Source organism: Streptomyces sp. NPDC006463 (genome assembly GCF_042870715.1).
Lineage (GTDB): Bacteria > Actinomycetota > Actinomycetes > Streptomycetales > Streptomycetaceae > Streptomyces.
In genome coordinates this window covers 1-55887 of record NZ_JBIAHP010000014.1, presented here as the reverse complement: position 1 = coordinate 55887, position 55887 = coordinate 1, and the positions used below count along the sequence as shown (strand labels likewise).

51 protein-coding genes (1 of these 51 only partly in view) are annotated in these 55887 nt (G+C 72.6%); 31 read left to right on the top strand and 20 right to left on the bottom strand.

Annotated features, from left to right (window positions below):
• The 3 genes from ACFYOB_RS25055 to ACFYOB_RS25045 all read left to right on the top strand — a co-directional run.
• Nucleotides 1–298: the end of a DUF3027 domain-containing protein gene (locus tag ACFYOB_RS25055; protein ID WP_388562974.1), read on the top strand. 620 nt of this gene lie to the left of the window's left edge; only the last 298 of its 918 coding nucleotides appear in the window; the start codon falls outside the window, past its left edge; the stop codon is at nt 296–298.
• 64 nt (nt 299–362) lie between these two features.
• A complete protein-coding gene (locus ACFYOB_RS25050) occupies nt 363–587 on the top strand; it encodes a hypothetical protein (RefSeq protein WP_388562972.1) in 225 nt (74 codons plus the stop codon).
• Nucleotides 588–714: 127 nt separating this feature from the next.
• Nucleotides 715–2196 (top strand): SPFH domain-containing protein, encoded by a 1482-nt coding sequence (locus ACFYOB_RS25045; RefSeq protein WP_388562970.1) that lies wholly within the window; start codon nt 715–717, stop codon nt 2194–2196.
• Between the two features lie 151 nt (nt 2197–2347).
• On the opposite strand, the gene ACFYOB_RS25040 is transcribed toward ACFYOB_RS25045, so the two are convergent.
• A complete protein-coding gene (locus ACFYOB_RS25040) occupies nt 2348–3340 on the bottom strand; it encodes a WD40 repeat domain-containing protein (RefSeq protein WP_388562968.1) in 993 nt (330 codons plus the stop codon).
• A 76-nt stretch (nt 3341–3416) separates the two neighbouring features.
• Here ACFYOB_RS25040 and ACFYOB_RS25035 point away from each other — a divergent pair, with 76 nt between their 5' ends.
• Complete coding sequence (locus ACFYOB_RS25035) at nt 3417–4100, top strand: GDSL-type esterase/lipase family protein (RefSeq protein WP_388562966.1); 684 nt, start codon at nt 3417–3419, stop codon at nt 4098–4100.
• An 83-nt stretch (nt 4101–4183) separates the two neighbouring features.
• Here the strand turns inward: ACFYOB_RS25035 and ACFYOB_RS25030 are convergent, their stop codons facing one another.
• On the bottom strand, nt 4184–5173 hold the full coding sequence (locus ACFYOB_RS25030; RefSeq protein WP_388562964.1) for an aldo/keto reductase: 990 nt from the start codon (nt 5171–5173) through the stop codon (nt 4184–4186).
• Between the two features lie 274 nt (nt 5174–5447).
• Nucleotides 5448–5876, bottom strand: a complete 429-nt coding sequence (locus tag ACFYOB_RS25025; protein WP_388562962.1) for a MarR family winged helix-turn-helix transcriptional regulator — start codon at nt 5874–5876, stop codon at nt 5448–5450.
• A gap of 91 nt (nt 5877–5967) precedes the next feature.
• Between ACFYOB_RS25025 and ACFYOB_RS25020 the strand changes: the two genes are divergently transcribed.
• Nucleotides 5968–6363, top strand: a complete 396-nt coding sequence (locus ACFYOB_RS25020; RefSeq protein WP_388562960.1) for a VOC family protein — start codon at nt 5968–5970, stop codon at nt 6361–6363.
• Nucleotides 6364–6365: 2 nt separating this feature from the next.
• Nucleotides 6366–7262, top strand: a complete 897-nt coding sequence (locus ACFYOB_RS25015) for a DNA-3-methyladenine glycosylase family protein (RefSeq protein WP_388562958.1) — start codon at nt 6366–6368, stop codon at nt 7260–7262.
• Between the two features lie 59 nt (nt 7263–7321).
• On the opposite strand, the gene ACFYOB_RS25010 is transcribed toward ACFYOB_RS25015, so the two are convergent.
• Both ACFYOB_RS25010 and ACFYOB_RS25005 read right to left on the bottom strand, forming a co-directional pair.
• Nucleotides 7322–7456 (bottom strand): hypothetical protein, encoded by a 135-nt coding sequence (locus ACFYOB_RS25010; protein ID WP_388562956.1) that lies wholly within the window; start codon nt 7454–7456, stop codon nt 7322–7324.
• A gap of 183 nt (nt 7457–7639) precedes the next feature.
• Nucleotides 7640–7927: a hypothetical protein gene (locus tag ACFYOB_RS25005; RefSeq protein WP_388562955.1), complete on the bottom strand. Its 288-nt coding sequence runs from the start codon at nt 7925–7927 to the stop codon at nt 7640–7642.
• A gap of 140 nt (nt 7928–8067) precedes the next feature.
• On the opposite strand from ACFYOB_RS25005, the gene ACFYOB_RS25000 reads away from it, so the two are divergent.
• On the top strand, nt 8068–9060 hold the full coding sequence (locus tag ACFYOB_RS25000; protein ID WP_388562953.1) for a helix-turn-helix domain-containing protein: 993 nt from the start codon (nt 8068–8070) through the stop codon (nt 9058–9060).
• 3 nt (nt 9061–9063) lie between these two features.
• Here ACFYOB_RS25000 and thpR read toward each other — a convergent pair whose 3' ends face one another.
• The 3 genes from thpR to ACFYOB_RS24985 all read right to left on the bottom strand — a co-directional run bounded on the left by thpR (nt 9064) and on the right by ACFYOB_RS24985 (nt 11551).
• Nucleotides 9064–9633, bottom strand: a complete 570-nt coding sequence (gene thpR / locus ACFYOB_RS24995) for an RNA 2',3'-cyclic phosphodiesterase (RefSeq protein ID WP_388562951.1) — start codon at nt 9631–9633, stop codon at nt 9064–9066.
• Between the two features lie 87 nt (nt 9634–9720).
• Nucleotides 9721–11088 carry an MFS transporter gene (locus tag ACFYOB_RS24990; RefSeq protein WP_388562950.1) on the bottom strand — a complete coding sequence of 456 codons (1368 nt, stop codon included), beginning with the start codon at nt 11086–11088 and terminating at the stop codon, nt 9721–9723.
• A 25-nt stretch (nt 11089–11113) separates the two neighbouring features.
• Entirely contained in the window at nt 11114–11551 is a 438-nt protein-coding gene (locus ACFYOB_RS24985; RefSeq protein ID WP_267726860.1) for a MarR family winged helix-turn-helix transcriptional regulator, read from the bottom strand.
• A 118-nt stretch (nt 11552–11669) separates the two neighbouring features.
• On the opposite strand from ACFYOB_RS24985, the gene ACFYOB_RS24980 reads away from it, so the two are divergent.
• Nucleotides 11670–11852, top strand: coding sequence for a ribbon-helix-helix protein, CopG family (locus ACFYOB_RS24980; protein ID WP_327283971.1), 183 nt, complete (start codon nt 11670–11672; stop codon nt 11850–11852).
• Between the two features lie 57 nt (nt 11853–11909).
• Here ACFYOB_RS24980 and ACFYOB_RS24975 read toward each other — a convergent pair whose 3' ends face one another.
• Nucleotides 11910–13376 (bottom strand): NCS2 family permease, encoded by a 1467-nt coding sequence (locus tag ACFYOB_RS24975; RefSeq protein WP_388562947.1) that lies wholly within the window; start codon nt 13374–13376, stop codon nt 11910–11912.
• 128 nt (nt 13377–13504) lie between these two features.
• Between ACFYOB_RS24975 and ACFYOB_RS24970 the strand changes: the two genes are divergently transcribed.
• The 3 genes from ACFYOB_RS24970 (at nt 13505) to ACFYOB_RS24960 (ending at nt 16923) form a co-directional block, all read left to right on the top strand.
• Nucleotides 13505–13801 (top strand): DUF2530 domain-containing protein, encoded by a 297-nt coding sequence (locus ACFYOB_RS24970; RefSeq protein WP_388562945.1) that lies wholly within the window; start codon nt 13505–13507, stop codon nt 13799–13801.
• A gap of 102 nt (nt 13802–13903) precedes the next feature.
• Nucleotides 13904–16357: an HAD-IC family P-type ATPase gene (locus ACFYOB_RS24965; protein ID WP_388562943.1), complete on the top strand. Its 2454-nt coding sequence runs from the start codon at nt 13904–13906 to the stop codon at nt 16355–16357.
• A 299-nt stretch (nt 16358–16656) separates the two neighbouring features.
• Nucleotides 16657–16923 carry a hypothetical protein gene (locus tag ACFYOB_RS24960; protein ID WP_388562941.1) on the top strand — a complete coding sequence of 89 codons (267 nt, stop codon included), beginning with the start codon at nt 16657–16659 and terminating at the stop codon, nt 16921–16923.
• Between the two features lie 49 nt (nt 16924–16972).
• Here ACFYOB_RS24960 and ACFYOB_RS24955 read toward each other — a convergent pair whose 3' ends face one another.
• Together ACFYOB_RS24955 and serC are read right to left on the bottom strand one after the other, a co-directional pair.
• Nucleotides 16973–20110, bottom strand: coding sequence for a sacsin N-terminal ATP-binding-like domain-containing protein (locus ACFYOB_RS24955; protein ID WP_388562939.1), 3138 nt, complete (start codon nt 20108–20110; stop codon nt 16973–16975).
• Nucleotides 20111–20258: 148 nt separating this feature from the next.
• Entirely contained in the window at nt 20259–21377 is a 1119-nt protein-coding gene (gene serC, locus ACFYOB_RS24950; RefSeq protein ID WP_388562937.1) for a phosphoserine transaminase, read from the bottom strand.
• Nucleotides 21378–21427: 50 nt separating this feature from the next.
• On the opposite strand from serC, the gene ACFYOB_RS24945 reads away from it, so the two are divergent.
• The 3 genes from ACFYOB_RS24945 (at nt 21428) to ACFYOB_RS24935 (ending at nt 25789) form a co-directional block, all read left to right on the top strand.
• Nucleotides 21428–24277, top strand: coding sequence for an FAD-binding and (Fe-S)-binding domain-containing protein (locus ACFYOB_RS24945; protein WP_388562935.1), 2850 nt, complete (start codon nt 21428–21430; stop codon nt 24275–24277).
• A 46-nt stretch (nt 24278–24323) separates the two neighbouring features.
• Entirely contained in the window at nt 24324–25274 is a 951-nt protein-coding gene (locus ACFYOB_RS24940; RefSeq protein ID WP_388562933.1) for a DMT family transporter, read from the top strand.
• A gap of 197 nt (nt 25275–25471) precedes the next feature.
• Nucleotides 25472–25789 carry a hypothetical protein gene (locus ACFYOB_RS24935; RefSeq protein ID WP_388562931.1) on the top strand — a complete coding sequence of 106 codons (318 nt, stop codon included), beginning with the start codon at nt 25472–25474 and terminating at the stop codon, nt 25787–25789.
• A gap of 63 nt (nt 25790–25852) precedes the next feature.
• Here the strand turns inward: ACFYOB_RS24935 and ACFYOB_RS24930 are convergent, their stop codons facing one another.
• Complete coding sequence (locus ACFYOB_RS24930) at nt 25853–27475, bottom strand: CocE/NonD family hydrolase (RefSeq protein WP_388562929.1); 1623 nt, start codon at nt 27473–27475, stop codon at nt 25853–25855.
• Between the two features lie 346 nt (nt 27476–27821).
• On the opposite strand from ACFYOB_RS24930, the gene ACFYOB_RS24925 reads away from it, so the two are divergent.
• The 7 genes from ACFYOB_RS24925 to ACFYOB_RS24895 all read left to right on the top strand — a co-directional run bounded on the left by ACFYOB_RS24925 (nt 27822) and on the right by ACFYOB_RS24895 (nt 36767).
• On the top strand, nt 27822–28658 hold the full coding sequence (locus ACFYOB_RS24925) for a TIGR03084 family metal-binding protein (protein WP_388562927.1): 837 nt from the start codon (nt 27822–27824) through the stop codon (nt 28656–28658).
• Nucleotides 28659–28726: 68 nt separating this feature from the next.
• Complete coding sequence (locus ACFYOB_RS24920; protein WP_388563228.1) at nt 28727–30391, top strand: acyclic terpene utilization AtuA family protein; 1665 nt, start codon at nt 28727–28729, stop codon at nt 30389–30391.
• Nucleotides 30388–31986, top strand: coding sequence for an acyl-CoA carboxylase subunit beta (locus ACFYOB_RS24915; protein WP_388562925.1), 1599 nt, complete (start codon nt 30388–30390; stop codon nt 31984–31986). The genes ACFYOB_RS24920 and ACFYOB_RS24915 overlap by 4 nt, the downstream gene beginning before the upstream one ends.
• Nucleotides 31987–31994: 8 nt before the next feature.
• A complete protein-coding gene (locus ACFYOB_RS24910) occupies nt 31995–33938 on the top strand; it encodes an acetyl/propionyl/methylcrotonyl-CoA carboxylase subunit alpha (protein ID WP_388562923.1) in 1944 nt (647 codons plus the stop codon).
• Nucleotides 33935–35095: an acyl-CoA dehydrogenase family protein gene (locus ACFYOB_RS24905; RefSeq protein ID WP_388562921.1), complete on the top strand. Its 1161-nt coding sequence runs from the start codon at nt 33935–33937 to the stop codon at nt 35093–35095. Before ACFYOB_RS24910 ends, ACFYOB_RS24905 begins: the two co-directional genes overlap by 4 nt.
• A 335-nt stretch (nt 35096–35430) precedes the next feature.
• Nucleotides 35431–36168 carry an enoyl-CoA hydratase family protein gene (locus ACFYOB_RS24900; RefSeq protein ID WP_388562919.1) on the top strand — a complete coding sequence of 246 codons (738 nt, stop codon included), beginning with the start codon at nt 35431–35433 and terminating at the stop codon, nt 36166–36168.
• Entirely contained in the window at nt 36156–36767 is a 612-nt protein-coding gene (locus ACFYOB_RS24895; RefSeq protein WP_388562917.1) for a TetR/AcrR family transcriptional regulator, read from the top strand. Before ACFYOB_RS24900 ends, ACFYOB_RS24895 begins: the two co-directional genes overlap by 13 nt.
• A gap of 109 nt (nt 36768–36876) precedes the next feature.
• Here the strand turns inward: ACFYOB_RS24895 and ACFYOB_RS24890 are convergent, their stop codons facing one another.
• Nucleotides 36877–37983 carry a citrate synthase 2 gene (locus tag ACFYOB_RS24890; protein WP_328926274.1) on the bottom strand — a complete coding sequence of 369 codons (1107 nt, stop codon included), beginning with the start codon at nt 37981–37983 and terminating at the stop codon, nt 36877–36879.
• 200 nt (nt 37984–38183) lie between these two features.
• Between ACFYOB_RS24890 and pdxH the strand changes: the two genes are divergently transcribed.
• The 3 genes from pdxH (at nt 38184) to ACFYOB_RS24875 (ending at nt 41226) form a co-directional block, all read left to right on the top strand.
• On the top strand, nt 38184–38855 hold the full coding sequence (gene pdxH, locus ACFYOB_RS24885; RefSeq protein ID WP_388562915.1) for a pyridoxamine 5'-phosphate oxidase: 672 nt from the start codon (nt 38184–38186) through the stop codon (nt 38853–38855).
• A gap of 431 nt (nt 38856–39286) precedes the next feature.
• The gene (locus ACFYOB_RS24880) at nt 39287–40597 is read left to right on the top strand and encodes a PAS domain-containing protein (RefSeq protein WP_388562913.1); all 1311 of its coding nucleotides are present in this window, start codon (nt 39287–39289) and stop codon (nt 40595–40597) included.
• A gap of 62 nt (nt 40598–40659) precedes the next feature.
• Nucleotides 40660–41226 carry a hypothetical protein gene (locus ACFYOB_RS24875; RefSeq protein WP_388563225.1) on the top strand — a complete coding sequence of 189 codons (567 nt, stop codon included), beginning with the start codon at nt 40660–40662 and terminating at the stop codon, nt 41224–41226.
• Nucleotides 41227–41240: 14 nt separating this feature from the next.
• Here the strand turns inward: ACFYOB_RS24875 and ACFYOB_RS24870 are convergent, their stop codons facing one another.
• Nucleotides 41241–41996 carry an SIS domain-containing protein gene (locus ACFYOB_RS24870; protein WP_388562911.1) on the bottom strand — a complete coding sequence of 252 codons (756 nt, stop codon included), beginning with the start codon at nt 41994–41996 and terminating at the stop codon, nt 41241–41243.
• 211 nt (nt 41997–42207) lie between these two features.
• Between ACFYOB_RS24870 and ACFYOB_RS24865 the strand changes: the two genes are divergently transcribed.
• Nucleotides 42208–42900 carry a metal-dependent transcriptional regulator gene (locus ACFYOB_RS24865; RefSeq protein WP_388562909.1) on the top strand — a complete coding sequence of 231 codons (693 nt, stop codon included), beginning with the start codon at nt 42208–42210 and terminating at the stop codon, nt 42898–42900.
• A 287-nt stretch (nt 42901–43187) separates the two neighbouring features.
• On the top strand, nt 43188–44078 hold the full coding sequence (locus ACFYOB_RS24860; RefSeq protein WP_388562907.1) for an alpha/beta fold hydrolase: 891 nt from the start codon (nt 43188–43190) through the stop codon (nt 44076–44078).
• A 16-nt stretch (nt 44079–44094) separates the two neighbouring features.
• Here ACFYOB_RS24860 and ACFYOB_RS24855 read toward each other — a convergent pair whose 3' ends face one another.
• Entirely contained in the window at nt 44095–45012 is a 918-nt protein-coding gene (locus ACFYOB_RS24855) for a hypothetical protein (protein ID WP_388562905.1), read from the bottom strand.
• A 252-nt stretch (nt 45013–45264) separates the two neighbouring features.
• On the opposite strand from ACFYOB_RS24855, the gene ACFYOB_RS24850 reads away from it, so the two are divergent.
• The gene (locus ACFYOB_RS24850) at nt 45265–45645 is read left to right on the top strand and encodes a hypothetical protein (protein ID WP_388562903.1); all 381 of its coding nucleotides are present in this window, start codon (nt 45265–45267) and stop codon (nt 45643–45645) included.
• Between the two features lie 10 nt (nt 45646–45655).
• Here the strand turns inward: ACFYOB_RS24850 and ACFYOB_RS24845 are convergent, their stop codons facing one another.
• The 3 genes from ACFYOB_RS24845 to ACFYOB_RS24835 all read right to left on the bottom strand — a co-directional run bounded on the left by ACFYOB_RS24845 (nt 45656) and on the right by ACFYOB_RS24835 (nt 48964).
• Entirely contained in the window at nt 45656–47305 is a 1650-nt protein-coding gene (locus ACFYOB_RS24845) for a transporter (protein WP_388562901.1), read from the bottom strand.
• Nucleotides 47302–48147: an ABC transporter ATP-binding protein gene (locus ACFYOB_RS24840; protein WP_388562899.1), complete on the bottom strand. Its 846-nt coding sequence runs from the start codon at nt 48145–48147 to the stop codon at nt 47302–47304. The genes ACFYOB_RS24845 and ACFYOB_RS24840 overlap by 4 nt, the downstream gene beginning before the upstream one ends.
• A gap of 130 nt (nt 48148–48277) precedes the next feature.
• Complete coding sequence (locus tag ACFYOB_RS24835; protein WP_388562897.1) at nt 48278–48964, bottom strand: bifunctional DNA primase/polymerase; 687 nt, start codon at nt 48962–48964, stop codon at nt 48278–48280.
• Between the two features lie 214 nt (nt 48965–49178).
• Between ACFYOB_RS24835 and ACFYOB_RS24830 the strand changes: the two genes are divergently transcribed.
• Both ACFYOB_RS24830 and ACFYOB_RS24825 read left to right on the top strand, forming a co-directional pair.
• Nucleotides 49179–50561: a transcriptional regulator gene (locus ACFYOB_RS24830; RefSeq protein ID WP_388562895.1), complete on the top strand. Its 1383-nt coding sequence runs from the start codon at nt 49179–49181 to the stop codon at nt 50559–50561.
• Nucleotides 50562–50679: 118 nt separating this feature from the next.
• Entirely contained in the window at nt 50680–51951 is a 1272-nt protein-coding gene (locus ACFYOB_RS24825) for a hypothetical protein (protein ID WP_388562893.1), read from the top strand.
• Between the two features lie 48 nt (nt 51952–51999).
• Here ACFYOB_RS24825 and ACFYOB_RS24820 read toward each other — a convergent pair whose 3' ends face one another.
• Nucleotides 52000–53334 carry an ABC transporter substrate-binding protein gene (locus ACFYOB_RS24820; protein WP_388562891.1) on the bottom strand — a complete coding sequence of 445 codons (1335 nt, stop codon included), beginning with the start codon at nt 53332–53334 and terminating at the stop codon, nt 52000–52002.
• Nucleotides 53335–53542: 208 nt separating this feature from the next.
• On the opposite strand from ACFYOB_RS24820, the gene ACFYOB_RS24815 reads away from it, so the two are divergent.
• Together ACFYOB_RS24815 and purU are read left to right on the top strand one after the other, a co-directional pair.
• A complete protein-coding gene (locus ACFYOB_RS24815; protein ID WP_328930318.1) occupies nt 53543–53989 on the top strand; it encodes a hypothetical protein in 447 nt (148 codons plus the stop codon).
• Nucleotides 53990–54003: 14 nt separating this feature from the next.
• Nucleotides 54004–54882, top strand: a complete 879-nt coding sequence (gene purU / locus ACFYOB_RS24810) for a formyltetrahydrofolate deformylase (RefSeq protein WP_388562889.1) — start codon at nt 54004–54006, stop codon at nt 54880–54882.
• An 86-nt stretch (nt 54883–54968) separates the two neighbouring features.
• Here purU and ACFYOB_RS24805 read toward each other — a convergent pair whose 3' ends face one another.
• Nucleotides 54969–55487, bottom strand: coding sequence for an EF-hand domain-containing protein (locus tag ACFYOB_RS24805; protein WP_388562887.1), 519 nt, complete (start codon nt 55485–55487; stop codon nt 54969–54971).
• Between the last annotated feature and the right edge of the window lie 400 nt (nt 55488–55887).

Here is a 55887-nt window from a genome sequence, read left to right as displayed (position 1 = left end):
GGCGCAGGCGGCGCCCGCGTCGTGCGTCTCCTGCGGCTTCCTGGTCGCGATCGGCGGCTCGCTGGGCCAGGCCTTCGGCGTCTGCGCGAACGAGTTCAGCCCGGCGGACGGCCGGCTGGTCTCCCTGTCGTACGGCTGCGGCGGGCACTCCGAGGCCGCGGTCATGCCGGCTCCGCTGCGGCCGGCGCCGCCGGTGCTCGACTCGATGGCCTCGGACGAGTTCCTCCTGCGCCCGGCCCCCGACACCGGCTCGGTCCCCGTCTCGGACCTCCCCGCCGCGGACCTGGGCCACTCGTAGCCTCTGCGGGCCGGCCTCCCCGGCGGAGCCCCGGCGGGCCGACGCGGCGGCGTACCCTCGGGCCATGGGGGACGAGGGCGTGGACATGGTGGGGATGGCCGGACGGGTGACCGGGACGGTCGGGCCGGGTCTGGTCGGCGAGGTGATCGTACGGATCCGGGGCGGCGCCGAGCACTTCCTCGCGTACCCCGTCCAGGGCACCGGCCGGCTGGCCGTCGGGACGGTGGTGACGGTCGTCGAGTACCTGCCGCCGCGCACGGTGTACGTGATGGCGGCGTACGACAACTGACCCCTCGTCCGACCTGTGCGTATCAAGATGGCGACAAGACTTCGCGCACCTCTTCCCGCCGGTGCCCGTCAGGCGCAGACTCGCCCTCGTCGGTGTCGAACGGCACCGCGATAAGGGGGCGTTGCCGATGGCTATCGGCGTCGTGGCGGGAGTCGTTCTCGCCGCAATTGCGACTTTGATCGGCCTGTTCAAGCTCATGTGGCGGGTGGCCGAACCCAACGAGGCGCTCGTCATCTCCGGTTCCGCGCACAAGACCGAGGGCATCGGCGAGGGCATGGGGTTCCGGATCGTCACCGGGCGCGGGACGCTGGTCCTGCCCGGGGTGCAGGCGGTGCGGAAGCTGTCACTGGACCTCAACGAGACGCAGCTGAACGTGGACTGCGTGACCCACCAGGGCATCCCGCTGCGGGTCAAGGGCGTGGTGATCTTCAAGATCGGCGACGACTTCGTGTCCATCGCCAACGCCGCGCGCCGTTTCCTGGACCAGCAGAAGATGATGCCCGAGCGGGTGCACATCGTCTTCGCCGGTCATCTTCGCTCCATCGTGGGCGGGTTGACGGTCGAGGACATGATCCGGGACCGGGAGAAGCTGACCGGGCAGACCCGGGCCGCCTGCGGTACCGAGATGGAGAAGCTGGGCCTGATCGTCGACTCGCTCCAGATCCACGAGATCGAGGACCCGACGGGCTACATCAAGAACCTGGCGATGCCGCACGCGGCCGCCGTGCAGCGGGACGCGCGGATCGCGCAGGCCGAGGCGAACCGGCTGGCGACCGAGGCCGAACAGGCCGCGTTCGCCCGGATGTCGGAGGCCACCCGCGACAGCGAGATCCTCCAGGCCGGCTACCAGGCCGAGCGGGACAAGGCCGCGGCGACGGCACGGCAGGCGGGTCCGCTGTCGGAGGCGGCCGCGCGTCAGGAAGTCGTCGTGCAGGAGACCCGGGTCGCGGAGCTGGAGGCGCACCGGCGCGAGCAGCAGCTGCAGGCGGACGTACGCAAGCCCGCGGACGCGGCGGCGTACGAGACGCGGACCCGGGCGGAGGCCGAGCGCGACGCCCGGATCTCGGCGGCGCAGGCCAAGGCGAAGGAGACGGAGCTGGCGGCTGCCGCGGAGGCCACGCGGGTGACGACGGCGGCCGCGGCCGACGCCAAGGCCACGGAGGCCCGGGGTATCGCGGCGGCGACCGCGACCCGGGCCACGGGTGAGGCGGAGGCGGCGGCCACGCAGGCCCGGGGTCTCGCGGAAGCCGCGTCGGCGAAGGCGAAGGGTCTCGCCGAGGCGGAAGCGATCAAGGCACGGGCGGCGGCCCTCGCGGAGAACCAGGAGGCGGTGGTCGCGCAGCAGCTGGCCGAGAACTGGCCGGCGATCGTGGAGGCGGGCGCGGGGGCCTTCGGGAACGTGGAGCACATGGTCCTGCTGAACGGGGCGGAGGGCATGTCGGAGATGTTCGCGAAGGCGCTCACGATGGGCGGTACGGGCCTGGGCGTGGCCCGCCAGCTCCTGGCGTCGATGTCCCAGCAGACCGACGGCTCCGCCGGTCGTGCAGGCTCGGATGGCTCGGCACCCAGCACCCCGCTGAACGGCCGCATCCCGATCCGCGAGGAGTAACCGGCCGCGCCGCGCCGCTGTCGGGGGCTCCGCCCCCGAACCCCCGCGCCTCAAACGCCGGCGGGGCTGGATTGCCAGCAGGGCAATTTCAGCCCCGCCGGCGTTTGACGCGCGGGGTCTGGGGCGGAGCCCCCGCAGGCGGCCCGCAGGGCTATTCGGCGGAGCCGCGGCGGCGGAAGAGGCGTTTCGCGGCGAGGGTCAGGGCCAGGGCGGCCGCCAGGACCAGGGCCCCCTTGGTGAAGCTGCCGGGCGGCCCCGGGGGCGGGGCCGCCTCCGCGGGGGCGCCGGGCTGCGGCGAGGCGGAGTCGGCGGGAGCCGCCGCGGACAGCGGGACCGCGATGACACGGCTGTCGGCGCCCTCGGAGCCGAACATCAGCGCCGACCCGTCCGCCGCGTACGTCACCGACTCCGCCTGCCCCTGCCACGGCGCGCTCACCCGCTCGCCCTCTCCCTCCGGCCGGCCGTCCTTCCACGGGTACGTACGGGCCGTGAAGTAACCCCGCAGGGCCAGCCGGCTCCCGTCGGGGGAGAACGCCCCGTCCGTCACCCACGGCACGTCCGCGACCCGCCGGAACACGTTCGTCCCGCTCGCCGACAGCTGCTCCGGACCCTCGTAGAGCCCGCCCTTGCTCTCGTTCTTGCTCGCGATGTACACCCGGCCCGTCACCGGATGCACCATCAGCGCCTCCGCGTTCCGCGGCCCGTCCGCGTACCGCACCGTGAACTGCGCGGCCTTGACCGTGGTGTCGACCAGCTCCTTCGGCTCCGGGAACCGGTAGATCCAGACGTGGTCCCAGGTGCCGTCCCGGTTGTCCCCGATGTCACCGACGTACAACTGCCCGTCCGGTCCCAGCGAGATCGCCTCGACGTCGCGCGGCTTCCCGATCCCGGTCAGCGTGACCCGGGCCACCGTCCTGCCGGACGCCGAGTCCACCGCGTAGACGTACGGGCCGTCGTCGCTGTCGTTGTGCGTCCAGTACACGCCGGGGTGGATCCGGCTGGCCGCCAGCCCGCTCGATTCCTTGATCCGCGGATCGCTGATCGTGAACGACGACGCCCCGGTGCCCCCCGCCGCGAGGGCCGCCGTCGGCAGCAGGGCGAGAACGAGGGCGGCGGAGGCGGACGAGACCGGCAGCAGGCGCATCCCCCAAGCCTGCCAGGCCGGACCGCGTGTCAGGCATCACAGATGCTCCTGTCGCGTGATCCGCGATGATGACCGGATGCGTTTCATGTTCGTCGGCGACTCCATGACCATCGGACGCGCCGGCGACTACACCTGGCGCTACCGGATGTGGCAGCACCTGGGTGCGACCTTCGGCGGCCCCTTCTCGATCGTCGGCCCGCGCAGCGAGCTGTACGACACCTCCGCCGACGCGCCCACCAGCCACGAGTACGCCGACCCGGGCTTCCCGACGGACGCCCGCCGCCACCTGGCCGGCTGGGGCGAGGGCTGGCAGCACATGGCGCCCCTGATCGGCCCCGCGGCCCGTGCGGGCCGGGCCGACGTCCTGCTGGTCTCCCTCGGCCTGATAGACCTCGGCTTCTACACCAAGGCCGACGAGACCGCCGCCAACGTCCGCCGCTTCATCGCGGCCGCGCGCGAGGCCCGTCCGGCCGTCCGGATGGTCCTCCTCCCCGTCATCCCGAACGTCCGGGCCGAGGAGGACGCGCCGTTCGCGGCCGAGGTGGCCCGCTTCAACGAGCTCCTGGCGAAGGCGGTGGCCGATCTGACGACCGACGCCTCGCCGATCCTGCTGGCCGCGCGCCCGCAGTCGTACGACATCCACCACGACACCTACGACGGCACCCACCCCAACGCCTCGGGCGAGCACCGCCTCGCGGGGGAGTTCGCGGCCGCCCTCCACCAGGCCTGGGGCATCGGCGGCCCGTACCAGGGGCTGTAACACGCTTTTCACGGCGGGGCCCTGACCGGACGCCAGGGCCGCCGCCCCCGTGGGAAGGGGGCGACGGCCGAGATGCCGCTGGATCACCAGGCGAAGGCCTCCGGGGACGGCCCCGGCCCGGGGAAGATCTCGTCCAGCCCGGCCAGCACCTCCTCGCTCAGCTCCAGTTCCAGCGCGCGCAGCGCACTTTCCAGCTGCTCGGTGGTGCGCGGGCCGACGATGGGGCCCGTCACCCCCGGCCGGGTGAGCAGCCAGGCCAGCGCGGCCTCGCCGGGCTCCAGGCCGTGCTTGTCGAGAAGGTCCTCGTACGCCTGCACCTGCGCCCGTACCTTGCTGTTGGCCAGCGCGTCCGCGGACCGTCCCGAGGCGCGGCGGCCGCCCTCGACTTCCTTCTTGATGACCCCGCCCAGGAGGCCGCCGTGCAGCGGGGACCAGGGGATGACCCCGAGGCCGTAGTCCTGGGCCGCCGGGATGACCTCCATCTCGGCCCGCCGCTCGGCGAGGTTGTACAGGCACTGCTCGCTGACCAGGCCGACCATCCCGCGCCGGGCGGCCGTCTCGTTGGCCTGGGCGATCTTGTAGCCGGGGAAGTTGGAGGAGCCCGCGTAGAGGATCTTGCCCTGCTGGATCAGGACGTCGACGGCCTGCCAGATCTCCTCGAAGGGGGTCCGGCGGTCGATGTGGTGGAACTGGTAGACGTCGATGTGGTCGGTGTGGAGCCGCTTGAGGCTGGCCTCGACGGCCCGGCGGATGTTCAGCGCCGACAGCCGGTCCTCGTTCGGCCAGGTCTCACCCTCGCGGGACATGGAGCCGTAGACCTTGGTGGCCAGGACCGTCTTCTCGCGCCGGCCGCCGCCCTGCGCGAACCACGTGCCGATGATCTCCTCGGTGCGGCCCTTGTTCTCGCCCCACCCGTACACATTGGCGGTGTCCACGAAATTCAGACCCGCGTCGAGGGCGGCGTCCAGGATTCCGTGGCTGGTCGGTTCGTCTGTCTGCGGACCGAAGTTCATCGTGCCGAGTACAAGTCGGCTGACCTTGAGTCCGGTGCGTCCGAGCTGCGTGTACTTCATGAGGCACAAGCCAACTGCTTCGAGTCCACTCCAGGCAAGAGCTGCCCGCGCAGCCGCCCGTTCGTGCGACGACGCGCACGGTCGCGTCGCCGGAGGCGTTCGCCCGGTAGCGGTGCCCGGCTGCTACTGGCCGACGGCCGCGGCCACGGCCACGACGACGAACATCAGTACGAGCACGCCGGCCATCACACGGTTTCTGGTCTTGGGATCCACCCGTCGAGACTAACGCGGCCGGCGCCGCCCCTCGCACGGAGGGGCGGCGCCGTGGCCGTTCTCACGTCTCGACCGCCGCCGCCATGCGGTCGAGGTCGGCGAGGAGCTCGGCGAGGCGGCGCTCCGGGACGGCCTCGGACATGCGCCGGTCGATGGCGTAGACGGCGGAGCGCGCCGCCGCGAGACGGCGGTGGCCCTCCTCGGTGAGGTGGGCGGGCAGGGCGCGGCCGCGGTCGGTGGTGGCCGGGCGGGTGATGAGGCCGGCGTCCTGCAGTCCCCGCAGGACGACGTTCATGGACTGCCGCGTGACGAAGGTGCCGCGGGCCAGCTCGGCGTTGGACAGCCCGGGGCGCTGGTCGAGGAGTTCGAGGCAGGCGTACTGCGGCACGGTCAGGCCGTACTCGCGCAGCGCCTTGTCCATCGCACCGCGCAGTGCGGCGGCGGCGCGCTTGAGGCGGTACCCCAGGCGTTCGGTCACGTCGTCATGCATGTCAGGAGTTTGACATGTGCGAGCGGCGACGTCTAACTTCACCCATGTCAAAGTCCTGACATAGGGCGAGGCTGTGGACCGAGGAGTACGCATGACCGACACCAGCACCAGCACCGATACCGACATCGTCAGCGGGCCGGACTTCATCGCCTTGCAGGTGCGCGACGTGGAAGCGGCCGCCGCCTTCTACGAGGACCACCTCGAACTGCGCCGGGCGCCCGTCTCGCCGCCCCACGCGGTGGTGTTCGCCACCGAGCCGATCGCCTTCGCCGTCCGCGAGCCGCTGCCGGGCGTGGATCTCGACGCCGCCCCGCGGCCCGGTCTCGGGGTCGCGCTGTGGTTCCGGACCCCTGACGCGCAGGGTCTGCACGACAGGCTCCGGGCCGCCGGGGTCCCCATCGTGAAGGCGCCCGAGGACGGCCCGTTCGGCAGGATGTTCACCTTCACCGGGCCCGAGGGTTACGCCGTCACCGCGCACGACGCCTGACCATGACCGCCACCACCCTCACCGCCATCACCCCGCGCGGGCCGTTCTCCCTCGCGGCGAGCGTGCGCTTCCTGGCGGGCTTCACCCCCGCCGGGTACCGCGGCGCCCCGGACGGCACGGTGCTGCGCCTGGCCTTCCCCGCCGACGACGGCCACTCGACGGTGGGCGCGGAGGTGAGGCAGGCGCTGGGCCCGGGGGCCGCCGTCGAGGCGGACGTCACCGGGGATCCGGGCGCGGCGCGGGCGCAACTGGCCCGCATCCTCTCGCTCGACGTCGACGGCGCCGGGTTCCCCGGGCTCGCCGAGGAGGATCCCGTCGTGGCCGGGCTCATGGCGGCGTACCCGGGACTGCGGCCGGTGTGCTTCCACTCTCCGTACGAGGCCGCGGCCTGGTCGGTCATCGGCCACCGCATCCGGATGGTCCAGGCCGCCGCGATCAAGGCCCGCGTCGCCGAGCGCCTCGGACAGCGCGTCGTCGTCGGCGGGGAGTCGCTGTACGCCTTCCCCACCCCGCTGGTCCTGCGCGGCATCAGCCGGGTTCCGGGCCTGCCCGACGTGAAGGCTGAGCGCCTGCGCGCCCTTGCCGACGCGGCTCTCGCCGGCGACCTCGACGCCGCCCGGCTGCGCGCGATGCCGGTGGACGACGCCCTCGCCCACCTGCGGACCCTGCCCGGCATCGGCCCCTTCTACGCGGAGCTCGTCCTCATCCGCGGAGCCGGGCACCCGGACGTCTTCCCCCACCACGAACGCCGGCTCCACGCCGCGATGGCCGAGGCCTACGGCCGTTCCGGCATCGGTACCGATGCGCAGGCCCGCGCCGGGATCAGCGACCGCTGGGCCCCGTACCGCAGTTGGGTCGCACTGCTGCTGCGTACCCGTGCGGCCGCGATGACCTGGTAGAAGTCACCAGCACCGTATTGATGTCGGGGGTGGCCATCGCCTTCGGTTCATACCGGCTGCTACTGCCAGCCCATGTCGTTCGTCGAGGTGACCGGCGGCTCGGCGGCCGGCGCCGGCGCGGCGACGGCGGGGGTCCCGAGGGCGAGGGTGAGGAGGGCGACCGCGGCGGCCTGGAGGATGCGGGTGGTCGTCATGACGATCGGTGTCCCTTCGCGTGCGCCGTGAGGCGGGTTCGTCGAGTGGCGGTGTCACCCGGTTCGTTCCGCGCCCCGCGGTGGCGCCGTCCGTTCCGGTGGGACACAGCTAAGTCGCCGTCCGGCAGACGGAGAAGGGGTTCCCGCTGGCCCAAACCGTCCCCGGACGGATGCGGACACGGGTCACCGGTGCACCGGCATGAGCGGTACGCCGACACCCAGCAGCCGCGCTTGTGGCAGCGCCCCCACCGCGAGCAGGCGCCGGCAGGCGGACTCGGCGCGGCGCTCGGCCTCCTCCAGGCAGTCCGCCACCAGGTAGAAGCCGAGCGTGAAGTGCCCGGCGGACTGCGGGTGCACGGCGAGGTGCTCGACCCGGTCGCCGGGATCCAGGCCGGCGCGGGCCGCCTCACGCAGGTCGTCGGGGAGATGCGCCGGAGGGGCCGTACGCAGACGGGCATGGACGAGGTACATCCCTCAACGGTCGCCCGGTGCGGCCCGTTCCGGACGCCGATCGGGCTGGCCGTTTGCGGTCGTGGACGGTTCTGGCCAGCTTCCGGGACGACGGTGAGATGATCGTGCGACGGAAGTGCCAACGGGGTTGGGGGACACGCGTGTTGACCGAACTGGGACTCGACGCCAGAGCCGAAGCCGTCTACCGGGCCATGCTCGTTCAGCCCGCGGCGGGTGTCGCGGCACTGGCGGTCGCGGTGGACGCGACCGAGGACGAGGTGCGCACCGCCCTGGACCTGCTCAGTGAGCTCGCTCTGGTCCAGCCGTCGGCCGACGACGCCGGACGGCTGCGGGCCGTGTCCCCGGACATCGGCATGGAGATCCTGATGGCGCGGGGGCAGGCCGAACTCGCCGCCCGGCAGCAGCGGCTGGAGGCGTCGCGGGCGGCGGCGGCCCGGCTGATCTCCGAGTACTCCGAGCTGCGGCCCGCCGCCAGCCACCCGGGCGTCGAGCAGCTCATCGGCCTCGACGCGGTCCGCGACCGGCTGGTGGCGCTGACCCGGGAGACGAAGGAGGAACTGCTCGCCTTCTCGCCCGACGCCACGCTGACCGAGTCGAACATCGCCGCCTCGCGCCCGCTCAACAAGGACCTGCTCGAACGCGGGATACGCATGCGCACGGTCTACCTGGACAGCGTGCGCAACAGCCGGCACTCCGTCGAGCACGCCAACTGGCTCACCGAGCTGGGCGGACAGGTCCGCACGGCGCCGTCGCTGCCGACCCGGATGCTCATCGTGGACCGGTCCACCGCGCTGATCCCGGTGAGCGACGACTCGGCGGCCGGCGCGGTGGTCCTGACCGGACACGGGATGCTGGTCGCCCTGTGCGCGCTCTTCGAGTCGACGTGGGCGTCGGCGCAGCCGCTGGCGGAGGTGGCCGTACTGGGGCCGGACGGGCTGACCGCCCAGCAGTCGGCGGCGGTCAGGCTGCTGGCGGAGGGGCACACGGACGACGCGATCGCCAAGCGGCTGGGGGTGTCCTCGCGCACGGCCCGGCGCATCGCGAACGAGCTGATGGAACGGCTCGGCGCGCGCAGCCGTTTCGAGGCGGGCGTGCGCGCCGTGCAGGAGGGCTGGCTGCCCTCGCGTCCGTAGGAGCTATGTCCTGTCCGGGCCGGTGCCCAGCGGCCAGGAGCCGACGGTCTCGTAGCGGGGCTGTTCGCCGGGGACGCCGCTGACGGGCAGGTTGCTGCGGACGAGGCTGAGGGTGTCGACCCGCCAGGGCGTGCCCTCGAAGCCCGCGAGGGCGTCCAGGTAGGGGCGCAGCCGGACCGCGTCGTCGCGGGACCGGCCCAGGGTGAGGTGCGGGGTGTAGCGGCGGTGCTGCTCCATGGGCACCCCGGCCCGCCGGGCGGCGGCGTCGGCCCGGTCCGCGAGCAGCCGCATCGCGTCGAGGTCACCGGCGGCGCCCATCCACAGCGAGCGGTTGCCGAAGTGCCCGGCGCCGTGCAGGCGGAGCGCGAACGGTTCGGTGTGCTCCGCGGCGCGGGCGAGCCGGGCGTGCAGGTCCGGGAGCACCTCGTCGCGTACCTCGCCCATGAAGGCGAGCGTGAAGTGCCAGCCGGGCTCGCCGGTCCACCTCAACCGGTCGTCGTGCAGCGGGCGTACGGCGTCCCGCAGCTCGGCCAAGGCCTCTTCGGGCAGCAGGACGGCGGCGAACAGTCTCATGCCGCCGAGCCTAGCCGGGGTGCCCGGGCGCGGCGCGGCTCTCGGGGGCTCCACCCCAAGAGGCCGCGCCGCAGGCGCCCGGCGGGGTCAGGCGGCAGTGACCAGCTCGCGGGCGCGCGGCGCCGGGACGAACGCCACCCCGTGCCGGTCCACCCGCAGCCGGAGGTTGCCTACGCGGGCCAGGACCACCGCGATCGCCGCGGAGGCGAGCAGCGAGATCGCACCGCCCGCGGCCATGCCGGTCCGCGCGCCGTAGGTGTCCGTGATCCAGCCCAGCAGCGGGGCGCCCAGCGGGGTGCCGCCGGTGAAGACCATCATGAACAGGGCCATGACCCGGCCCCGCATCTCGGGGTCGGTCGCCATCTGCACGCTGGAGTTCGCCGTCACGTTGACCGTCAGACCGAAGATCCCGATGGGTACGAGCAGCGCGGCGAACAGCCAGAATCCGGGTGCGAAGGCGGTCACGAGCAGCAGGCCCGAGAAGAGCACGGCCGCCGCCACCAGCAGCCGCAGCCGGGAGTGGCCGCGCCGGGCCGCGAGCAGGGCGCCCGCCAGGGAGCCTGCCGCGATCAGGGTGTTGAACAGCCCGTAGGTGCCCGCGTCCCCGTGGAAGACGTCGCTCACGAACGCCGACAGCCAGATCGGGAAGTTGAACCCGAAGGTGCCGATGAAGCCCACGAGCACGATCGGCCAGATCAGCTCCGGCCGGCCGGCGACGTAGTGCAGGCCTTCGCGGAGCTGCCCCTTGGCGCGGGGCTGGGGCTCGACGGGGTGCAGTTCGGCCGTGCGCATCATCAGGAGACCGGCGATGGGCGCGGCGAAGGACAGTCCGTTCAGCAGGAAGGCCCAGCCGGAGCCGACGGCGGTGATCAGCACACCGGCGATCGCCGGGCCGACCAGCCGCGCGGACTGGAAGTTGGCCGAGTTCAGGCTGACGGCGTTGGCGACCTGCGCCTTGCCGACCATCTCGGGGACGAAGGTCTGCCGCGCCGGGTTGTCCACGACGGTGATCAGGCCGAGCAGGACGGCGGCGAGGTAGACGTGCCAGACCTCGACGTGTCCCGCCAGGGTGAGCACGGCGAGGGCGATTCCGGTCAGGCCCATCGCGCTCTGGGTGACGACCAGCAGGGGCCGCTTCGGCAGCCGGTCGGCGAGTACGCCTCCGTAGAGGCCGAACATCAGCATCGGCAGGAACTGCAGGGCGATGGTGATGCCGACGGCGGATGCGGAGCCGGTCAGGGAGAGGACCAGCCAGTCCTGCGCGATGCGCTGCATCCAGGTGCCGGTGTTCGAGACGACCTGACCGGCCGCGAAGAGCCGGTAGTTCCGGATGGTCAGCGAGCTGAACATCCCCCGGCTACCGCCGGAAGGTGCCCCGGGGTGCTTGCCCGCGGGGGTCGTGTCGGGGGTGGATATGTGGCCGGGTGCGGAGTCTGCTCCGTTTCCCGTACTCAAAAGCGTTCGCCTCCTGGCGTCGTTCCTACAGGTGCGCGAGCTTCTCCAGGACGGGTGCGGCCTCGCGCAGCTTGGCCCATTCGTCCTCGGTCAGCTCGGCCGCGAGCCCGGCCAGGAAGGCGTTGCGCTTGCGGCGGCTCTCTTCGAGCATCGCCTCGGCTTCCTCCGTCTGGCGGACCACCTTCTGGCGGCGGTCGTCCGGGTGCGGTTCCAGCGTGACCAGTCCCTTGGCCTCCAGCAGCGCGACGATGCGTGTCATCGACGGCGGCTGTACGTGCTCGCGCCGGGCCAGCTCGCCAGGCGTGGCCTGGCCGCAGCGGGCGAGGGTGCCGAGGACCGACATCTCGGTCGGGCTCAGCGACTCGTCGACGCGCTGGTGCTTCAGGCGCCGGCCCAGTCGCATGACGGCGGAGCGGAGGTCGTTCACGGCGGCAGCGTCGTCGCCATGGGAGAGGTCGTGCATGTCTTTAGAATAACTCATTACCCAACCTAAGGAACACCATTTACGGCCGTCACTCGTACGGGTGAGTTGGCAGCAGAAAGTGACACGCGCCCATACCCTCTGCCCCGACTCTTTCGGCATGGGGACACATGTGCTGAGCATGCGCATAGACGGGGAGCTCCTCGACAGGCTCCGGACTCATGCCGCCAAACGCGGAATGAGCGTCCAGGACTATGTGGTCCGGACGCTCATTCGCGACGACTTCGACGAGCGCTTCAACGCGGCCGTCGACGAGACAGAGAAGTTCTACGGGCTCACCTGATCACGTGCGGCCGAGGTGGGGCGCAGGTGGGAACGCAGGTGGGAACGTAGGCGGGGCTCACGTGAGGCCGAGCGCCGGCATCGCGTAGTAGAAGACGAACACCGCCGACACGACGTACATGGCCACCGGGACCCCGCGGCCCCGGCCGGTCGCCAGGCGCAGCGCGCAGAAGCTGATGAAGCCGATGCCGATGCCGTTGGTGATCGAGTAGGTGAAGGGCATCATCACCATGGCCAGGAAGGCGGGGACGGCGATGGTGAAGTCGCTCCAGTCGATGTCCTTGACCGAGCCCGCCAGGATCAGGAAGCCGACCGCCACCAGGGCGGGGGTGGCCGCCTGGGACGGGACCATGGTGGCGAGCGGGGTCAGGAACAGCGCCACGGCGAAGAGGCCGCCCGTCACGACGTTCGCCAGGCCCGTGCGGGCGCCCTCGCCGACCCCGGCCGTGGACTCCACGAAGCAGGTGGTGGCGGAGGAAGAGGTCGCGCCGCCCGAGGCGACGGCCAGGCCGTCGATCAGCAGGACCTTGTTGATGCCGGGGAAGTCGCCGTTCTCGTCGATCAGCTTCGCCTCGTCGCCGACGCCCAGGATCGTGCCCATGGCGTCGAAGAAGCAGGACAGCAGCACGGTGAACACGAAGAGGACGCCGGTCAGCATCCCGACCTTGCCGAAGCCGCCGAACAGGCTGACCTGGCCGACGAGCCCGAAGTCGGGCGCGGCCACCGGGTTGCCCGGCCACTCGGGGACGGTGAGGCCCCACGCCTCGTTCGGCAGCTTCGTGATCAGCTGGACGGCGACCGCGACGACGGTCATCGCCACGATGGAGATCAGGATCGCGCCCGGCGTCTTACGGATCAGCAGGGCGAGGGTGAGCAGCACGCCGACGGCGAAGATCAGCACGGGCCAGCCGTGCAGGTGGCCGTTGCTGCCGAGCTGGAGCGGGACGGTGGTGTGCGCGGCGTCCGGGATGCGGGAGACGAAGCCCGAGTCGACCAGGCCGATCAGCATGATGAACAGGCCGATGCCGATGGCGATGCCCTTGCGCAGACCCGTCGGTACGGCGTTCATGACCCGCTCGCGCAGGCCGGTGGCGACGAGCAGCATCACCACGAAGCCGGCCAGTACCACCATGCCCATGGCGTCGGCCCAGCTCATGCGCGGGGCGAGCTGGAGGGCCACGACCGTGTTGACGCCGAGGCCGGCGGCCAGTGCGATCGGGACGTTGCCGATGACACCCATGAGGAGCGTGGTGAAGGCGGCCGTCAGGACGGTGGCGGTGACGAGCTGGCCGCCGTCGAGCTGGTGCCCGTACATGTCCTTCGCGCTGCCCAGGATGATCGGGTTCAGCACGATGATGTACGCCATCGCGAAGAAGGTCGCCAGACCGCCGCGGACCTCGCGGGCGACGGTCGAGCCGCGTTCGGAGATCTTGAAGTAGCGGTCCAAGGCCGATGCTCCCTGGGGGGAGGGGTCCGGGAGGGTCGCCGCGGTGGCGGGCGCGGGGGCGGGGGCCGGGGTGCTCATACGGTCCTCATTGGGTGGTTCATACGAAGAAAATGGGCCACGCCCAAACCGTTTCAGTATGAACACATGAACGAAGGAGCGTCCATCTCCGCGCGTAGACAGCGAATCCGCGCACCTAGACTTGCCGCATGGCGAAATGGACTGCGAAGCACGAGGCGCCCGAGCCCCTGGAGGGCCCGGTCGTCGCCACCGTCACCGGCGGCACGATCATCTGGTTCGCCATGTTCCTGGTCCAGCTCCCCTTCTACGGCTGGTTCGCCGACCAGGGCATGCTGTGGTGGGTCTGGACCTGCGCGGCCGGCGGCTTCCTCGGTCTGATCGGCATCTGGTACGTACGCGGCCGCGACGCCGCCCTCAAGCGCCACGCGGCGCAGCAGGCTGCCGAGGCCGCGCGGGCGGAGCCGGGACCGCAGGCCGACCAGTAACCGCCCGGGCGCGCTACCGGGGGACGATTCGGGTCATCCTGAGGTCGGATCTTCCGGCTTCTCGGCGGGTGAAGCCCCGGAACCCCGCTTACCGTCGAAAGCATGACGCAGCGGGCGAAGATCGATCAGAACGGGCCGGACCGGGCCGGCCCCGCCATCGACGCGGGGGCCGAGCTCGACCCGGTCCACCCCGTCCGGCCACCCGCGCCGAGGTTCAAGCCCGCCGGGCTGACCACCACCGAGGTCGCCGAGCGCGTCGCGCGCGGTGAGGTCAACGACGTCCCCGTCCGCAGCAGCCGCGCCACCGTCGACATCGTCCGCGGCAACGTCTTCACCCGGTTCAACGCGATCATCGGCGTGCTCTGGGTGATCATGCTCATCGTCGCCCCGATCCAGGACAGCCTCTTCGGCTTCGTGATCGTCGCGAACACCGGCATCGGCATCATCCAGGAACTGCGCGCCAAGAAGACCCTCGACGGTCTCGCCGTCATCGGCGAGGCCAAACCGAGCGTCCGCCGCGACGGCCGGACCGCCGAGATCTCCACCTCCGAGATCGTCCTCGGCGACGTCATCGAACTCGGCCCCGGCGACAAGGTCGTCGTCGACGGATCCGTCGGCGAGGCCGACAACCTGGAGATCGACGAGTCCCTGCTCACCGGCGAGGCCGACCCCGTCCTGAAGAAGCCCGGCGACCAGGTCATGTCCGGCTCCTTCGTCGTCGCCGGCGGCGGCGCCTTCACCGCCACCAAGGTCGGCCGCGAGGCCTACGCCGCCCAGCTGGCCGAAGAGGCCTCCCGCTTCACGCTCGTCCACTCCGAGCTGCGCTCCGGCATCTCCACCATCCTCAAGTACGTCACCTGGATGATGATCCCGACCTCCATCGGCCTCATCATCAGCCAGCTCGTCGTCAAGGAGAACAACCTGGGCGACGCCATCGCCCGCACCGTCGGCGGCATCGTCCCGATGATCCCCGAGGGGCTCGTCCTCCTCACCTCCGTGGCCTTCGCGGTCGGCGTCATCCGGCTCGGCCGCAAGCAGTGCCTGGTCCAGGAGCTGCCCGCCATCGAAGGCCTCGCCCGGGTCGACGTGGTCTGCCTCGACAAGACCGGCACCCTCACCGAGGGCGGCATGGACGTCACCGAGCTCCGCGCGCTCGGCGGCACGGACCCGGCGTACGTCAAGAAGGTGCTCGGCGCCCTCGGCGAGTCCGACCCCCGTCCCAACGCCAGCCTCCAGGCGATCATCGACGCCTACCCCGACAGTGCGGAGTGGCGCTGCACCGAGTCGCTGCCGTTCTCCTCCGCCCGCAAGTACAGCGGCGCCAGCTTCAGCGAGGGCGACGGCGAGAACAACACCTGGCTGCTCGGTGCCCCCGACGTGCTCCTCCCGGCCGGGGACCCGGCCCTCGACGAGATCAGCGGCCTCAACGAGCAGGGCCTGCGGGTCCTCCTGCTGGCCCGTTCCGCCCGCGAGCTGGACGACGCGGCCGTCGCCACCGCCGTCCGGCCGACCGCCCTGGTCGTCCTGGAGCAGCGGCTGCGCCCCGAGGCCGCCGACACCCTGCGCTACTTCGACGACCAGGACGTCAAGGCCAAGGTCATCTCAGGAGACAACGCCGTCTCCGTCGGCGCGGTCGCGGGAAAGCTCGGCCTGCCGGGCGCGGAGAACACCGTCGATGCCCGCAGGCTCCCCGCCGAACGGGCCGACATGGTCACGGTCCTCGACGAGAACTCCGTCTTCGGGCGCGTCACCCCGCAGCAGAAGCGGGACATGGTCGGCGCGCTCCAGTCCAAGGGCCACACGGTCGCGATGACCGGCGACGGCGTCAACGACGTGCTCGCCCTCAAGGACGCCGACATCGGCGTGTCCATGGGCTCCGGCTCCGAGGCCACCCGCGCCGTCGCCCAGATCGTCCTCCTCAACAACAGCTTCTCCACCCTCCCCGCGGTGGTCGCCGAAGGCCGCCGGGTCATCGGGAACATCACCCGCGTGGCCACCCTCTTCCTCACGAAGACGGTCTACTCGGTGCTGCTGGCCATCCTGGTGGTCTGTTCGCAGGTCGAGTACCCGTTCCTACCCCGCCACCTGACGCTGCTGTCCACGCTCACCATCGGCATCCCGGCCTTCTTCCTGGCCCTGGCCCCGAACAAGGAGCGGGCGCGGCCGCACTTCGTGAAACGCGTCATGCGGTACGCGATCCCGGGCGGGGCGATCGCGGGGACCGCCACCTTCGTGACGTACCTGATCGCCCGCCACTACTACACCGGCCCCGACTCCCTCAAGGCCGAGACAAGTGCGGCGACCCTCACGCTGTTCCTGACCTCGATGTGGGTCCTGGCGATCATCGCCCGCCCGTACACGTGGTGGCGCGTCGGACTGGTCGGCGCGATGGGCGGCGCGTTCCTGATCGTGCTGGTCGTGCCGTGGCTCCAGGACTTCTTCCAGCTCAAGCTGGAGGGCGTGACGATGCCGTGGATCGCGGTGGCCGTCGCCGCGGGCGCCGCGGCCCTGATCGAGTTCACCTTCAGGTGGGTGAACCGTAGGTTCCCCGCCTAGCGACCGCGATGCGTACGCGCCGCGCCGTAACGCCCGGCCGGTGTGCGGTTGCCGTGCGTGTGATCAAAGCCTGGCAGCGGGGGCAGCCGGGAGGGATCAGGCGATGGGCCGGCTCTGGGACACGTACACGGGTACCAGGTACCCGGCATCGGTGTCATGCCGCTGCCCGCCATGGAGGTCCGGGACGCGCTGCTCGCGTAGCTCGCGCTGAACGGGCCGGACGTGCGGTTCGTCGTGCGCGACGGCACCCCGAAGGCAGGCGCCGACCTCGTGGCGGACTGCCGGTCCGGGAGGTGGACGTGACCCTCAAGATCCGCATGCGCCTGGTCACCGCCAAGCGCGAGGTGCGCGCCCCCGACGAGCGGTGGGAGCCGTCGCACGAGTCCGGGCGGCAGTACTCCCGCGTGCCGGGGATGGCGGTGTACAAGCAGTGGGATGCCAGGAAGGGGCCGGACGGCCGCCGGGCCGAAACGTTCCGCTTCGACACACGGGATGTGAAGGATCCCCTGCGGAACACGCTCCTCGCCGCGGGATGGACCTGGCGCGGAGTCGTGTTCGCTCTCTGACCGGCCCGCCGGGGTCTCCCGGGGCGGGCCGGCCAGAGCGACGGGCGCCCTAGTCGAACCAGCGGTCGCGCGCCAGTTCCGCAGTGCGGGACGGGTCCTCCAGGAGGGCCGCCACCTCGAAGCGGCGGGGCCACTGGCCCGCCGACCAGGCCAGGCCCGCCGCGACGCCCTCCAGGGTGGAGGCGTGAAGGGTGCCGTCGGGGGTGCGGCGCCAGTCCAGTTCGGTGCCCCCCGCGATCAGTTCCTCGTGCTCGATGTAGGTGTACGGGGTCGAGGGGCCCAGCAGGATGCGGACCGGCTCCGGGACCTCGTGCTCCTCGCCCGGCGTGGTCACCTCGGCCGGAACGGTCTCCGAGAGCCGCCGGACCTGGAGGAGGTCCGCCAGGTCGGCCGCCCGGGACGGGGTGACCGGCAGGAGCGGCAGCCCCACCGTCAGCGGGAGCAGGTCCGGGGCGTCGGCGATGACCGCGTCCGCCGCGTCCACCACGCGGACCTCGCCGTCCACCACCGCACGCAGTTCGTCCGGCAGCGTGACCTGCTCGGGGTCCAGGTCCGCCAGCGCGGCGTACAGGCCGTGCAGCTGGCGGCCCGTCACCTCGCGGTCCGGGTCGGCGAGGCGGCCCAGGAGCTCGGCCGCGCCGCCCGGCTCGTCCAGCAGGGCCGCCACGGTGGTCCGTACACCCAGGGCCCGCAGCACCTGCTCGTCCTCGAAGCCGGTCGCGTCCGCCGAGGTGTAGAGGCCCTCCAGCAGCGGATCGCCGCCCGCCGCGCGCAGGCCCGCCGGGCGGCGCCCGTCGAGCACCGGGTGGTCGCGCAGCCACCACGCGGTGTACGGGCGCACGGACTGCGTGGTGCCGTCCGGGAGGAGGATGCGCACGGGCTGGGTCAGGGCGTCACGCAGCGGCGGCTGCGCCAGCATGGCCAGGGCCTGGGGCCAGCAGTCGTCGTCGACCAGGTCGAGGTCGCGCACGGCGACGAGCTCGGTCGCCACCGGCGGCACCGGGGTGTCCGGCAGCTGGTCAAGTAGGTCCTCGCACCAGACGTCCACCGCGTCGAGCAGGCCCGCGTCGTCGGGCTCGGCGAAGTCCCCGTCGCGCGGCTCCAGTTCGTCCGGGTCCAGGACCACGTCGGTGGCGCGCACCAGCTGGAAGGCGGCCAGCACCCCGCAGGCGGTGAGGGTGTCCGCGTCCCACCGGGAGGCCAGTTCGGCGTCCACGTACGGGATCTCGTCCTCGCGGATGACCGAGGCGAGCGGCGATCCGGGCAGCAGCAGTTCGCCCGCCGGGGTCAGCTCCCCCTCCTCGTCCGGGAGGGCCAGCGCCCCCAGCCAGGGCTCGTCGCCCGGGCTCAGGTCGGCGTCGCGGACCAGGCCCAGGACGACGTCGGCCAGTTCCTCCGGGTCCAGCGCGTCCTCGTCCCAGATCTCGCCCGCGTCCATCGATCCGGCGACGGCGGCCCGGACCTGCGGGGTCGTGAGCACCGCGCGCGGCGTCGCGGGGAGCGCCCCGAGCTTCTCCAGCAGCGGGTGCGCCGCGTCCGGGTGGGCCACCTTCAGCCCCAGCCGGGCCAGGTCCGCGGGGGTGTCCGCATACGGGAGCAGGACGTGGCGCGGCCCGATCGTCGTACGGTTGTCGGCCAGCGGCACGGGAAGCCCGGACAGCCGGTCGGGGTCGACCCCGGCGAGGCTGTCGTAGAGCCGGTGCCACCAGTCGGGGGTCCGCTCGATGCCCGCGATCCGCTCGATGGCATCGCCCAGCGGCAGCCGGCCCACGCCCAGGGTGCGCAGCTCGGGGCGGCGCTCCAGACCGGCCGGGAGCAGGGTCGGCAGGACCTCGGCGAGGACCCGTACGGTATCGGCGCCCGCGCCCTCCACGACCTCGGCCTCGAAGGGGCGCAGGGCGTTGCGCTCCTCCGCGTGCTCGGGCGGCGCGGCGGGGGCGAGGAAGGCCGTACGGGGCAGCCGCTGGAGGACGGCAGCGCGCAGGGCCCCGTCCAGTTCGCCCTTGCCGAGCGGGCCGGGCACCAGGTCCACGAGGGAGGTGGACACCGGGTCCCAGGCACCGAGGAGTTCGGCGTACGCGTCGGCGGCGCGCTCCACGAGGAAGTCGGTCAGCGGCCCCGGCGCGGGATGCCGGCGGGAGGTGTCCAGCGGCAGGGTCGCGATGAGCAGGGCCGGGATGCCCAGCGGCTCGTCGGTCGGGGTCGGGGCGTGGACCACGGGCGCGGTGGCCGGGTACAGCGGGGCGCCGTCGGTGTCGACGGGCACCGCCCAGGACACCGACCAGGTGGGCCGCAGCCGCTCCTCCACGGGCCGGTCGGCGAGCAGGGCCCGCTCGATGGGGCCGCCGTGGCGGACGGTGCGCCAGCGGTTCGTCCCCGACCGGGAGTCCTCGATGACGGTGTACGGGCCCTCGTCGCGCCGGTACAGGGTGCGGACGCTGCCGGCCCTGCCGTCCGACGGCGTCTCGATGACGACCTCGCACAGCCCGGGCAGGGTGAGCAGCAGGGCGTCGTCGACGGCGGCGAGGAGCCGCTCCACCAGGTCCTCGGCGGCGGCGTCGCGCAGCGGGAGGACGACCACGGTGTCGTAGCCCTCGGGCGCGCTGCCCTGGGCGGGCAGCGGGAGCCGCAGCAGGGGGACGTGGCCGTCGCGGCGGCGCAGCTCGTCGCCGAGGCCGGGGCTGCCGACGGCGGCTTCGCGGGCCAGCTCGCGGGCCTCGGCCAGGGACCAGCGGACGCCGCCGTGGCGGCCGAGCACCGCGGGTTCGTCACAGACGGCGAGGACGGCGGCGAAACCGACGCCGAAGCGGCCGACGGTGTCGCCCGAGCCGGCCCCGGATTCGCGCTTGGCGGAGGCGCGCAGGGTACTCAGGGACTCCACGCCCGTGGCGTCGAGCGGGGCGCCGGTGTTGGCGACGGCCAGCACCGCGTGCCCGCCTTCGCCGGGGTGCAGGGTGAGCCGCATCCGGCCCGGTACCCCGGCCCGGGCCGCGGCGTCGGCGGCGTTCTGCGCCAGCTCGACGACGAGCCGGTCGCGGTAGCCGCCGAGGGCCAGGTCCTCCTCGGCGTTGGCGTCCTCGCGGAACCGGGCCGGGCCCGCGCCCCAGGAGTCGAGCACCCCGCGCCGCAGCCGGGCCGTGCCGAAGGGGTCCACACCGCTCTGGGCCGCCGTCACTCGCACGCTCACGCCGCTGCCTCCAAGAATTGCCGTACCCGAACTCCAGAAGGTAGCGCGTGCGGGGCCACGTCCTCCCGGTGAGGTGGGCGGACATCACCGCGCCGGTACGACGGAACCCCCGGTGACGAGAGGTCACCGGGGGCTCCGAGCGGGACTGCTAGAGCTTCTCGATCACGTAGTCGATGCAGGCGGTCAGCGCCTGCACGTCCGCCGGGTCGATCGCCGGGAACATCGCGATGCGGAGCTGGTTGCGGCCGAGCTTGCGGTACGGCTCGGTGTCCACGATCCCGTTGGCGCGCAGCACCTTGGCCACGGCCGCCGCGTCGATGTCGTCCGAGAAGTCGATCGTGCCGATGACGGCGGAGCGCTTGTCGGCGTCCACGACGAACGGGGTCGCGTACTTCGAGGCCTCGGCCCAGCCGTACAGGTTGCGCGCGCTGGCCGCCGTACGGCCGGTCGTGAACTCCAGACCGCCCTGGCCGTTCATCCACTCCAGCTGCTCGTTCAGCAGGAAGAGGGTCGACAGTGCCGGGGTGTTGTACGTCTGGTTCTTCAGCGAGTTGTCGATCGCCGTCGGCAGCGAGAAGAACTCCGGGATGTGCCGGCCGGAGTCGTGCACGCGCTGCGCGCGCTCCAGGGCGGCCGGGGAGAACGCGGCCAGCCACAGGCCGCCGTCCGAGGCGAAGGACTTCTGCGGGGCGAAGTAGTAGACGTCGGTCTCGGTGATGTCCACCGGCAGGCCGCCGGCGCCCGAGGTCGCGTCCACCAGTACGAGGGACCCGGCATCGGCGCCCGCGACGCGCTTGACCGGCGCCGCGACACCCGTCGAGGTCTCGTTGTGGGTGTACGCGTACACGTCCACGCCCGCCTCGGCGAGCGGCTCGGGGTGCGTGCCCGGCTCCGAGGAGATCACGGACGGCGTGTCCAGCCACGGCGCGAGCTTCGCGGCCTTGGCGAACTTGGAGGAGAACTCGCCGAAGGTGAGGTGCTGGGACTTCTGCTCGATCAGCCCGTGGGTCGCGATGTCCCAGAAGGCGGTGGAGCCGCCGTTGCCCAGGATCACCTCGTAGCCCTCGGGGAGGGAGAAGAGGTCCCGGAGCCCCTGGCGCACCGAGCCGACCAGGTTCTTGACCGGGGCCTGGCGGTGCGAGGTTCCGAGCAGGGAGGTTCCGGTGGCGGCGAGGGCGTCCAGCGCCTCGGTCCGCACCTTGGAGGGGCCCGCGCCGAAGCGTCCGTCGGCGGGCTTGATGTCAGCGGGAATCTGGATCTCAGCCACGAGCGGAGCGTATCGGGTCCAGGTCCACGTCTCGGAGCCGCGTCCACCCGATGAGACGCAACCGACGGTGGGAGGCTGGGGGCGTGACGTCACCCGGGGAACTCGAACGGACATTGCGGGCGGGGCTGCGAGGCGAGGTGGACTTCGGGGCCGCGGCGCGGGCGCTGGTGACCATGGACGCCTCCAACTACCGGCGCGTCCCGGTGGGCGTGGTGGCCCCGCGCGACGCCGAGGACGTGGCGGCCGCCCTGCGCGTGTGCGCCGACGCCGGGGTACCGGTCGTCCCGCGCGGCGGCGGGACCTCCATCGCCGGGCAGGCGACGGGGACGGGGGTGGTGCTCGACCTCACCCGGCACATGAACGCCCTGGTGTCGGTCGACCCGGCCGCGCGCACCGCCGTGGTCCAGCCCGGGCTGGTGCTCGACCGGCTGCGGGACGCGGTGCGCCCGTACGGGCTGACCTTCGGGCCGGACCCCTCCACGCACTCCCGCTGCACCCTCGGCGGCATGATCGGAAACAACGCGTGCGGCGCCCATTCGGTGGCCTGGGGGACCACCGCCGACAACGTGGCCGTGCTGGCGGTGACGGCGTACGGGGGCTCCTCGTACCGGATCGGGACCGGCTGGGCAGGGGCCCCGGCGGGGCTGCGGGAGCTGGTCGACGGGAACCTGGCCCTCCTGCGCACGGGGATGGGCGGCGGCCCGGGCGGCTCGGGCGGCTTCTCGCGGCGGATCTCCGGCTACGGCGGGCTGGACGCCCTGCTTCCCGAGCGGGGGGTAGAAGTGGCCCGGGCCTTCTGCGGGAGCGAGGGCACGCTCGGGGTGGTGACCGAGGCCATGGTGCGCCTGGTGGAGGCGCCGCGCGCGCCGGTGCTCGCGGTGCTCGGGTACGCGGACGAGACCGCGGCGGCGGACGCGGCGGCCGGGTTGCTCCCGTACCGCCCGCTGACCGTGGAGGGGATGGCGGAAGACCTGGTCAGGGGGGTGGGCGGGCTGCCGCGGGGCGGGGCGTGGCTGTTCGTCGAGATGGCCGACGAGGGCGGCGCGCGGGCGCTCGTACGGGGCGCTGACGCGCTCGACGCGGTGGTGGTCACGGACCCGGCGGGGCAGCGGGCCCTGTGGCGGATCCGGGAGGACGCGGCGGGCACGGCGACGCGGCTGCCGGGAGGGGAGATGGCCTGGCCGGGGTGGGAGGACTGCGCGGTGCCGCCGGCCCGGCTGGGGGCGTACCTGCGGGAGTTCCGCGCCCTGCTGGCGGCGCACGGGCTGCGCGGATCGCCGTACGGGCACTTCGGTGAGGGCTGCGTCCACGTACGGATCGACTTCGACCTGGCGTCGGCGGACGGCGTGGTCCGCTTCCGGGCCTTCTCGTCCGACATGGCGGACCTGGTCGTCGCCCACGGCGGCTCGCTGTCGGGGGAGCACGGGGACGGGCAGGCGCGGGCGGAGCTGCTGCCGAGGATGTACGGGCATGACGTGGTCCGGCTCTTCGGCGCGTACAAGGACGTGTGGGACCCGGCGGGCGGGATGAACCCGGGGATGCTGGTCCGGCCGGGCCGCCTGGACGAGAACCTCCGCTTCGCCGTGCTGCCGCAGACCTCCTTCGCGGGTGAGGTCGCCCGGTGCGTCGGCGTCGCGAAGTGCCGTTCCTCGGACGTGGGCGGGCCGGGGGTGATGTGCCCGTCGTACCGGGCCACGGGGGAGGAGCGGCACTCCACGCGGGGCCGGGCCCGGCTGCTGCACGAGATGCTGGCCGGGGAGGTCGTGCGGGACGGCTGGCGGTCGGCGGAGGTCGCCGAGGCGCTGGACCTGTGCCTGGGCTGCAAGGGGTGCCTCAGCGACTGCCCGGTGGGCGTGGACATGGCCTCGTACAAGTCGGAGTTCCTGCACCGCCACTGGGCGGGCCGCGTCCGTCCGCTCGCCCACTACACGCTGGGCGGCCTGCCCCGGTGGCTCCGCCTGATCGCCGCGCTGCGGATGGCGGGCGTCGTAAACGCGGCGGGACGGCTGCTCCCGGTGCCGGGCGTGGCGCGGGAACGGGCGCTGCCGGCACTGGCGGCCGAGCCGTTCACCCGCTGGTGGCCGACCGGTGCTGCGGCGCGGGTCCGGGCAGAGCCCGGAAGCCGCCTGCAGGGCACCGCACCCACGGCAGCCCCTACGGCCACCCCCACGGCCACCCCCACCGTCACCCTCTGGCCCGACACGTTCACGGAGTACTTGGCTCCCGAGGCCGGCCGCGCAGCCGTACGGGTCCTGCGGGCCGCCGGCCTGGAGGTATCCGTCCCCCGCGGCAGCCGGCCGTGCTGCGGTCTGACCTACCTCTCCACCGGCCGCCTGGACCGCGCCCGCAAGGTCCTCCACCGCACCCTGGACGCCGTGGGCGACGTACGCGCACCCGTGCTGGTCCTGGAACCCAGCTGCGCCGCGGCCCTGCGCACGGACCTCCCCGCGCTCCTCCCCGACGACCCCCGCGCGGCGCGCCTCGCGGCAGCCGTCCGCACCTTCGCCGAGACGCTGGAGGAGTACGCCCCGGCCTGGCAACCGCCGCGCCTGGACCGGGCGGTGGTCGGCCAGACCCACTGCCACCAGCACGCGGTGCTCGGCGATGCCGCCGACCGGCGGCTGCGCGAGCGCGCGGGCCTGGTGGGCGAGCTCAGCGGCGGCTGCTGCGGCCTGGCCGGGAACTTCGGCTTCGAGCCGGGCCACCACGAGGTGTCGGTGGCGTGCGCGGAGGAGCAGCTCCTCCCGTCGCTGCGCGCGGCCCCGCGGGACGCAGCCGTCCAGGCCGACGGGTTCTCCTGCCGTACCCAGATCGCCCAACTCGGCGGGGTGCGGGCCCGCCACCTGGCGGAACTCCTGGCGGACGGCCTGGCAGAAGACCTCGCGGCGGAGAGCCTGTAAGGCAACGGATGCGGGATCACTCCTTACGGGCCCGTAATCTGGATGAATGACCGCACCGACCGCACCGTCCTCCCCTTCCCCGACCACGACCGTGCCCGTGTCGGCCACAGCCCCCCTCGCCGCGCCCCCCGCGGGACGCGCCCCCGCCCGCTTCGGGCCCGTCGCGCTGGTGATCTCGGCGGGGGTCTCGGTGCAGTTCGGCGCGGCCCTCGCGGTCATGGTCATGCCGAGGGTCGGGGCGGCGGGCGTGGTCACCCTGCGCCTCGCGGCCGCCGCGGTCGTGCTGCTGCTCCTGTGCCGCCCCAAGGTCCGCGGCTACGTCCGGGCCGACTGGGGCACGGTCGTCGCCTTCGGCGTGGCCATGGCGGGCATGAACGGCCTCTTCTACCAGGCCATCGACCGCATCCCGCTCGGCCCGGCCGTCACCCTTGAGGTGCTGGGGCCGCTCGCCCTCTCGGTCGTCGTCTCCCGGCGCCTGGTGAACCTGCTGTGGGCGGGCCTGGCCCTGGCCGGTGTCGTGCTGCTGTCCAGCCACGGCGGGGGCGGCTTCGGCGGTCTCGACCCGCTGGGCGCGGCCTTCGCGCTCGGGGCGGGCGCGATGTGGGCGGCGTACATCGTGTTCAGCGCGCGTACGGGCCGCCGCTTCCCGCAGGCCGACGGCCTGGCCCTGGCGATGGCGGTGGCCGCGGTGCTCTCGCTGCCGCTGGGCATCGTCGAAGCCGGCTCCGACCTGCTGGTCCCGAGCACCCTCGCGCTGGGTGCCGGTGTGGCCGTGCTGTCCTCCGTGCTCCCGTACACCCTGGAACTCCTTGCCCTGCGGCGGCTCCCGGCCCCGACCTTCGCGATCCTGATGAGCCTGGAGCCGGCCATCGCGGCCACCGCGGGCTTCCTCGTGCTGAACCAGGCCATGTCCGCGCTGGACGCCGTGGCCATCGCGCTGGTGATCGCGGCCAGCATGGGCGCGGTCCGCTCGCAGACCCGGAAGCGGACCGCCTGACGATCGGCGTGACCAGCGCGCATTGAACGCGTTCAGGCAGAAGCATTGAACATGTTCAACTCTACTGGCAGTATCCCGGCAGGGGCCGCTGCGCCGCAGTGCAGTGGTGGGTGCGGCCGTGCCCTCCCCCGTCACGGGTCGGTTCAGGCCGGTCCGAGCCGGCTCAAGCCCAGAAAGAGTGCGACATGATCTTCTTTTTGCTCATCTTCCTGGCTGTGGGCTTCTTCCTCTCTGTGGTGCCGGCCGGCGTCCTCGGGTGCGTCTTCGTCCTGGTCAGCCGTCGGCTGTCACTGGTGGCCAGGATTCCGCTGCTGGTGGCTCTTGCGGTGGGGTCGGGAGTGGCATGGCACGCCATCTTGCCGGCCGACAACTGGTGGCGGCCGATCGTCATGCTGCTGTCGTTCACGGCGACGCTCGTGACGGGAACCGTGTCCCTCTTTGTGGGCGAGGCCCTTCGGCGGCGCCGCCGCGTGCCCCAGTTCCCTCCCCCGGTCTGGCCCGCCCGTCGCCCCTGAAGCCGTACGCCCGCCCCGCCGGCCACGGGGGACCGGCGGGGCGGGCGTACACCCCTCAGCCGGTCAGCCGAGCGGCAGGTCCAGGTACGAGGGCGTCGCCTCCGGTGAGGTGAACGCCAGCGTCGCCCGCGGCAGGTTGGTGTCGCCGTAGAAGGGGTCGCGGGCGTCGATCACCAGCATCAGCCGGTTGCCGCGCTGGACGTCGTACGCCGTGGCCTGGAGCTCGATGTCCGCTCTGATCAGGCTGTCGGGCGCCGATTCGAGGTCGGAGTACGGGGCGTGCGTGACGATGTGGGCCGAGCCGTCGGGCGCCGTGTCGAGGAGGTAGGCGACGAAGCTGGACCCGGGGTTGGCCGCCCGGTACGTCACGCGCAGTTTCGGTGTGCCGCGCAGCCGGGTGGTCTCCGGGGCCGGGGCCGATGCCCACACCGCGGCGACGGAGCGGTCGATGTCGCCCGTCGGGTAGACCTTCGGCCGGCCGGCCATCTCCGCGTAGCCGGCCGTGACGACCGCGTCGGCGACGGTCGCCGTGGTGTCCACCCCGCACACCACGGTCGCGGTCCAGCCGGCCTCCGGCTCCTCCGCCAGTTCCCCGCCGTCCGCCAGGTGCAGCCGGTGTATGTGCTCGGTGAGGGAGGGCCAGGTCGGGCGCGGTTCGAGGGTCTTGTTCCACATCACCTCGCTGAGCACCTGGCCCTCGTCGGCGATGCCGTTGTCGATGCCCTTGAGGTGGTGGTCGAACCAGCGGTGGGCGTCCGTCCAGATCCGGTTGGGCAGGCCGAGCATGCCGGACGACTCGGGCCCGGAGTGGTCGCCGATGGACAGGACCAGGCGCTTGGGGCCGGTCAGCTCGTTGAACATCTTCAGGGTCTGGTTGGGCGGGAAGAGCGTCTCGTGCCAGGCGTGCGCGTAGAAGACGGGCACCTCACGCCGGTTGAGCTCCTTGACGTGCGTGAAGGGCGAGCGCAGCTCCGCCCAGGCCAGGGTGCCCGGCACGTCGCGACCGGCGAGGACGTTGTCGAACACGCTCTGCGTCTGCGGGCTCAGCCGCGCTTTCGCGGCGGCCTTGAGCAGGGCCCGTACGGCTTCGACGTGGCGCGTGGAGTTCTCGTAGAACGCCTCCCCGAGATCGCCCCAGCTGCTGAGCGCGACCACCGCGTCGACCCGGGTGTCGTGCGCGGCGACCAGCTGGCTGATGCCCGAGCCGTACGAGTCCCCGAGGAAGCCGATCCCCGTCACCGGCCCGGAGCTGCGCTCGACGAGGTGGTCCAGGGCGCGGCTGCCGTCGGCGACGTCGAGCGGGCCCGCCACCTCCACCTGGCCCTCGGAGGCGGCGAAGCCGCGGGTGGTGTAGGCGAGGACGTCGTAGCCGCGGGCCGCGAAGACGGTGGCCTGGACGGCGTAGACGAGCCAGCCCAGGCTGGTCCAGGGCGAGGGCATCACGATCAGCGGGCGCGGCTGTATCCCGGTGTGGCGCCAGAGCGCGGCGTCGAGCAGGTCCCCGTCGGCGCCGGTCACCTTGCCGCGGGTGAAGACGGCGACGGAGCGGAGCTCGGCGACCTCGGCGGCGCGGGCGGGGGCGAGGCCGGTGACGTCGCCGCTCTCCAGGGCGGTGACGAAGGCGCCGAGGGAGGTCGCGTCGAGTTCGGGATAGAGGGAGGAGGGGGTTCGGGCGGCTTGGGTCACGTCTGCTCATCCTCTTCGTCGTCTGCGTCGAGTGACATGAACGTGCTTGCGAGCGCGATCGAGGTCGCGTGTTCGCCCGGGCCCGGAGCGGAACGTCCAGTATCGACGGGACATCCGGTGACGTTTCGCGAGTTTCCGGCTTACGGCCTGAATCGCCCCCTGCGTACCGGACGGGAGCGGCGCCGCCAGACCAGCCCTCTTCGCGATCGGTGTCAACTGCCCTTGTCGGGAGCCGGGTTGGCGTGGGTGGCGGGAACGCGCCGCCCTCGGTCAAATCATGCAAGCATGCTTGATTGTTTTCGTGGAGGCTGCCAGTCTTCCCCTCACGCCGAGAGGGGAGCACGCCGTGCCCGATCCGTCCGCCGTCGATGCCACTGCCGCAGCCGCCGCCGCAGCCACTGTCGCCGTCTTCGCCGATCTGCGCGATGAAGGCCTTGAACTGGACGCCTTGGTGGCGGAGTTGCCGGTGCCCGACTGGGCCCTGCCCACCCCCGCGCCGGGCTGGAGCGTCGCCCACCAGATCGCCCACCTGCACTGGACGGACCGGGCCGCACTGCTCTCCCTCACCGACGCCGACGGCTTCGGCCGCATGGTCGAGGAGGCCCTGAAGGCCCCCGACTCGTTCGTCGACGAAGGCGCGGAGGAGGGCGCGGGGCTGCCGCCCGCCGAGCTGCTCGCCCGCTGGCGCTCCGCGCGCGCCGCCCTCGGCGAAGCCCTCGCCGCGGCCTCGCCTGACACCCGCTTCCCCTGGTACGGGCCGCCGATGAAGGCCGCCTCCATGGCCAGCGCCCGGCTCATGGAGACCTGGGCGCACGGCCAGGACGTCGCCGACGCGCTCGGCGTCCGCCGCACCCCGACCGCCCGGCTGCGGCACGTGGCCCGGATCGGCGTACGGGCCCGCGACTACGCCTACGCCGTACACGGACTGCCCGCGCCCGCCGAGGAGTTCCGGGTGGAGCTGACCGCCCCCGACGGCACGGGCGTGTGGGCGTACGGCCCACCGGACGCCCCGCAGCGGATCACGGGCCCGGCGCTCGACTTCTGCCTCCTGGTGACCCAGCGGGCCCACCGCGCCGACCTGGCCCTGTCCGCGACCGGCGACGACGCGGACCGCTGGCTCGGCATCGCCCAGGCCTTCGCGGGCCCGGCGGGGCCCGGCCGCGAGCCGGGAGCCTCGCGGTGACCCGCCGTCCGCTGCGCGTCGCCAACGCGTCCGGCTTCTACGGGGACCGCTTCGACGCCCTGCGCGAGATGCTGACCGGCGGCGAGCTGGACGTGGTGACCGGGGACTACCTGGCCGAGCTGACCATGCTGATCCTCGGCCGCGACCGTCTGAAGAACCCGGACCTCGGCTACGCCAAGACCTTCCTGCGGCAGCTGGAGGAGGGGCTCGGGCTGGCTCACGAACGCGGCGTACGGATCGTCACGAACGCCGGCGGCCTGAACCCGGCCGGACTGGCCGACGCCGTACGGGCGCTGGCGGCCAAGGCCGGGGTACCCGTCCGCGTCGCGCACGTCGAGGGCGACGACCTGATGCCGTACGAGGAAGGGGCGCTCACCGCCAACGCCTACCTCGGCGGCGCCGGGATCACCGCCTGTCTTCGGGCCGGCGCGGACGTGGTCGTGACCGGCCGGGTCACGGACGCGGCGCTGGTCAGCGGCCCGGCGGCCTGGTGGTTCGACTGGGCGCCGGACGACTACGACCGGCTGGCCGGGTCGGTGGTCGCGGGCCACGTCCTGGAGTGCGGGACCCAGGCCACCGGCGGGAACTACTCCTTCTTCACCGCGCACGACGTCCGCCGCCCGGGTTTCCCCCTCGCGGAGATCTCCGAGGACGGCTCCTCGGTGATCACCAAACACCCGGGCACGGGCGGGGCCGTCACCACCGGGACGGTCACGGCCCAACTCCTCTACGAGACCCAGGGCGTCCGCTATCTCGGCCCGGACGTCACGGCCCGCCTGGACACGGTCCGGCTGACCGAGGAGGACACCGACCGCGTCCGCGTCACGGGTGTGCGCGGCGAGGCTCCCCCACCCTCCCTCAAGGTGGGCGTCACCCGCATCGGCGGCTGGCGCAACGAGGTGGTCTTCGTCCTGACCGGCCTGGACATCGAGGCGAAGGCGCAGCTCGTCCGCGCCCAGCTCTCCGATGCCCTGGAGGGCGTGGCCGACGCCGCGTGGACCCTGTCCCGCACGGACCACGAGGACGCACCGACGGAGGAGACGGCCAGCGCCCTCCTGCGCCTGGTGGTCCGCGACCCGTCCCCGGACCGCGTGGGCCGCGGCCTGACCTCGGCGGCGATCGAACTCGCCCTGGCCAGCTACCCGGGCTTCCACGTCACCGCCCCACCCGGCCCGGCCCAGCCGTACGGGGTCTTCACCTCGGCCCTGGTCCCGGCGTCGGCCGTCCCCCACGCGGCCGTCCTCCCGGACGGCACCCGGGTACCCGTCCCGGCGCCGCCTCGAACAGCCCCTCCGGCAGTTGAGGAGCGGGGTCTGGGGGGGAGCCTCAGGGAACGGTGGAAGGGCGGGGTGGGGGAGAGCCCCGCAGGGCCCACCACCCGCGCCCCTCTGGGTGCAGTGGCCGGGGCCCGCAGCGGGGACAAGGGCGGGGACGCCAACGTCGGGGTGTGGGTGGAGTCGGCCGAAGCCTGGGACTGGCTCCACCGCACCCTCACGGTGGAGGTCCTCCAGGAGCTGCTCCCCGAAGTTCGGGACCTGCCCGTCGTCCGGCACGCGCTCCCGAACCTCCGCGCCCTGAACTTCACCCTCACCGGCATCCTCGGCGACGGCGTCGCCTCCGGCCACCGCTTCGACCCCCAGGCCAAGGCCCTCGGCGAATGGCTCCGCGCCCGCCACCTCGACATCCCGTCCCACCTGCTGCCCACACCCGCCCCGGAGGGGACCGGCTCATGACCCGCCTCGGCACCACCGTCGACCCCCACGCCCCCGAGCACGCGCAGGCCCGTACCGCCGCGCTGGAGCGCCTGGCCGCGCTCGACGCCGAACACGCCAAGGCCCTCGCGGGCGGCGGTGAGAAGTACACCGCCCGCCACAAGACCCGCGGCAAGCTCCTGGCCCGCGAACGCGTCGAACTGCTCCTCGACCCGGACACCCCGTTCCTGGAGCTGTCCCCGCTCGCCGCCTGGGGCAGCGACTATCCCGTCGGCGCCTCCATGGTCACCGGTATCGGCACGGTCGAGGGCGTCGAGTGCCTGGTCACCGCCAACGACCCCACCGTCCGCGGTGGCGCCAGCAACCCCTGGACCCTGAAGAAGGCCCTGCGGGCCAACGAGATCGCCCGGCAGAACCGCCTCCCGTGCATCAGCCTCGTGGAGTCCGGCGGCGCCGACCTGCCCTCCCAGAAGGAGATCTTCATCCCGGGCGGCGCGATCTTCCGCGATATCACCCGGCTCTCGGCCGAGGGGATCCCGACCGTCGCCGTCGTCTTCGGCAACTCCACCGCCGGAGGCGCGTACATCCCCGGCATGTCCGACCACACCATCATGATCAAGGACCGTTCCAAGGTGTTCCTCGGCGGCCCGCCACTGGTCAAGATGGCCACCGGCGAGGAGAGCGACGACGAGTCCCTCGGCGGAGCCGACATGCACGCCCGCACCTCCGGCCTCGCCGACTACTACGCCCTCGACGAGCACGACGCGATCCGCCAGGCCCGCCGCGTCGTCGCCCGCCTGAACCACCGCAAGCCGAACGCGGACCCGCCGAAGGCCGACGAGCCCCTCTACGACCCCGAAGAGCTCCTCGGGATCGTCCCGCCCGACCTCAAGACGCCCTTCGACCCCCGTGAGGTCATCGCCCGCATCGTCGACGCCTCCGACTTCGACGAGTTCAAGCCCCTCTACGGCACCAGCCTCGTCACCGGCTGGGCCACCCTCCACGGCTATCCGGTCGGCATCCTCGCCAACGCCCAGGGCGTGCTGTTCAGCGCCGAGTCGCAGAAGGCCGCCCAGTTCATCCAGCTCGCCAACCAGCGCGACATCCCCCTGCTCTTCCTCCACAACACCACCGGCTACATGGTCGGCAAGGAGTACGAGCAGGGCGGCATCATCAAGCACGGCTCGATGATGATCAACGCGGTGTCCAACTCGCGTGTCCCCCACCTGTCCGTCCTGATCGGTGCGAGCTACGGCGCCGGCCACTACGGCATGTGCGGGCGCGCCTACGAGCCCCGCTTCCTGTTCGCCTGGCCCAGCGCCAAGTCCGCCGTCATGGGCCCGCAGCAGCTCGCGGGCGTGCTCTCCATCGTGTCGAGGCAGTCCGCCGCCGCGAAGGGCCAGCCGTACGACGAGGAGGCGGACGCCGGGATGCGCGCCTTCGTCGAGGCGCAGATCGAGTCCGAGTCCCTGCCGATGTTCCTGTCCGGTCGGCTGTACGACGACGGGGTCATCGACCCGCGCGACACCCGCACCGTCCTCGGCCTGTGCCTGTCGGCCGTCCACAACGCCCCCGTCGAGGGCGCCCGTGGCGGCTTCGGCGTCTTCCGGATGTGAGCCCGCACATGACCCTGTCCAGCACCCCCCTTTCGGCCGTACTGGTGGCCAACCGCGGCGAGATCGCCGTCCGTGTCTTCCGCACCGCCCGGGCCCTGGGCCTGGCCACCGTGGCCGTCCACTCCGACCCGGACGCCGACGCCCTCCACGTCCGCGCCGCCGACGCGGCCGTACGCCTCCCCGGCGCGGCCCCCGCCGACACCTACCTGCGCGGCGACCTGATCATCAAGGCGGCACTCGCCGCCGGGGCCGACGCCGTCCACCCCGGCTACGGCTTCCTCTCCGAGAACGCCGGCTTCGCCCGCGAGGTCCAGGCCGCCGGGCTGACCTGGATCGGCCCGCCGCCCGAGGCCATCGAGGCCATGGCCTCCAAGACCCGTGCGAAGGAGCTGATGCGCGCCGCCGGGGTCCCGCTCCTCGACCCCGTCGACCCGGCCACCGCCACCGCCGCCGACCTGCCCCTCCTCCTGAAGGCCGCGGCCGGGGGAGGCGGCCGCGGGATGCGCGTCGTCCGCGATCTCGACGCCCTCAAGGAGGAACTGGAAGGCGCCTGCGCCGAGGCCCGATCCGCCTTCGGCGACGGCGAGGTCTTCGCCGAGCCCTACGTGGAGCGCGCCCGCCACGTCGAGGTGCAGATCCTCGCCGACGCCCACGGCACGGTCTGGGCGCTGGGCACCCGCGACTGCTCCCTCCAGCGGCGCCACCAGAAGGTCATCGAGGAGGCCCCCGCACCGGGCCTGCCGGACCGCCTGCGCGAGACCCTGCACGAGGCCGCCGTCGCCGCCGCCCGCGCCGTCTCCTACCAGGGCGCGGGCACGGTCGAGTTCCTCGTCACCGCCGACGGGCTCCCGTACTTCCTGGAGATGAACACCCGGCTCCAGGTCGAACACCCCGTGACCGAGGCCGTCTTCGGTCTCGACCTCGTCGCCCTCCAGCTGCGCGTCGCCGAGGGCGCGGCCCTGCCCCTGACCCCGCCACCGCCCACCGGCCACGCCGTGGAGGCCCGCCTCTACGCCGAGGACCCGGCCCAGGACTGGCGGCCCCAGACCGGAGTCCTGCACACCCTCGCAGTCCCGGGCGAGGTCCGCGTGGACACCGGCTTCACCGACGGGGACACCGTGGGCATCCACTACGACCCCATGCTCGCCAAGGTCGTCGCCCACGCCCCCACTCGTGCCGAGGCCGTACGCGCCCTCGCCCACGCGCTCGCCGGAGCCCGCATCCACGGGCTCACCACCAACCGCGAGCTCCTCGTACGGTCCCTGCGCCACCCGGAGTTCACCGCCGGACAGCTCGACACCGGTTTCTACGAACGCCACCTCACGGCCCTCACCGAGGAAGCCCCGGACGCCACCCTGTCCGCCCTGGCCGCGGCCCTCGCCCAGGCCGCCCCGGCCCCCGACGCCCCACTCGCCGCCCGCCTCGGCGGCTGGCGCAACGTCCGCTCCCAGCCCCAGACGCGCCGCTACACGGCGGCCGGCACCGCGGCCGCCGAATACGAGGTCCGTTACCACCCTGTGGACCACCCGGGAGTCCGGGTCCTGGCCACGAGCCCCACCCTCGTCACCCTCGAAGTCGAGGGAATCCGCCGCATGTTCCACGTGAAACAAAATTCGAACAAGGGCGAGGTCTACGTCGACTCGGCGCTCTGCGGATCCCACACCCTCACCGTCGTCCCCCGGTTCGCCGACCCCCAGGACCGCACCGAACCGGGCTCCCTGCTCGCCCCCATGCCCGGCACCGTGGTCCGCGTCGCCGAGGGCCTCGCTCCCGGCAGCCCCGTCACCGCCGGGCAGCCCCTGCTCTGGCTGGAGGCCATGAAGATGGAGCACCGCATCCTCGCTCCCGCCTCCGGCACGCTCACCGCGCTCCACGCCGCCACCGGCCAACAGGTCGAGTTCGGCGCCCTGCTCGCCGTAGTCCAGGAAGCACAGGAGGCACCGCAATCATGAGCCCCGTCATCGAAACCGAAGAGCACAAGGCCCTGCGCACGGCGGTCGCCGCCCTCGGCCAGAAGTACGGCCGCGCGTACCTCGCCGACCTCGCCCGCGAGGGCGGCCACCCCGACGAGCTGTGGGCCGACGCCGCCAAGCTCGGCTACCTCGGCGTCAACCTGCCCGAGGAGTACGGCGGCGGTGGCGGCGGCATCGCCGAACTGTCCATCGTCCTCGAAGAGCTCGGCGCCGCGGGCTGCCCCCTCCTCATGATGGTCGTGTCACCCGCCATCTGCGGCACGGTCATCTCCCGCTTCGGCACCGAGGACCAGAAGCGGTCCTGGCTCCCCGGCCTCGCCGACGGCAGCCGCACCATGGCCTTCGGCATCACCGAACCCGACGCCGGCTCCAACTCCCACCGCATCACCACCACCGCCCGCCGCGACGGCGACGACTGGATCCTCACCGGCCGCAAGGTCTTCATCTCCGGCGTCGACATCGCCGACGCCACCCTCATCGTCGGCCGCACCGAAGACGCCCGCACCGGCCGTCTCAAGCCGTGCCTGTTCATCGTCCCCAGGGACGCCCCCGGCTTCGCCCACACGCCGATCGACATGGAACTCCAGGCGGCGGAAAAGCAGTTCGAACTGGCACTGGACGAGGTACGGCTGCCGGCCGACGCCCTGGTCGGCGATGAGGACGCGGGCCTCCTCCAGCTCTTCGCCGGACTCAACCCCGAACGCATCATGACCGCCGCCTTCGCCATCGGCATGGGCCGCTACGCCCTCGCCAAGGCCGTCGACTACGCCAAGACCCGCCAGGTCTGGAAGGACCCCATCGGCTCCCACCAGGCCGTGGCACACCCTCTGGCCGCAGCCCACATCGAGCTGGAACTGGCCCGCCTGATGATGCAGAAGGCCGCCCATCTCTACGACGCGGGCGACGACATGGGCGCGGGCGAGGCCGCGAACATGGCCAAGTACGCCGCCGCCGAAGCCTGCGTGCGCGCGGTGGACCAGTCCGTCCACACCCTCGGAGGCAACGGCCTCACCCGCGAATACGGCCTGGCCTCCCTGATCACCGCCGCCCGCGTCGCCCGTATCGCCCCGGTCAGCCGCGAGATGATCCTCAACTTCGTCTCCCACCAGACCCTGGGCCTCCCCAAGTCCTACTAGGGCCGACAGGGACCGACGTGCCGGCCGGGGACGGGGACGGGGTGGGGTGTTGGCAGGGACGTAAAACGTGATTTGTGGCGCGTGTCAGGCCCGTAAGGGCCGAAGCACGGCCTGGGGCGCCATAAATCATGCAGTCCCGGCCGACACCCCACCCCGGCCCCGGCCCCGGCCCCCACCCCGGCCCCCACCCCAGCCCCGGCACCGTGGCCCCGCGCAGCCGAGCCCGACTCGGCCAAGCCCCCGGCAGGGAACCGGCGGAGAGGCCCGCCAGGGCCACCGCATACCCTCCCCCGGGGAGACCCCGCCCGTTCCGTACACCCCGCTCCGGAGGAGACATGCCCCCACTCGTGCACGCCGCGCAAGCGACCGGCGTAGCCACGCTCACCCTGGACTCCCCGGCCAACCGCAACGCGCTGTCCGAAGCCCTCGTCGGGGACCTCCGCGCCGCCCTCGCCACCGCCGCCGCGGACCCGGCGGTCCGCGCCCTCGTCCTCACCCACACCGGCACCACCTTCTGCGCGGGCGCCGACCTCAAGTCCCCCTCCGCCCCGGCCGACTTCCTGGCCCTGCTCCGGGAGATCGCCGACCTGCCCAAGCCGGTCGTGGCCCGCGTCACCGGCCACGTCCGGGCCGGCGGCCTCGGTCTGCTCGGCGTCTGCGACATCGCAGCCGCCGGCCCGCAGTCCTCGTACGCCTTCACCGAGACCCACCTCGGCCTCGCGCCCGCCGTGATCTCCATGCCGCTGCTCCCGCGCCTCGATCCGCGCGCCGCCGCCCGCTACTTCCTCACCGCCGAGCGCTTCGACGCCGCCGAAGCCACCCGGATCGGCCTGCTGACCCTGCACGCCGACGACGTCGACGAGGCCCTGGAGCCCGTCCTCGCCGGCCTGCGCAAGGCCTCACCGCAGGGCCTGGCCACCACCAAGGCGCTGACCGCCGCCTCCGTACGCGAGGCCCTGGACCGCGACGGCGCCCGCCTGACGGAGCTGTCCGCGGAACTCTTCGCCTCCGCCGAGGCCCGCGAGGGCATCACCGCCCGCTTCGAGCGCCGGGACCCGTCGTGGTCGCTGTGACCAGCCCGAAGCAGGGCCCCACGCACGGGCCGAAGCAGGCCCGCAGCCGAGTCACCCGCCGGCACCTCCTGGAAGCCGCCGTCTCCTGCCTGGCCGAACACGGCTGGGCCGGCTCCACCGTCTCCGTCGTCGCCGAACGCGCCGGCGTCTCGCGCGGCGCGGCCCAGCACCACTTCCCGACCCGCGAGGACCTCTTCACCGCGGCCGTCGAGTACGTCGCCGAGGAGCGGTCCACGGCCCTGCGCGAGCTATTCCACGCCGGCCCCGCCGCCCGCGCCTCCGTGGTGGAGGCGCTCGTGGACCTGTACACGGGCACCCTCTTCCGGGCCGCCCTCCAGCTGTGGGTCGCCGCCTCCAACGAGGAGCAGCTCCGCCCCCGGGTCACCGAACTGGAGGCCCGCGTCGGCCGCGAGACCCACCGCATCGCCGTCGAACTGCTGGGCGCCGACGAGTCCGTTCCCGGCGTACGCGAGACCGTGCAGGGTCTCCTCGACATGGCGCGCGGCCTAGGCCTGGCCAATGTCCTCACCGACGACACGGCCCGGCGCGCCCGCGTGGTCGCCCAGTGGGCCCGCATCCTGGACGCGGCCCTGGGCTGAACGCGCGCACGGGAGCGCACGAGCACGCGAGCGCACGCGAGCACGGGAACGCGAAGGGCGCCGCACCCCGGACGGACCGGGATACGACGCCCTGGCGTGCGAGAGGCGATCAGGCCGTCTCGGCGATGTCGGCGTACCCCACGATGTCGCGGGGGTCACGCCGCCCCGGCCCGATGTAGCGGGCCGACGGACGCACCAGGCGACCGGTGCGCTTCTGCTCCAGGATGTGCGCCGACCAGCCGGCGGTACGGGCGCAGCTGAACATCGAGGTGAACATGTGCGCCGGCACCTCCGCGAAGTCCAGCATGATCGCGGCCCAGAACTCCACGTTGGTGGCCAGCACCCGGTCGGGACGGCGCGCGTGCAGCTCCTCCAGCGCGGCCTTCTCCAGCGCGGCGGCCACCTCGTAGCGCGGCGCGTCCAGCTCCTTGGCGGTACGCCGCAGCACGCGCGCACGCGGGTCCTCGGCCCGGTAGACGCGGTGTCCGAAGCCCATCAGCCGCTCACCCTTGTCCAGGGCCTTCTTCACGTACGCGACGGCGTCGCCGGTGCGCTCGATCTCCTCGATCATGCCGAGGACGCGGGACGGCGCCCCACCGTGCAGCGGCCCGGACATCGCGCCGACGGCGCCGGACAGCGCGGCCGCCACGTCCGCACCGGTGGAAGCGATGACCCGCGCGGTGAACGTGGAGGCGTTCATGCCGTGCTCGGCGGCCGAGGTCCAGTACGCGTCGACCGCCTTGACGTGCTTGGGGTCCGGCTCGCCCCGCCAGCGGATCATGAACCGCTCGACGACGGACTCGGCCTTGTCGATCTCCCGCTGCGGCACCATCGGCAGGCCCTGGCCGCGGGCGGACTGGGCGACGTACGAGAGCGCCATGACGGCCGCCCGCGCGAGATCGTCGCGCGCGGTGCGCTCGTCGATGTCCAGGAGCGGTTTCAGACCCCACACGGGGGCGAGCATGGCGAGCGCGGACTGCACGTCGACGCGGATGTCGCCGGAGTGGACCGGGATGGGGAAGGGCTCGGCGGCGGGCAGGCCGGGGTTGAAAGCACCGTCGACCAGCAGGCCCCAGACGTTCCCGAAGGAGACGTGACCGACGAGGTCCTCGATGTCTACTCCGCGGTAGCGGAGCGCACCGCCTTCCTTATCCGGTTCGGCGATCTCCGTTTCGAACGCGACGACCCCTTCGAGCCCGGGTACGAAGTCGGACATCAGGCGGCTCCTCAGATAGTGCGAACACGCGCGGCTCCCGGCGTGATTCGCGGTCCGGCGCGGTCATCCCCGTTGATGCCCGGCACGGCCGATGGTCATCCGTGCGGGGACCTTCGGACCGGCCCCAAGATTTTGTCCGTTCCGGATGAACTGCGGAAGCGTGACATACGGCACACCGCCGATGGTCCGGCTGCGGCAGGATGGCCCGGGTGACCGACCAGGACCTTGACCCCGCCACCATGCGCAAGCAGTACCGCTCGCAGATCGTCGAGGAGGAGAGCCTCGCCGAGGATCCACTGCGGCAGTTCGCCCGGTGGTTCCAGCAGGCCGCCGACGCGCACGTCTTCGAACCGAACGCGATGATCGTCTCGACGGCGACCGCCGACGGCCGCCCCAGCTCCCGTACGGTGCTGCTCAAGCAGTTCGACGAGCGGGGCTTCGTCTTCTTCACCAACTATGGATCCCGCAAGGGCCGCGAGCTCGCCGAGAACCCGCACATCGCCCTGCTGTTCCCCTGGCACCCCATCGCCCGCCAGGTCGTCGTCACCGGCACGGCCGCCCGTATCGGCCGCGACGAGACGGCGGCGTACTTCCGCTCCCGCCCGCACGGCTCGCAGCTGGGGGCCTGGGCCAGCGAGCAGTCCACGGTGATCGGCTCCCGCGCGGAACTGGACCGCCGCTACGCCGAGCTCGCCGCACGCTACCCGGAGGGCGAGCAGGTCCCGGTCCCGCCGCAGTGGGGCGGCATCCGGGTCACGCCTCACGAGGTGGAGTTCTGGCAGGGCCACGAGAACCGCCTCCATGACCGTCTGCGGTACGTCCGGGAGGGCGTGGAGTCCGACAAGTGGCGCGTCGAGCGTCTCTGCCCGTAGCCCCGTAGCCCCGCAGGCCCGCAAATGCAGGCGACCCGCGGGCTCGGGTCTCTCCCCTGCAGTGGGAGAGGCCGGCCGGACGTACCGGCGAGCCCGCGGGTCGGGTGACTGCTGTGGATTGGCGCCAGGCGATTCCGCCGGGCACCGCACTGGGTGCGTGCGACGACGGGCGCTTAGCCCGCAGTCACCTCACGCGTCCGGTTTCCGTACATTTCGGGAACCACCTCCCTTCTCGTGTACGACAGAGCCTAGGCAGGCGCTCCCGAGGCCACAACCGTTTATTTCTTGACGGCCGGGCGCGATCGCAGACCGAGTCGCGGATCAGGACCGGATTTCGTGTACCCAATCCACGGAAAACGGTGTGGGCTGCGTCACGTTCCAGTTCAATGATCTGACGTGCCGCACACGCGAACACCTGCGGGGGGTGCCGGGTGAGTGCTTTCGGACGTAACGAGACCGACGACGATCTGCTCGCAGCGCTGCTGGACGGGATGGACGCCGCCCTGTGCGCGTTCGACGCCGACGGCGTGATCACCCACTGGAACCGCGAGGCCGAGCGGATCCTGGGCTGGTCCGCCGCCGAGGCCGTGGGGCGCAAGGGCTTCGAGGGATGGGCGGTGCGAGCCGCCGACGCGCAGGACGTGCAGGACAGACTCATGGCCGCCCAGGACGTGCCCGGCCGGCAGGTGCACGAGTTCGCGCTGCTGACCAAGGACGGCGGGCGCATCCTCGTACGCACCCAGTCGGCCGGGGTGCCGGGCGCGGACGGGAGGCCCGCCGGGGTGTACTGCGCCTTCAGCGAAGTGCACGCGCAGATCGACCTGGAACGGTCCATCGCGCTGAGCGAGGCCCTGCTGGAGGACGCCGCGTGGGGCGTCGTCCTCGTCGACGTCGACCTGCGGCCCGCCGTGGTCAACGCGCACGCCGCGCGCGCCCTCGGGACCGGGCGCACCGCGCTGCTCGGCCGTCCGCTCGGGGAACTGCTCGTCCAGGGCGTGGAGGAGCTGGAGGGCGCGCTCCAGCACGTGCTCGCGGAGGGGGCGCCGCCCGCGCCGGTGGAGCTGTGGGTGTCGGTGCGCACCTCGGAGGGGGTACGGCGGCGCTGCCTGCGGTGCGGATTCCTGCGGCTGGCCTCGCCGCTGGCGGAGGAGCCGGTGCCGCTCGGGGTCGGCTGGCTGTTCCAGGACGTCACTGAGGCCCGGCAGGCGCAGCTGGACACCGCACAGCTGCGCTTCCGGTCCCACCAGCTGCACCGCGCGGGGCGGGCCGCCGCCGAGTGCGAGGACCCGGCCGAGGCCGCGGCCGTGCGCCTGGACTTCGCGCTGGCCGGCTTCGCCGAGCACGGGCTGCTCGACGTACTGGACCTGTCGGCCGGCCCCGAACGGCGCAGGCTCGTACGGTCCGCGGTCGCGCCGCCCGCGCTGCCGGGGCCCGGGTCGATCCCCGTGCGGTACGAGGCCGGGCATCCGGCGCTGCAGGCGCTCGACCGGATCGGCTCGGTGCGCACCAGCGCCCCGCGGGGGGAGGCGGACCCGCGGTGGGCGCGGACCCGCCAGTGGCCGGAGGGCGCGGCGCACGCGCTGTGCACGGTGCTGCGCAGCCGCGGCCGCACCCTGGGCGCGCTGACCTTCCTGCGCGGGCCGTCGCGGGCCGCCTTCGAGCGCGCGGACGCGGCGTACGCGGAGGAGATCGCGGCCCGGATCGCGGCCGACCTGGACCTTGCGTCCCGAAACACGCCCTAGCCGGGCCGGGCCCGGACCTGACTCCCGGATCCTTCCCAGGAGCGGCCTCCGGCTTGGAATCCATGATCGAATTCGGCACACTGGACGCCATGACACGGGGGCGTACGGGCTTGATCATCGGCGGTGCGTTCGGCCTCGCCTTCATCGGGGTGAACGCCGGCGCCGTGTCGCCGCTCGCCGTCCCGCTGCGGCTGCTCGCCGTAGCCGCGTTCGTCGGCCTGTTCCTCACGCCACGGCCCCCGGTGGACCGCACCGTTGCCGACGGCGCTGCGGGCACGGCCTTCGGGCGGCGCTACTGGCTGGTGGTGGCCGCCGAGGCGATCGCCGCGCTGGCCGGGATCGTCGTTCTGAAGTGGGTACTCCATGCCCCGCACCTGACGGTGGCGTGGATCGCGCTCGTCGTCGGACTGCACTTCTTCGCCCTAGCGGCCGCGTGGCAACAGGCCTCGCTGCGTCTGCTCGGGGCCGCGATGTCGGCCTGTGGCGCCGCCGGACTGCTCCTCGGCGCGTCCGGTGCGGGAGCCTCGGCCGTGGCGGCCGTCGCCGGAATCGCCCCGGGCGTGCTGCTGCTCGCGTCCGTGTGGTGGTCCGCCCTCGCCGCGCGGCCCCGCGCCACCGCCGGTCACTGAGGGCCCGCCACCCCCTAGTGCCGGAAGAAGATCCGGTCCCCGTACTCCTGCATCACGCGGCCGTTCCACTCGTGGCCGCCGTCCACGTTGCCCGATCGCAGCAGCGGCGGCTCCACGCCGCGGGCGACGAGCTCGCCGGCCGCCGCGGCCATGACCGCCTGCATGATCGCGCTGGTCACGACGGTGGAGGCGGGGGCGAAGGGCGCGTCGATGCCGTCGAGGGTCAGCTCGGCGTCGCCGACCGCGATCTTGCTGTCGAGGACGACGTCGCAGTGGTCCTTGAGGAAGGTGCCCGAGACGTGCCGTGACTTGGTCCCGGTCGCGTACGCCACCGAGGTCACGCCGATCACCTTGAGGCCGATGGCGCGGGCGTTCATGGCCATCTCGACCGGCAGGGCGTTGCGCCCCGAGAGGGAGATGATCACGAGGACGTCGCCGTCGGAGGCGGGGCTGCTGTCCAGGACCGCGCCGGCGAGACCGTCGACCCGTTCCAGGGCGCTGCCCAGCGTCGCCGGCATGACGTCGACTCCGGCCGTGCCCGGTACGGCGAGGAAGTTCATCAGGGCCAGTCCGCCGGCCCGGTAGACGACGTCCTGGGCGGGGAGCGAGGAGTGCCCGGCGCCGAAGGCGAAGAGCCGGTTCCCGGCGGCGACGGCGTCGGCGACGAGGGAGCCGGCCTCGGCGATCCGCCCGCCCTCCTCGTTGCGGACCCGCTCCAGCAGGCCGATGGCGGCGTCGAAGAACTGACCGGCCAGCTTGCTCTCGCTCATGCGCCGAAGGCCTTCCGGGGGTGGGATGAGTCCGTGTCCGCCGCTCACCGTGCGGTCTGGACCAAGGGCGTGTCAATACGAACGTCAATCCCCGAACGAAAGGCGATGCGGAGATGTCCGGGAGGGGGCTTGACGCTCGGCACGGGACGGTTGTCGGCCCGATGCGTCAGAATTGGGGACAGGGCCAGCGCACGCTATCCGAGGGGCACGAATGTCCGGACTGATCGACACCACGGAGATGTATCTCCGCACCATCCTTGAGCTGGAAGAGGAAGGTGTGGTCCCCATGCGCGCCCGTATCGCCGAGCGGCTCGACCAGAGCGGACCGACGGTGAGCCAGACGGTGGCGCGGATGGAGCGGGACGGCCTGGTGGCCGTCGCCAGCGACCGGCACCTGGAGCTGACGGACGAGGGGCGGAGGCTGGCGACGCGCGTCATGCGCAAGCACCGGCTCGCCGAGTGCCTCCTCGTCGACGTCATCGGCCTGGAATGGGAGCAGGTGCACGCCGAGGCCTGCCGCTGGGAGCACGTGATGAGCGAGGCGGTGGAGCGGCGGGTGCTGGAGCTGCTGCGCCACCCGACCGAGTCGCCGTACGGGAATCCGATCCCGGGCCTGGAGGAGCTGGGCGAGAAGGCCGAGGCGGACCCGTTCCTGGCGGACGGCATGATCAGCCTTGCCGAGCTGGAACCGGGCACCGACGGCAAGACCGTGGTCGTGCGCCGGATCGGGGAGCCGATCCAGACGGACGCCCAGCTGATGTACACGCTGCGGCGGGCGGGCGTGCAGCCCGGCTCGGTGGTGAGCGTGACCGCGTCCCCGGGTGGTGTGCTGGTGGGCAGCGGCGGCGAAGCCGCCGAGCTGGAGGCGGATGTGGCGTCTCACGTGTTCGTGGCGAAGCGTTGACGTCGTAGGGATCCCGCCCGTACGGGTCGGTCCTGGTGTGGGCGGTCCCGGCGCCTCGCGGCGCCGGGACCGGTCCTCCCCTTGTGACCTGGAGCCCCGAGCTCTCAAGGTCGTCCCCTTCGGACCGTCTTCCCCGAGCGGCCCGCCTCCCTGTTGAAAGGATCTCCCTCGGCAGTGGCGGCCAATCCTTGAGCAAGGTCACTCGAAAGAGCGGTGTTGTCGGCGAGAAGCCTGTTTTCGAATGCGGGTTCGATAGTCTGGCCGGGAGCGAAGGGGGTGCATCTGCGGTGGTACAGCGCATCGATGTGACAGGGTCCGACGGCGTACGCCTGGCCGCCTGGGAGTTCCGCGAAACGGAATCGCATCGGGCGGCGGCCGAACCGCCGTCGGGTGAGACCGACTCCCGCCCGGCGGTGCTGTTACTCCACGGGCTCATGGGCCGCGCCTTCCACTGGGCCGGTACCGCGCGCTGGCTCGCCGAGCACCGCCGCGTCATCGCCCTCGACCAGCGCGGCCACGGCCAGAGCGACCGCCCGCCGGACGGTCCGTACACACGGGAAGCCTTCGTGGCCGACGCCGAAGCCGTCATCGAGCAGCTCGGTCTCGCCCCCGTGACGCTGATCGGCCACTCCATGGGCGCCCTGACCGCCTGGCAGCTCGCCGCCCGCCGCCCGGACCTGGTCGATGCCCTGGTCATCTGCGACATGCGCGCCTCGGCCCTCGGCGAAGCCTCGCAGCAGGAGTGGGAGGACTGGTTCCACCGCTGGCCCCTGCCCTTCCCCACCCAGGACGCGGCCCGCCGCTGGTTCGGCGAGGACGACCCCCGGGTGGAGCGCCCCGACCCCGGCCGGGGTGCCTTCTTCGCAGAGGTCATGCACGAGGCCGCGGACGGCTGGCGCCCGCTCTTCTCCCGCCGCCAGATGCTGACGGCCCGCGAGACCTGGGTCCACGACGCCCACTGGGAGGAACTGGCCCAAGTCCGCTGCCCCGCCCTCGTGGTCCGCGGCCTGGACGGTGAACTGGGCCGGGCCGAAGCCCAGGAAATGGTCCGCGTCCTCCCGGCCGGGCAGTACGCGGAAATCCCGGACGCGGGCCACTACCTCCACTACGACCAGCCGACGGCCTGGCGCGCCGCCCTGGAACCCTTCCTCGACGGCATCAAGGCAGCTCAGATCTGAGCCGTGCGGCGGCGGCTCAGGCCTCGATGCGCACCCAGCTGTCACCGGCGCGCAGCCACAGCGTGCCGTCACGTCCCTGGCCGCACCGCAGGACCACCCGGCCGGGGACGCTCACCCGCTCCTCCTCGGTGACCACGCACCCGTCGTCGACCAACTCGACGCGGGTCACAGCAACGGTGGGCTCGTCGTGCTCGCGGCTGGTGAGGACCGCACGGTTGCCGCGCACGGCGAAGCCGTCCGGTTCCTTCACCGGGCTGCGGTAGCTGGTGACTTCGCCGGTGGAGGGTGTGATCCGAGTGAGGAACGTACCTTTGGGGCTGTACCAGACCAGCCACACCAACTCGCCCTCCGTGGCCGCCGTACAGCCTTCCAGCGGCCAGTCGGGCAGTCTCCCGTCCGGTGCCCACGTGGCGAGACCACGGGTGTTCCAGCCCGCCAGACCGGCAGCGGACTCCGGGTGGTCCCCGTAGATGCCCTCGTCGCCGTAGGCGGTCCAGATTCCCCCGCTGCGGTCGGTGACCAGGGCCGGGATGTCGTCACCGATGCAGAAGGCGCCCTCCGGCCGGCCCTCGGGGGAGTACACGACGGCGTTCTTCCGCCACGCGCCCTCCCCCACGCGGTGGGTACGGCCTGACACGAGGAGGAACCGGGACTCCGGGAGGAGGGCCAGGTGGCTGGGCCGCACGTCTATGCCGAGGATCGGCGTACGCCGCTCTCCCCGACGCGAGACGACGACCAGCTCGGCGTCGAACGGCTGCTGAACGCGCCATCCGATCCAGCCCCTCGGATACTTCTCGCGGCTCAGGTACCGCTCCTGTACCAGCATCACGGCGAGCTCGCCGTCGGCCCCCGCACTCCACCACAGTGCACGCCACCCCGCCCGGACATCAGCGGGGGACAGGCTCCACACGACGGGCAGTTCGCCAACGGTCATGGGCATTCACCTTCATGACTCCGGGGGCCTACGCCGCCCGAAGATCGCCACGTTACACGCGGCCAGGGGCGGTGTCAGCGGGCTGTCAGCGACTTGTCCGGGGGGTGTCAGGGGGCGGCGACATGGTCTGCACGTCGCCAGGCAGCCACCGAAGAAAGAGGAACCCGGCATGAACGCCGCCGCCGCTACGGAGGGCGCGCCAGGCCGCCGTCGAGGCCGAGCTGGCCCGGCAGGGGGGTGCGGACCACCGTCATGGCCGAGAACGGCATGCGGCTCGACTGGGGCGGTCACGAGACCTGGGCCCCCGTGGGCGTCGCCCTCGCACTCGCCGTCCCCGCCGCGTTCACCCTCGTCGGGAGCGGGTGGGGCGTGACCCTCTCCTGGATCGTGCGGCCGCTCGCGATCCTCGTGAACTGCGTGATCCTCTACTCGAACCTGACCGCGGTCCCCTCCGTGACCGCCGCCTTCGCGAAGAGCGGCGGCGCCGAACTCGGGCGCATAGATGTCGCGTCCATGCTCGGCGCCGCCGAGAAGGGCTTCCCCCGCCGGGTCATGCCCTACCTCCAGAACCTCCGGCACGGCGTCGTCTTCGCCGGCTCCGTCGCGGTACTGGTCCTGCTCGCCGTCCGCTGAACGGTCGGCGTCAGCCCTTGCTCACCGACGCCAGGATCTCCGGCAGCCTCCGTGCCACCGTCGGCGCCGACAGGCGCAGGCCCGACCAGGTCGCCAGTGCGCCCCAGGCCGCGCCCAGCGGGAGCAGCAGCCAGGAGACGTCCTGGTGGTCCGCCACGTTGAGCCAGATCGTCAGGGCGATCACCGGGGCGCAGAGCAGCGCCGACGCCAGCATTCCGCCGAAGACGCTCATCCAGGCAAGGCCGCCCTGCCCCGGGGCGGCGTTCTTGAAGGCGCCGTCCGACGGGATCGAGTACGGGAAGCGGCCCGAGGCGATCGCCCCCGTGCAGAGCATCGCGCCCAGCAGCGCCAGGGCCAGGCCCAGGGCCGCGGGGAAGCCGGACCAGTTGCCGACCAGGGCGGCCGTGACCGCCGTGACGAAGACCGTGTACGGGACGGTGACCAGGGCCAGCGCGGCGGCGCGGGCGCGCAGCTCCACGTACGCGTCGCGACGGGTGGAGATGGTCTGCGCCACCATCCAGAACGCCGAGGTGTCCTGCCCGAACTGGTTGTACATCTGGACGCCGAGCATTCCGGCGCCGAAGCAGGCCAGGTAGATGGATCCCGTGCCCTGCAGCGCGTTGAAGACCGGGACGATCAGGCCGATCGCCAGCGCGGTCACGAAGGCCGACTTCGTCTTCGGGTCGCGGACCGTGTAGCGCAGGGTCCGCTGCATGGCCGCGCCCGTCCGGCCCGCCGGCAGCAGCGACCAGAAGCCGCCCGCGCCGCGTTCCTTCTCCGGCTTGGCGGCCGCGATCGTCGAGCCGTCCGGTGTGACCATCAGCTTGGTCAGGCTGCGCTCCCAGAACCAGAGCAGCAGGGCCAGCGCGCCGACGGTGAGCGCCAGCTGGGCCGCGGCGACCCCGTACGCGCCCTCGCTGGCCGAGTCCACCATGCCGACGGCGGTCGCCGGCGGCAGCCACCGCACCACCGCCTCGGCGGGCTCCAGCTGGGCCAGGCCGCCGGACTGGAACAGGCGCTGGCTGGCGAAGTTGACCAGCTGCGCGCCCACCGCGATCAGCAGACCGCTGAGCAGCGCCAGGTCGCGCCCCTTACGGCTGGTCAGCAGCCGCACGTTGGCCGTGGCCACCGCGCGGGCGAGGGTCACGCAGCCCAGCAGCAGCAGCGGCACGGCCACCAACGCGGCCGCGATGCCCGCGCCGCCCCGCGCGACGGCCAGTACCGAGCCGACCGCCAGGCACAGCGTGAACAGCGGTCCGATGCCGACCAGCGAGGAGGCCAGGAGGGCCCGTACGAGGGGACGCGGGCGCAGCGGCAGCATCACCAGCCGGCTCGGGTCGAGCGTCTCGTCCCCGCCGGGGAAGAACAGCGGCATGACGGTCCAGGCGAGCGCCAGGATCGCGGCCAGCAGCACGACGACCGTGCCCGCGTGGGCGTTGCCGTGCAGCATGGCCAGGCCGAGCGTGACGAAGAAGCCGACGACGAGCGCGAGGACCAGGGAACTGATCCAGGCGGCCTTGCGCTTGGAGGAGCCCTTGAGCCCGTTGCGCAGCAGCGACAGCTTCAGCCGGACGAACACGGCGGTCACCGGGACGGACCCGGCGGCGGTGGCCGCAGCGGCAGGTGTGGCGGGCGTGGCGAGAGCGCCGGTCGTGGTCATCGGGCGGCCGCCGTACCGGTGCCGCCGCCCAGCCAGTCCAGCGAGTCCCCGGCCGCGTCGCGCCCGTGCGCGCCGACCAGTTCGAGGAAGGCGGCCTGCAGGGAGGGCGCGGAGCCCCGTACGTCGGCCAGCGGGCCCGCGGCGCGGATCCGCCCGGCGGCCATGACGGCCACCCAGTCGCACAGCGACTCGACGAGCTCCATCACGTGGGAGGAGAAGACGACCGTGGCGCCGGAGTCGGTGTAACGTTCCAGCACTCCGCGGATGGTCTGCGCGGACACCGGGTCCACGCCCTCGAACGGCTCGTCCAGGAAGAGCACTTCGGGGTTGTGCAGCAGTGCGGCCGCCAGGCCGATCTTCTTGCGCATGCCCGTCGAGTAGTCCACGACCAGCTTGTGCTGCGAGCCCGCGAGGTCCAGGACGTCCAGCAGCTGCGTCGCCCGCTTGTCCGTCTCCTCGCCCGACAGCCCGCGCAAGCGGCCCATGTAGCCGAGCAGTTCCCGCCCCGACAGCCGCTCGAAGAGCCGCAGCCCCTCCGGCAGTACGCCGATCCGCGCCTTCACCTCGACCGGGTCCGCCCACACGTCGTGCCCGGCGACCAGCACCCGCCCCATGTCCGGGCGCAGCAGCCCGGTCACCATCGACAGCGTCGTCGTCTTGCCCGCCCCGTTCGGGCCGACCAGCCCGATGAACTTGCCCGCGGGCAGTTCCAGGTCGATCCCGGCGACGGCCACCTGCTCGCCGAAGCGCTTCCACAGACCTTCCACCCGCACGGCGGACGGCGCGGATCCCGCGCCACCCGTCCCGTACGTCCCGCTCGTCGCATCACCCTGGTCCGGCATGCGCCTGCCTCTCGTCACACGTCCCCGTTGGTCGTACTTCCTCACCATAGGAGGACGGGAAGAGGCCTGAGCAGTTACTTATGTCATCAGTTTCCGGTCAGTAATGTCCCTGTCCGCAAAGTCGCCGGGGTCAGCCCTGGCGCCGCTTGCGCTCGGCCGCCGCCTCGCTCCCGCACGCGTACGCCAGTACGTCGATCAGCTCCTCGGTGTCCGGCAGCCACCGGTTCGCCGGCGTGGGCCGACGCGCCCACTGGACCGAGCCCCGGCCGCCGAAGCGGGTGGGCGGGGCGGCCACGTACTCGCCCTCGCCCCGGGCGGCGAGGTCGATCGCCGACGGAGTCCAGCCCAGCTTGCGCACCAGGTCCGTCATCTTGGCCCCGGCGCCGGGCAGGACGAAGAACAGCATCCGGTTGTCGGGCGCGAGCGCGACCGGTCCGATCGTGCGCTGCATCCGCTCCAGCCGCGCCAGGGCCAGGAAGCCGGCGGTGTCCGGCACGTCCAGCGCGTCGAACGTCCGGCCCGTCGGCATCAGGATCGAGGCCTCCGGGTTCTTCGCCCAGATCCGCCGGACCTGCACCGCGCTGCCGGTCGCCAGTGCCGCCCAGTCCTCCACCGCCGGGTGGGCGCCGGGCGCTACGCAGTCCTCCGCCCCACAGGAGCACAACTCCCGCCCCTCGGCCGCCTCCAGCCAGGTGCCGGCGAAGACGTCCCAGTGCCGCTCTTCCGCGTACCGCACGGCATGGTCCAGCAGCTGCTCCCCGCGCTGCTTGGGGATGGGTGCGGTCTTCGTGACTGTGATGGTCTCTTCCACTCCCATCACAACTGCCCGGGTCACCCGGGGTTACGGGCGTAAACCGGCCGGCGGGCGGAGCATCGATCCTGCATACGGGGCGCACTGATGCACGTGCGGGGGCGCGTGGGAGGGCGGGGCGCGGTCGCTGGGTAGCGACAAGACGCAGAGCGGAAGATTCTCCGTGCATCAGGCGGGAAGTGATCATTCCGACGATCACCCGCGGCCTCAGGGGGTTTTCATGGCAGCCAGGCCTCTCGTCGCCCGCCAGCCGAACGAACGGCTGCAGGCGCTCATCCAGGAAGCCGGGTGCTCCAACGCCGGGCTCGCCCGGCGCGTCAACATGTGCGGCTCGGAACACGGTCTCGACCTCCGTTACGACAAGACCTCAGTGGCCCGCTGGCTGCGCGGCCAGCAGCCGCGCGGCCGGGCCCCCGGGATCATCGCCGAGGCGATCGGGCGCAAACTCGGCCGGGCCGTCACCATCGACGAGATCGGCATGGCCAACGGCAAGAACCTGGCCTCCGGCGTCGGGCTGCAGTTCTCCCCGACCGTCGTCGGCGCCATCGAGCAGGTCTGCGAGCTGTGGCGCAGCGACGTGGGCCGGCGTGACTTCCTGGCGGGCTCCAGCGTGGCCGCCTCCGCGCTCGTCGAGCCGAGCCGCGACTGGCTGATCACCGGCGCCGACACGCAGGTCGCCCGCAGCGTCGGGTCGCGGGTCGGCATGTCCGACGTCGAGGCCGTACGGGCCACCACCGAGGCCCTCACCGAACTCGACCACCGCTTCGGCAGCGGGCACGTCCGGCCCGTGGTCGTGCACTACCTCAACTCCGTGGTGTCCGGACTGATCGGCGGCTCGTACCGGGAGCCCGTCGGGCGCGCCCTGTTCGCAGCAGTGGCCCGGCTGACGGAACTCGCGGGCTACATGGCGGTGGACACGGGCCAGCCGGGCCTGGCCCAGCGCTACTACATCCAGGCCCTGCGGCTGGCCCAGGCGGCCGGCGACCGGGCGTACGGCGGGTACGTGCTCGCGGCGTCGATGAGCCACCTCGCGGCGGAGCTCGGCAACCCGCGGGAGATCGCGCAGCTGGCGCGGGCCGCCCAGGAAGGGACGCGGGGGCAGGTCACCCCGCGGGTGGAGGCCATGTTCTACGCGGCCGAGGCGCGCGGGCACGCGCTGCTCGGGGACACCCGGGCGACGGCGGTGCTGTCGTCGCGGGCCGTCAGCGCGCTGGAGCGGGCGGAGCCGGAGTCGGGCGACGACCCGGTGTGGATCCGCCACTTCGGCCAGGCGTACCTCGCGGACGAGCTGGCCCACTGCCACCGGGACCTGGGCCAGGCCGAGGCGGCGGGCCGGCGGGCGGAGGAGGCGCTACGGGGTCTCCCGGAGGGCAAGGCGCGCCGCCGGGCCATCGGGCTGCTGCTGCTGGCGGCGGCGCAGGTGCAGCAGCGGGAGGTGGAGCAGGCCTGCCACACGGCCACGAAGGCGGCGGATCTGCTGGAGGGGCTGCGCTCGAACCGGGGCACGGAGTACCTGGACGACTTCAGGGCGCGGCTGGAGCCGTACCGGGACGAGGCGGCGGTGCGGGAGTTCGGGGCGCGGCTGGACGCGCGGGTCGCCTAGCGGGCCCGGCGGGCCCGGCCCGGTCCACGGTGATTCGGCCGACATTGGCCATCAACCACGGGGACGGTAGCGTGAGCCGACGGTTCCGTAGGTTCGGGCAAGTCGGAGAAGGAGTCCCGTGACGGAGAACGGACAGGGGAGCGCCCCCCAGCCGGGTGCCCCGTGGGGTCCGGACCCGGCGTCCGGCTACCCGGAGCATCCCGGGCAGCAGCAGGCGGCGCCCGGCCACGTTCTGGGGCCCGGGTACGAGGGGCCGGGGGCTCCGCACGGCTACGGCTATCCGCCGCTGCCCGAGGCGGCCACCCAGTACATCGCGCCGGTCCCGGCGGCCCCGGCACACGACGAGGCGGCGACGCAGTACATCGCGCCGGTGCCGGCGGCCCCGGCCGCCCCGGCACATCACGAGGCGGCCACCCAGTACATCGCGCCGGTCCCGCCGGCCCCGGCCGCCGCGGCACACGACGAGGCGGCCACCCAGTACATCCCGCCCGTCCCGGCGGCCCCGGCACATCACGAGGCGGCGACCCAGTACATCCCGCCGGTTCCCGCCGCAGCCGGGGCGGAGCCGTTCGAGCCGTTTGACGGGTTGTTCCGCGGCGACGACTCCGCCGGGCACACCCAGCACCTGCCGCCGATCCAGGAGCCGGTGCTGCGCCAGCCGCCGCCGCGCCCCTACCCGCCGCGCGCGCAGGCTCCCGTACCTCCGCAAGCGCAGCTCCAGCAGCCGCAGTACGCGCCGCCCCCGCCGCCGGAGCCGGCCCGCAAGATCTCTCCCGCGATCATCGCGGCGGTGATCATCGGCCTGGTCGTCGTCGGACTCGGCGTCGGCTCGCTGCTCGGCGACGGCAAGCCGCAGAACAACGACCCGGGCGCCGTGCCCGTCGCGCCCAGCGCGAGCGGTGCCACGTCGGCGCCCGTCGGCGAGGCCCCCGTGGACCCGGCCCGCCCGCAGGCCGTCCAGCTGGACAAGCTCCTCGCGGACAGCAACGACAGCCGGGCCTCGGTGATCAAGGCCGTGGACGACATCAAGAGCTGCAAGAACCTCGACCAGGCGGCCGCTGACCTGCGCGACGCGGCCCGTCAGCGCGAGGAGCTCGTCACCCGCCTCCAGGAGCTCAAGGTGGACAAGCTCCCGGAGAACGCGAAGCTGACCGCCTCCCTCACCAAGGCCTGGCAGTCCTCCGCGGCCGCCGACAACAGCTACGCGGCCTGGGCGGACGACGTGGACGACGACAAGTGCAAGGACGGCAAGGCCAAGAACTCCGAGAACGCCGTCGCCGGCAACAAGGCGAGCGGCGAGGCGACGAGGGCCAAGGAATCGGCCGCGGTGCTGTGGAACAACATCGCGGCCAAGTACGGACTCACCAAGCGCGACAAGTCGCAGCTTTGAGACCGTCAGCCCCCTCCCCGGGGAGGGGGCTGACGGGCCCGCCGGGGCTCAGGCCGCCCGGGGGGCCTGTTCCAGCGTCGACGTCATGTCCAGCGAACCCTCGCCCTCCTGGGCGACGAGCCGGCCGGACTGGACGATCTGGAAGGTGACCCGGCCGTTGACGATGCGGGGGAAGCCGGCGACGGCGCGCATGTCCTGGTAGCGCCAGCTCAGGTCCGGGGTGAGGCCGCCGGTCTTGATCGCCTGCGACTGGTTGAGCATGCGCCCGACCTTGCGGGCGGTGATGTCCTCGTCCTCCTTGAAGCGCTTCACGACCTCGCTCAGCACGGTGTACGCGATCCAGGTGGTCTGCGCGCCGGTGTCGTCGGGGTCGACGGTGTCGTCGCCGAACGCGTAGTCGGCGATCACCTTGCGCATCGGCTGCCAGAGCGGGTCGCCCGCCACCGGGTACCAGCTGGTCAGGAACGCGCCCTCGAAGGGGCTCTCCTTGCCGCCGGTGCGGTCCACCAGGGACTGGCTGACGCTGCCCAGGACCGAGGAGATCTGCAGCTTGCGGTTCTGTGTGTCGGCGGCCCGGCGGAAGGCGTCGAAGAACGTCTCGGTGCGCTCGCCGAGCACCGCCGTCACACAGCCCTTGCCCTTCTCCTTGGCGTCCTTCGAGTCCTTGGAGTCCTTGGCGTTGGCGGTACCGGCGGAGGAGGTGGAGGTGGTGTTGGAGAGGGCCTCGCGGGCCTGCGGGGAGAAGTCGGCGGAGTCCTCGGCGGCCCGGATGTCGGAGGCGTCGGCCAGCTTGTTGGCCTTGAGGCCCGCGTTCAGCAGGACCGGCATCGAGTCGCCCGCGAGGGTGTCGGGGCGGACCAGGGCGACCTGGGTGCACGTGCGGGCCAGCTGGTGGCCGGCGCCGGCGAGGAGCACGGGCTGGCCGCCGTTGACGGGGTAGGAGAGGGTCGACTGGAACTCCTCGGACGTGACCCCGTACCCCCCGATGAACGGGATGCCCTCGGCCTCCAGCGGGGCCATGAAGGCGCGTCCGTGCTGGCTGTAGGAGCCGACCACGGCGATGGCCTTCTCCTTGACCGCCTTGCGGGCGCAGTCGGCGGCGCCGGTGGGGGTGTTCTTCTCGTTGCAGGTCAGTACGCGGAGTTTGCGCCCGTTGATGCCGCCCTTGGCATTGACCCAGCGCTCGTACGCCTTGGCCATGCCGGGCATTCCGGGCATGTTCGTCGCTTTGGTGTCCTCGGGTGCGAACGTCATGACGGTGAGGGTGTCCCCGGAGCCCCCCGTGCCTCCGGGGAGCGCCCCGCACCCCGCGATGAGACACGCACCCATCGCCGTGGCCAGGAAAGTTCGGGTGAGGGCTGCTGCGCGTCGCCGATCGGTCATGTCCATGCACCATTCCGCCCCGCAGGGAACTGGAGAGTGAGATGGACACAACGTTGAGTGACGCCCAGGTGAATTACCGGGGGGAAGTTGATATTCCGTTTGTTCACATGCGCCTCAAGATCCCGGAGAGCGGGAACGTACGATCGAACGCGTGACATTCGCCCAAGGTTCGAAGAACCCTTCCCGACGCGGTGGCCGCTCCTCCACCATGGGCGGCATGCCCCTGAACGACATGCCGTGGTGGCGCTGGCGCAGCAACGTGCGCTCGGCGCTGCACATGCTCTCCGACCCCGCCTTCCACGAGGACACCTGGCTGGCCGGCGCCGAAGGGTACGGGGACGTCACCGACGCCGTGTACCGGCTCGTCGAGGACACCTGGCTCGACAGCTGGTCCGCCGAGAAGTACGTCGGCACGATCTTCCGCGACTCACAGGAGGCGGCCCTGGTCGACCTGGCCGTGCTGCGGGTGCTCCGCATCCTGCACCAGGTCGGGCCCGACGCACCCGTTTCCGTCTACCTGGAGCACCACGCCTGGCCCGAGGCGGTCCGTGCCGCACGTGAGGCGCACGTACGGCTGGCCGTCGCGGACGGGGACGATCCGGACGTCCGGCCCACGTCGCTGGAAGTGCTGAGGATCCTCACCCGCGCGGTGTGAAAGGCTATGCGGTCATGAGCGACCCGCAGCCCGAGGCACAGCCGCAGCCCCAGTACGTTCTTACCGTGTCCTGCCCTGACAAGCAGGGCATCGTGCACGCCGTGTCGAGTTACCTCTTCATGACCGGCTGCAACATCGTGGACAGTCAGCAGTTCGGAGACCGGGAGACCGGACTCTTCTTCATGCGGGTGCACTTCGAGGCCGAGCCTGCCGTGACGGTGGAGAAGCTGCGCGCGAGCTTCGCCGCGATCGGCGAATCCTTCAGGATGGACTGGCAGATCCACCGCTCCGACGAGCGCATGCGGATCGTGCTGATGGTGTCGAAGTTCGGCCACTGCCTGAACGACCTGCTGTTCCGCACGCGGATCGGGGCCCTGCCCGTCGAGATCGCGGCCGTGGTCTCCAACCACACCGACTTCGCGGAGCTGGTGAGCTCGTACGACGTCCCGTTCGTGCACATCCCGGTGACGAAGGACACGAAGGCGGCGGCGGAGGCGGAGCTGCTGAAGCTCGTGCGCGCCGAGAACGTCGAGCTGGTCGTGCTCGCGCGGTACATGCAGGTGCTGTCCGACACCCTGTGCAAGGAGCTGAGCGGGCGGATCATCAACATCCACCACTCGTTCCTGCCGAGCTTCAAGGGCGCGAAGCCGTACCACCAGGCGCACGCGCGAGGTGTGAAGCTGATCGGCGCGACCGCGCACTACGTGACGGCGGACCTGGACGAGGGGCCGATCATCGAGCAGGAGGTCGAGCGGGTCGGCCACGAGGTGACCCCTGACCAGCTGGTGGCGATCGGGCGCGACGTGGAGTGCCAGGCGCTGGCGCGCGCGGTGAAGTGGCACAGCGAGCACCGCGTCCTCCTCAACGGCAGCCGCACGGTGGTCTTCGCGTAGCCCTGGGCGGGTCGACTCGGCCGGCTGCCGGGGGCACACCCCCCGGCACCGGCCCGGCACCGGCCGCGGCTCCGCGAAACCCGCCGTCAGGCGTCCGGCGCCTCCACCCCGCAGTAGCCCGCGAAGGCCGTCAGGATCTCGTCCTCCGAGATGCGGCCGTCGCCGTCGGCGTCCAGGGCCGCCGCCACCTGCGTGGCCAGTTCCGGCGGAGTACCGAGGACCCGCAGGACCCGCGCCGCGGCTGCGGGGGCCGCGCCGCCGCCCTCTCCGTCGGCCACCGCGATCACGGCCCGCAGGAACGGCCGCGCGATCTCCGCGAACCGCTGGGGGCTGTCCCGCAGCCGCTTCGCCGCCCCGGTGATGAACTCCTCGCGGGACACCCGCTGGTCCCCGTCGACATCCGCGATCCCGGCCATCCCCTGCCAGAACGCCTCGGCGCCGGCGAACACGGCCTGGCCCTTGTCCGACCGGGCGGTGGTACCGAATTCGGCCAGGACGGCCTTCGCGGCCGCGCTGAAGTCCTCCCGGTCGATATAGCCGGACCCGTCCTGGTCGAAGGTGGCGAATCGGGCGGCGATCTTGCGCTCGTATTCTGCGCTGTCCATGTTCGGCGTTCCGCCTTCACGTGTGCGGTGGGTTCAGATCAAGACAGGCAGGAGCGTAAGGCCTACGTGGCCTGCGCGTTAAGCGAAGTGGTCAAGGAGGCGGCCGCATCGAACCCGCGCACGGGGAGCGCGGCGGGGCGCGTACGCATGTGCGCATGTGCCGCCGCCAGTACCACGGTTCACGCGCTGCCACGCGCCTAACACGGAGGGTTCACTTCCGGAGTGACCTTCCCGCAAAGCGGGCGCACCTGCCCATGTGGCCATTACATTCGATGCGTCGACACACGGCTGGGGGCACCATGCCTAAGAGCTCGTAACAGGATCTTGTTGAGATGCCCTGGTCGGGCGTAACCGGTGTGATGAATCGGCCGTTCGTGAGTGTGTGAGCACTCGGCCGTGG

Bases quoted from the DNA above. Each gene is read 5' to 3' on its own strand.
- ACFYOB_RS25050 (WP_388562972.1), top strand. From the start codon at position 363: ATGGGGGACGAGGGCGTGGACATGGTGGGGATGGCCGGACGGGTGACC.
- ACFYOB_RS25045 (WP_388562970.1), top strand. From the start codon at position 715: ATGGCTATCGGCGTCGTGGCGGGAGTCGTTCTCGCCGCAATTGCGACT.
- ACFYOB_RS25040 (WP_388562968.1), bottom strand. From the start codon at position 3,340: ATGCGCCTGCTGCCGGTCTCGTCCGCCTCCGCCGCCCTCGTTCTCGCC.
- ACFYOB_RS25035 (WP_388562966.1), top strand. From the start codon at position 3,417: ATGCGTTTCATGTTCGTCGGCGACTCCATGACCATCGGACGCGCCGGC.
- ACFYOB_RS25030 (WP_388562964.1), bottom strand. From the start codon at position 5,173: ATGAAGTACACGCAGCTCGGACGCACCGGACTCAAGGTCAGCCGACTT.
- ACFYOB_RS25025 (WP_388562962.1), bottom strand. From the start codon at position 5,876: ATGCATGACGACGTGACCGAACGCCTGGGGTACCGCCTCAAGCGCGCC.
- ACFYOB_RS25020 (WP_388562960.1), top strand. From the start codon at position 5,968: ATGACCGACACCAGCACCAGCACCGATACCGACATCGTCAGCGGGCCG.
- ACFYOB_RS25015 (WP_388562958.1), top strand. From the start codon at position 6,366: ATGACCGCCACCACCCTCACCGCCATCACCCCGCGCGGGCCGTTCTCC.
- ACFYOB_RS25010 (WP_388562956.1), bottom strand. From the start codon at position 7,456: ATGACGACCACCCGCATCCTCCAGGCCGCCGCGGTCGCCCTCCTCACC.
- ACFYOB_RS25005 (WP_388562955.1), bottom strand. From the start codon at position 7,927: ATGTACCTCGTCCATGCCCGTCTGCGTACGGCCCCTCCGGCGCATCTC.
- thpR (WP_388562951.1), bottom strand. From the start codon at position 9,633: ATGAGACTGTTCGCCGCCGTCCTGCTGCCCGAAGAGGCCTTGGCCGAG.
- ACFYOB_RS24985 (WP_267726860.1), bottom strand. From the start codon at position 11,551: ATGCACGACCTCTCCCATGGCGACGACGCTGCCGCCGTGAACGACCTC.
- ACFYOB_RS24980 (WP_327283971.1), top strand. From the start codon at position 11,670: ATGGGGACACATGTGCTGAGCATGCGCATAGACGGGGAGCTCCTCGAC.
- ACFYOB_RS24975 (WP_388562947.1), bottom strand. From the start codon at position 13,376: ATGAGCACCCCGGCCCCCGCCCCCGCGCCCGCCACCGCGGCGACCCTC.
- ACFYOB_RS24970 (WP_388562945.1), top strand. From the start codon at position 13,505: ATGGCGAAATGGACTGCGAAGCACGAGGCGCCCGAGCCCCTGGAGGGC.
- ACFYOB_RS24965 (WP_388562943.1), top strand. From the start codon at position 13,904: ATGACGCAGCGGGCGAAGATCGATCAGAACGGGCCGGACCGGGCCGGC.
- ACFYOB_RS24945 (WP_388562935.1), top strand. From the start codon at position 21,428: ATGAGACGCAACCGACGGTGGGAGGCTGGGGGCGTGACGTCACCCGGG.
- ACFYOB_RS24940 (WP_388562933.1), top strand. From the start codon at position 24,324: ATGACCGCACCGACCGCACCGTCCTCCCCTTCCCCGACCACGACCGTG.
- ACFYOB_RS24920 (WP_388563228.1), top strand. From the start codon at position 28,727: ATGCTGACCGGCGGCGAGCTGGACGTGGTGACCGGGGACTACCTGGCC.
- ACFYOB_RS24915 (WP_388562925.1), top strand. From the start codon at position 30,388: ATGACCCGCCTCGGCACCACCGTCGACCCCCACGCCCCCGAGCACGCG.
- ACFYOB_RS24910 (WP_388562923.1), top strand. From the start codon at position 31,995: ATGACCCTGTCCAGCACCCCCCTTTCGGCCGTACTGGTGGCCAACCGC.
- ACFYOB_RS24905 (WP_388562921.1), top strand. From the start codon at position 33,935: ATGAGCCCCGTCATCGAAACCGAAGAGCACAAGGCCCTGCGCACGGCG.
- ACFYOB_RS24900 (WP_388562919.1), top strand. From the start codon at position 35,431: ATGCCCCCACTCGTGCACGCCGCGCAAGCGACCGGCGTAGCCACGCTC.
- ACFYOB_RS24890 (WP_328926274.1), bottom strand. From the start codon at position 37,983: ATGTCCGACTTCGTACCCGGGCTCGAAGGGGTCGTCGCGTTCGAAACG.
- pdxH (WP_388562915.1), top strand. From the start codon at position 38,184: ATGGCCCGGGTGACCGACCAGGACCTTGACCCCGCCACCATGCGCAAG.
- ACFYOB_RS24875 (WP_388563225.1), top strand. From the start codon at position 40,660: ATGATCGAATTCGGCACACTGGACGCCATGACACGGGGGCGTACGGGC.
- ACFYOB_RS24870 (WP_388562911.1), bottom strand. From the start codon at position 41,996: ATGAGCGAGAGCAAGCTGGCCGGTCAGTTCTTCGACGCCGCCATCGGC.
- ACFYOB_RS24865 (WP_388562909.1), top strand. From the start codon at position 42,208: ATGTCCGGACTGATCGACACCACGGAGATGTATCTCCGCACCATCCTT.
- ACFYOB_RS24855 (WP_388562905.1), bottom strand. From the start codon at position 45,012: ATGACCGTTGGCGAACTGCCCGTCGTGTGGAGCCTGTCCCCCGCTGAT.
- ACFYOB_RS24850 (WP_388562903.1), top strand. From the start codon at position 45,265: ATGGCCGAGAACGGCATGCGGCTCGACTGGGGCGGTCACGAGACCTGG.
- ACFYOB_RS24845 (WP_388562901.1), bottom strand. From the start codon at position 47,305: ATGACCACGACCGGCGCTCTCGCCACGCCCGCCACACCTGCCGCTGCG.
- ACFYOB_RS24840 (WP_388562899.1), bottom strand. From the start codon at position 48,147: ATGCCGGACCAGGGTGATGCGACGAGCGGGACGTACGGGACGGGTGGC.
- ACFYOB_RS24835 (WP_388562897.1), bottom strand. From the start codon at position 48,964: ATGGGAGTGGAAGAGACCATCACAGTCACGAAGACCGCACCCATCCCC.
- ACFYOB_RS24830 (WP_388562895.1), top strand. From the start codon at position 49,179: ATGGCAGCCAGGCCTCTCGTCGCCCGCCAGCCGAACGAACGGCTGCAG.
- ACFYOB_RS24820 (WP_388562891.1), bottom strand. From the start codon at position 53,334: ATGACCGATCGGCGACGCGCAGCAGCCCTCACCCGAACTTTCCTGGCC.
- ACFYOB_RS24815 (WP_328930318.1), top strand. From the start codon at position 53,543: ATGGGCGGCATGCCCCTGAACGACATGCCGTGGTGGCGCTGGCGCAGC.
- purU (WP_388562889.1), top strand. From the start codon at position 54,004: ATGAGCGACCCGCAGCCCGAGGCACAGCCGCAGCCCCAGTACGTTCTT.
- ACFYOB_RS24805 (WP_388562887.1), bottom strand. From the start codon at position 55,487: ATGGACAGCGCAGAATACGAGCGCAAGATCGCCGCCCGATTCGCCACC.